Annotated in this window: 52 protein-coding genes, 1 tRNA gene and 2 pseudogenes (1 of these 55 cut by a window edge); 21 read left to right on the top strand and 34 right to left on the bottom strand. The window is 35.6% G+C overall.

The features are described from left to right. Positions 1–855 carry the 5' portion of an MFS transporter gene (locus tag JG29_RS00340; RefSeq protein WP_045921993.1) on the bottom strand. The gene continues 369 nt to the left of window position 1, outside the view, so 855 of the gene's 1,224 nt are visible here — the first part of the coding sequence; its start codon is at positions 853–855; its stop codon lies off the left edge, out of view. Positions 856–1,046: 191 nt separating this feature from the next. On the opposite strand from JG29_RS00340, the gene pyrF reads away from it, so the two are divergent. Then, the gene (gene pyrF, locus JG29_RS00335) at positions 1,047–1,760 is read left to right on the top strand and encodes an orotidine-5'-phosphate decarboxylase (protein WP_045921992.1); all 714 of its coding nucleotides are present in this window, start codon (positions 1,047–1,049) and stop codon (positions 1,758–1,760) included. Further along, positions 1,760–2,392: an orotate phosphoribosyltransferase gene (gene pyrE, locus JG29_RS00330; protein ID WP_045921991.1), complete on the top strand. Its 633-nt coding sequence runs from the start codon at positions 1,760–1,762 to the stop codon at positions 2,390–2,392. Before pyrF ends, pyrE begins: the two co-directional genes overlap by 1 nt. Here pyrE and JG29_RS00325 read toward each other — a convergent pair. Then, a complete protein-coding gene (locus JG29_RS00325; protein ID WP_052696254.1) occupies positions 2,389–3,012 on the bottom strand; it encodes a histidine phosphatase family protein in 624 nt (207 codons plus the stop codon). The two genes, pyrE and JG29_RS00325, sit on opposite strands and share 4 nt — an antisense overlap. Positions 3,013–3,187: 175 nt before the next feature. Here JG29_RS00325 and JG29_RS00320 point away from each other — a divergent pair, with 175 nt between their 5' ends. Then, positions 3,188–4,456: a uracil-xanthine permease family protein gene (locus JG29_RS00320; RefSeq protein WP_045921990.1), complete on the top strand. Its 1,269-nt coding sequence runs from the start codon at positions 3,188–3,190 to the stop codon at positions 4,454–4,456. Between the two features lie 25 nt (positions 4,457–4,481). On the opposite strand, the gene JG29_RS08865 is transcribed toward JG29_RS00320, so the two are convergent. The 3 genes from JG29_RS08865 to JG29_RS00310 form a co-directional block, all read right to left on the bottom strand. Beyond that, complete coding sequence (locus tag JG29_RS08865) at positions 4,482–4,649, bottom strand: hypothetical protein (RefSeq protein WP_232297062.1); 168 nt, start codon at positions 4,647–4,649, stop codon at positions 4,482–4,484. Continuing rightward, the gene (locus tag JG29_RS08860) at positions 4,642–4,881 is read right to left on the bottom strand and encodes a hypothetical protein (protein ID WP_232297061.1); all 240 of its coding nucleotides are present in this window, start codon (positions 4,879–4,881) and stop codon (positions 4,642–4,644) included. Before JG29_RS08860 ends, JG29_RS08865 begins: the two co-directional genes overlap by 8 nt. A gap of 333 nt (positions 4,882–5,214) precedes the next feature. Continuing rightward, positions 5,215–6,504, bottom strand: a complete 1,290-nt coding sequence (locus JG29_RS00310; RefSeq protein WP_282431995.1) for a nucleobase:cation symporter-2 family protein — start codon at positions 6,502–6,504, stop codon at positions 5,215–5,217. Between the two features lie 173 nt (positions 6,505–6,677). Between JG29_RS00310 and JG29_RS00305 the strand changes: the two genes are divergently transcribed. Then, on the top strand, positions 6,678–8,108 hold the full coding sequence (locus JG29_RS00305) for a C69 family dipeptidase (RefSeq protein ID WP_282431994.1): 1,431 nt from the start codon (positions 6,678–6,680) through the stop codon (positions 8,106–8,108). A 127-nt stretch (positions 8,109–8,235) separates the two neighbouring features. Here the strand turns inward: JG29_RS00305 and JG29_RS00300 are convergent, their stop codons facing one another. Beyond that, the gene (locus JG29_RS00300; RefSeq protein ID WP_045921986.1) at positions 8,236–8,451 is read right to left on the bottom strand and encodes a P8 family protein; all 216 of its coding nucleotides are present in this window, start codon (positions 8,449–8,451) and stop codon (positions 8,236–8,238) included. Between the two features lie 202 nt (positions 8,452–8,653). Between JG29_RS00300 and JG29_RS00295 the strand changes: the two genes are divergently transcribed. Continuing rightward, positions 8,654–9,652 (top strand): D-2-hydroxyacid dehydrogenase, encoded by a 999-nt coding sequence (locus tag JG29_RS00295; protein WP_045921985.1) that lies wholly within the window; start codon positions 8,654–8,656, stop codon positions 9,650–9,652. Positions 9,653–9,734: 82 nt separating this feature from the next. Here JG29_RS00295 and JG29_RS00290 read toward each other — a convergent pair whose 3' ends face one another. Together JG29_RS00290 and JG29_RS08725 are read right to left on the bottom strand one after the other, a co-directional pair. Next, on the bottom strand, positions 9,735–11,156 hold the full coding sequence (locus JG29_RS00290) for an APC family permease (RefSeq protein ID WP_045921984.1): 1,422 nt from the start codon (positions 11,154–11,156) through the stop codon (positions 9,735–9,737). A gap of 248 nt (positions 11,157–11,404) precedes the next feature. After that, entirely contained in the window at positions 11,405–11,566 is a 162-nt protein-coding gene (locus tag JG29_RS08725; RefSeq protein ID WP_156961594.1) for a hypothetical protein, read from the bottom strand. Between the two features lie 156 nt (positions 11,567–11,722). Here JG29_RS08725 and JG29_RS00285 point away from each other — a divergent pair, with 156 nt between their 5' ends. From JG29_RS00285 to JG29_RS00270, 4 genes are all read left to right on the top strand, one after another. Beyond that, positions 11,723–12,190 (top strand): MarR family winged helix-turn-helix transcriptional regulator, encoded by a 468-nt coding sequence (locus tag JG29_RS00285; protein ID WP_045921983.1) that lies wholly within the window; start codon positions 11,723–11,725, stop codon positions 12,188–12,190. Continuing rightward, complete coding sequence (locus JG29_RS00280) at positions 12,168–13,106, top strand: nucleoside hydrolase (protein ID WP_045921982.1); 939 nt, start codon at positions 12,168–12,170, stop codon at positions 13,104–13,106. Before JG29_RS00285 ends, JG29_RS00280 begins: the two co-directional genes overlap by 23 nt. Before the next feature lie 99 nt (positions 13,107–13,205). Next, positions 13,206–15,032: a heavy metal translocating P-type ATPase gene (locus JG29_RS00275; protein WP_045921981.1), complete on the top strand. Its 1,827-nt coding sequence runs from the start codon at positions 13,206–13,208 to the stop codon at positions 15,030–15,032. 112 nt (positions 15,033–15,144) lie between these two features. After that, positions 15,145–15,642, top strand: a complete 498-nt coding sequence (locus tag JG29_RS00270; RefSeq protein WP_045921980.1) for a macro domain-containing protein — start codon at positions 15,145–15,147, stop codon at positions 15,640–15,642. Here JG29_RS00270 and JG29_RS00265 read toward each other — a convergent pair. From JG29_RS00265 to yycF, 12 genes are all read right to left on the bottom strand, one after another. Continuing rightward, complete coding sequence (locus JG29_RS00265) at positions 15,618–16,376, bottom strand: YibE/F family protein (RefSeq protein ID WP_045921979.1); 759 nt, start codon at positions 16,374–16,376, stop codon at positions 15,618–15,620. The genes JG29_RS00270 and JG29_RS00265 overlap by 25 nt on opposite strands. Next, positions 16,364–17,461 (bottom strand): YibE/F family protein, encoded by a 1,098-nt coding sequence (locus JG29_RS00260; protein ID WP_045921978.1) that lies wholly within the window; start codon positions 17,459–17,461, stop codon positions 16,364–16,366. The genes JG29_RS00265 and JG29_RS00260 overlap by 13 nt, the downstream gene beginning before the upstream one ends. Before the next feature lie 112 nt (positions 17,462–17,573). Next, the gene (locus tag JG29_RS00255; RefSeq protein ID WP_045921977.1) at positions 17,574–18,872 is read right to left on the bottom strand and encodes a hypothetical protein; all 1,299 of its coding nucleotides are present in this window, start codon (positions 18,870–18,872) and stop codon (positions 17,574–17,576) included. Further along, positions 18,865–21,006, bottom strand: a complete 2,142-nt coding sequence (locus JG29_RS00250; protein ID WP_045921976.1) for a peptidase domain-containing ABC transporter — start codon at positions 21,004–21,006, stop codon at positions 18,865–18,867. Before JG29_RS00250 ends, JG29_RS00255 begins: the two co-directional genes overlap by 8 nt. A 241-nt stretch (positions 21,007–21,247) precedes the next feature. After that, positions 21,248–21,850, bottom strand: a complete 603-nt coding sequence (gene apf, locus JG29_RS00245) for an aggregation-promoting factor (protein ID WP_045921975.1) — start codon at positions 21,848–21,850, stop codon at positions 21,248–21,250. Between the two features lie 152 nt (positions 21,851–22,002). Beyond that, positions 22,003–22,482 carry a 23S rRNA (pseudouridine(1915)-N(3))-methyltransferase RlmH gene (gene rlmH, locus JG29_RS00240; protein WP_045921974.1) on the bottom strand — a complete coding sequence of 160 codons (480 nt, stop codon included), beginning with the start codon at positions 22,480–22,482 and terminating at the stop codon, positions 22,003–22,005. A gap of 312 nt (positions 22,483–22,794) precedes the next feature. After that, positions 22,795–24,042, bottom strand: coding sequence for a S1C family serine protease (locus JG29_RS00235; protein ID WP_052696253.1), 1,248 nt, complete (start codon positions 24,040–24,042; stop codon positions 22,795–22,797). 115 nt (positions 24,043–24,157) lie between these two features. Then, complete coding sequence (locus tag JG29_RS00230) at positions 24,158–24,946, bottom strand: MBL fold metallo-hydrolase (RefSeq protein WP_045922665.1); 789 nt, start codon at positions 24,944–24,946, stop codon at positions 24,158–24,160. Between the two features lie 4 nt (positions 24,947–24,950). Beyond that, positions 24,951–25,772 carry a two-component system regulatory protein YycI gene (locus JG29_RS00225; protein WP_045921972.1) on the bottom strand — a complete coding sequence of 274 codons (822 nt, stop codon included), beginning with the start codon at positions 25,770–25,772 and terminating at the stop codon, positions 24,951–24,953. A gap of 11 nt (positions 25,773–25,783) precedes the next feature. Further along, the gene (yycH, locus tag JG29_RS00220; protein ID WP_045921971.1) at positions 25,784–27,091 is read right to left on the bottom strand and encodes a two-component system activity regulator YycH; all 1,308 of its coding nucleotides are present in this window, start codon (positions 27,089–27,091) and stop codon (positions 25,784–25,786) included. Then, positions 27,078–28,958, bottom strand: a complete 1,881-nt coding sequence (gene walK / locus JG29_RS00215) for a cell wall metabolism sensor histidine kinase WalK (protein WP_045921970.1) — start codon at positions 28,956–28,958, stop codon at positions 27,078–27,080. Before walK ends, yycH begins: the two co-directional genes overlap by 14 nt. 32 nt (positions 28,959–28,990) lie before the next feature. Then, the gene (yycF, locus tag JG29_RS00210) at positions 28,991–29,701 is read right to left on the bottom strand and encodes a response regulator YycF (protein ID WP_045921969.1); all 711 of its coding nucleotides are present in this window, start codon (positions 29,699–29,701) and stop codon (positions 28,991–28,993) included. Positions 29,702–29,812: 111 nt separating this feature from the next. Here yycF and JG29_RS00205 point away from each other — a divergent pair. Then, a tRNA-Lys gene (locus JG29_RS00205) sits at positions 29,813–29,885 on the top strand. A 503-nt stretch (positions 29,886–30,388) separates the two neighbouring features. Here the strand turns inward: JG29_RS00205 and JG29_RS00200 are convergent. The 8 genes from JG29_RS00200 to JG29_RS00165 all read right to left on the bottom strand — a co-directional run bounded on the left by JG29_RS00200 (position 30,389) and on the right by JG29_RS00165 (position 36,992). Beyond that, on the bottom strand, positions 30,389–30,778 hold the full coding sequence (locus JG29_RS00200) for a type II toxin-antitoxin system HicB family antitoxin (RefSeq protein WP_045921968.1): 390 nt from the start codon (positions 30,776–30,778) through the stop codon (positions 30,389–30,391). Between the two features lie 27 nt (positions 30,779–30,805). After that, positions 30,806–30,997, bottom strand: coding sequence for a type II toxin-antitoxin system HicA family toxin (locus JG29_RS00195; RefSeq protein ID WP_045921967.1), 192 nt, complete (start codon positions 30,995–30,997; stop codon positions 30,806–30,808). A gap of 756 nt (positions 30,998–31,753) precedes the next feature. Continuing rightward, positions 31,754–33,148: an NADP-dependent phosphogluconate dehydrogenase gene (gene gndA / locus JG29_RS00190; RefSeq protein ID WP_045921966.1), complete on the bottom strand. Its 1,395-nt coding sequence runs from the start codon at positions 33,146–33,148 to the stop codon at positions 31,754–31,756. A 28-nt stretch (positions 33,149–33,176) separates the two neighbouring features. Further along, a complete protein-coding gene (locus tag JG29_RS00185; protein ID WP_045921965.1) occupies positions 33,177–33,803 on the bottom strand; it encodes an orotidine 5'-phosphate decarboxylase / HUMPS family protein in 627 nt (208 codons plus the stop codon). A 25-nt stretch (positions 33,804–33,828) separates the two neighbouring features. Beyond that, a complete protein-coding gene (ulaG, locus tag JG29_RS00180; protein WP_045921964.1) occupies positions 33,829–34,896 on the bottom strand; it encodes an L-ascorbate 6-phosphate lactonase in 1,068 nt (355 codons plus the stop codon). A 12-nt stretch (positions 34,897–34,908) separates the two neighbouring features. Continuing rightward, positions 34,909–35,193, bottom strand: coding sequence for a PTS sugar transporter subunit IIB (locus JG29_RS00175; RefSeq protein WP_045921963.1), 285 nt, complete (start codon positions 35,191–35,193; stop codon positions 34,909–34,911). Between the two features lie 19 nt (positions 35,194–35,212). Then, positions 35,213–36,529 (bottom strand): PTS ascorbate transporter subunit IIC, encoded by a 1,317-nt coding sequence (locus tag JG29_RS00170; RefSeq protein WP_045921962.1) that lies wholly within the window; start codon positions 36,527–36,529, stop codon positions 35,213–35,215. Then, positions 36,516–36,992: a PTS sugar transporter subunit IIA gene (locus JG29_RS00165; protein ID WP_232297060.1), complete on the bottom strand. Its 477-nt coding sequence runs from the start codon at positions 36,990–36,992 to the stop codon at positions 36,516–36,518. Before JG29_RS00165 ends, JG29_RS00170 begins: the two co-directional genes overlap by 14 nt. Positions 36,993–37,138: 146 nt before the next feature. On the opposite strand from JG29_RS00165, the gene JG29_RS00160 reads away from it, so the two are divergent. The 10 genes and pseudogenes from JG29_RS00160 to JG29_RS08510 all read left to right on the top strand — a co-directional run bounded on the left by JG29_RS00160 (position 37,139) and on the right by JG29_RS08510 (position 47,668). After that, on the top strand, positions 37,139–37,972 hold the full coding sequence (locus JG29_RS00160; protein ID WP_045921961.1) for a MurR/RpiR family transcriptional regulator: 834 nt from the start codon (positions 37,139–37,141) through the stop codon (positions 37,970–37,972). A 245-nt stretch (positions 37,973–38,217) separates the two neighbouring features. Next, positions 38,218–38,746, top strand: a pseudogene (locus JG29_RS08985) (SDR family NAD(P)-dependent oxidoreductase). A gap of 11 nt (positions 38,747–38,757) precedes the next feature. Next, positions 38,758–39,702 (top strand): annotated as a pseudogene (locus JG29_RS00150) (2-keto-3-deoxygluconate permease). Between the two features lie 428 nt (positions 39,703–40,130). Then, on the top strand, positions 40,131–40,838 hold the full coding sequence (locus tag JG29_RS00145; RefSeq protein WP_045921960.1) for an AzlC family ABC transporter permease: 708 nt from the start codon (positions 40,131–40,133) through the stop codon (positions 40,836–40,838). Further along, entirely contained in the window at positions 40,825–41,148 is a 324-nt protein-coding gene (locus JG29_RS08625; protein WP_084232453.1) for an AzlD domain-containing protein, read from the top strand. The genes JG29_RS00145 and JG29_RS08625 overlap by 14 nt, the downstream gene beginning before the upstream one ends. Before the next feature lie 230 nt (positions 41,149–41,378). Further along, positions 41,379–42,818: an amino acid ABC transporter substrate-binding protein/permease gene (locus tag JG29_RS00135; RefSeq protein ID WP_045921958.1), complete on the top strand. Its 1,440-nt coding sequence runs from the start codon at positions 41,379–41,381 to the stop codon at positions 42,816–42,818. A gap of 163 nt (positions 42,819–42,981) precedes the next feature. Next, the gene (locus JG29_RS00130) at positions 42,982–44,412 is read left to right on the top strand and encodes an amino acid ABC transporter substrate-binding protein/permease (RefSeq protein WP_045921957.1); all 1,431 of its coding nucleotides are present in this window, start codon (positions 42,982–42,984) and stop codon (positions 44,410–44,412) included. Then, positions 44,409–45,146: an amino acid ABC transporter ATP-binding protein gene (locus JG29_RS00125; RefSeq protein ID WP_045921956.1), complete on the top strand. Its 738-nt coding sequence runs from the start codon at positions 44,409–44,411 to the stop codon at positions 45,144–45,146. Before JG29_RS00130 ends, JG29_RS00125 begins: the two co-directional genes overlap by 4 nt. 152 nt (positions 45,147–45,298) lie before the next feature. Beyond that, complete coding sequence (locus JG29_RS08515) at positions 45,299–46,411, top strand: C39 family peptidase (RefSeq protein ID WP_052696252.1); 1,113 nt, start codon at positions 45,299–45,301, stop codon at positions 46,409–46,411. Positions 46,412–46,429: 18 nt separating this feature from the next. Then, the gene (locus JG29_RS08510; RefSeq protein ID WP_052696251.1) at positions 46,430–47,668 is read left to right on the top strand and encodes a C40 family peptidase; all 1,239 of its coding nucleotides are present in this window, start codon (positions 46,430–46,432) and stop codon (positions 47,666–47,668) included. 1,493 nt (positions 47,669–49,161) lie between these two features. Here JG29_RS08510 and JG29_RS00110 read toward each other — a convergent pair. From JG29_RS00110 to JG29_RS00100, 3 genes are all read right to left on the bottom strand, one after another. Beyond that, positions 49,162–49,578: a GtrA family protein gene (locus JG29_RS00110; protein ID WP_045921955.1), complete on the bottom strand. Its 417-nt coding sequence runs from the start codon at positions 49,576–49,578 to the stop codon at positions 49,162–49,164. Between the two features lie 134 nt (positions 49,579–49,712). After that, on the bottom strand, positions 49,713–52,349 hold the full coding sequence (locus JG29_RS00105) for a transglycosylase domain-containing protein (RefSeq protein WP_232297059.1): 2,637 nt from the start codon (positions 52,347–52,349) through the stop codon (positions 49,713–49,715). 36 nt (positions 52,350–52,385) lie between these two features. Continuing rightward, positions 52,386–53,651, bottom strand: coding sequence for a hypothetical protein (locus JG29_RS00100; protein ID WP_156961592.1), 1,266 nt, complete (start codon positions 53,649–53,651; stop codon positions 52,386–52,388). Between the two features lie 297 nt (positions 53,652–53,948). On the opposite strand from JG29_RS00100, the gene JG29_RS00095 reads away from it, so the two are divergent. After that, entirely contained in the window at positions 53,949–54,707 is a 759-nt protein-coding gene (locus JG29_RS00095; protein WP_045921953.1) for a hypothetical protein, read from the top strand. A gap of 67 nt (positions 54,708–54,774) precedes the next feature. Here the strand turns inward: JG29_RS00095 and JG29_RS00090 are convergent, their stop codons facing one another. The 3 genes from JG29_RS00090 to JG29_RS08855 form a co-directional block, all read right to left on the bottom strand. Beyond that, entirely contained in the window at positions 54,775–56,058 is a 1,284-nt protein-coding gene (locus tag JG29_RS00090) for an adenylosuccinate synthase (RefSeq protein ID WP_045921952.1), read from the bottom strand. Positions 56,059–56,124: 66 nt separating this feature from the next. After that, positions 56,125–57,273, bottom strand: a complete 1,149-nt coding sequence (locus tag JG29_RS00085) for a hypothetical protein (RefSeq protein WP_045921951.1) — start codon at positions 57,271–57,273, stop codon at positions 56,125–56,127. Positions 57,274–57,275: 2 nt separating this feature from the next. Then, the coding region (locus JG29_RS08855) for a DnaB-like helicase C-terminal domain-containing protein (protein WP_045921950.1) at positions 57,276–57,671 on the bottom strand (396 nt) is incomplete at its 5' end.

The following is a 57,671-nucleotide window of genomic DNA, read 5'->3' as shown; positions in this document are numbered from 1 at the left end:
TAAAATCCTCCCAAAAGTCATCATGCCAATACTCATGCCAACAATAGTAGCAATCATCCATAACGAAGATCCCGCTACAGTGAGGCCTAATTTCTTTTGCATAATTGTCGGTAGCCAATTCATAAGGCCAAAATAACCCGCAATTTGAACTACTACCATAAACATTAACGACACAGTTTGCAGTGCTAAAGGTCCTGTCTTAAACAAGGTCCCAACTTTAGGTCGCTGTTTAGTAGTGGTTTGTTTTTGCACAGCTATAAATTCAGCACTTTCATGGACATGCCGCCGAATAAAATAAGTTAAAACAACAGGAATTACTCCTAATAAAAATAAGGCTCGCCAGCCTAAAGTAGGAATAATGGCCGCAGCAGCAATTGCTGCCAAAATAGAACCAATCTGACCACCGATGGCAGCAATAGAAGTCATCGTGCCAATATGATGCTGGGCAAAATTTTCGGCAATTAAGGTGATTCCGACTCCATATTCCCCACCGGCACCTACACCGGCTAAAAAGCGAAAGAGATAAATCATAGTAATATTTTGCGCCCAATACATTGCTGCAGTAGCAGCCGCAAAAATAAAGATCGTGTAAGAAAATGTTTTGACACGTCCATACCGATCACCGATTAAACCAAATAAAATACCGCCAGCCAACATTCCTAAATTCGTAATGGAGGAAATTAATCCTGCCTCAGCTCCATGTAAATGCAGATTAGCAGCAATAGAAGATAGTGCAAACGATAAAAACATTACATCCATATTTTCTAAAGCAAAACCGGCAGAAGTCGAAGCAATTGTCCATTTTTGATTAGTAGTTAACGTGCGGTCTTTTTGATGTATTAAAGCTGTCGCCATTTTTTTACCTCCAAAATGAATGCTCGCGGGCATTCGTTATTTTTTCTGGTACTATTCAAATTGACTATATCGTGCCACAAATTTTTATAAAAGGCAACAGTAAATTTATAATTTTTAATATTATTCGGATTTGACGAACATCAAAAAATAGTTTAAGCTGTCTCCAGTTTATCTGAAGAAAGGTGATTGTTATGGGGCCAATATTTATTGCTCTGGATTTCGGTACAATTCAAGAAGTAGAAGATTTTTTGGATCTTTTTGAACCAGCAGAACCTTTAGCGGTCAAAGTAGGAATGGAATTTTATTACGCTGCGGGACCTCAGATAATTAAACGTCTGCGCCAACGAGGTTTAACTATCTTTTTGGACCTCAAACTCTATGATATTCCTCATACAGTTGAACAGGCCGCTTATCAGCTGGCCTGCCAGCAAATTGATTATTTGACTATTCATGCCGCAGGCGGATCGCAAATGATCCAAAGTGCTAAAAGAGGATTAATCAATGGTAGTCATACAGTTCATTCCCCTATTCCGCAACTATTGGCTATTACAAAATTAACTTCCTTATCCCAGACCCAAATGCAAACTGAACAACAAATTAACGCCAGTCTGCCAGCTGCCGTCACCCATCTAGCCCAATTAGCGCGAGACAATGGAGCCGACGGTGTCATTTGTTCTGCTCAAGAAAATCAACAAATTCATCAAGCTACCGCTGCTAACTTTTTGTGTATCAATCCGGGTATTCGCTTACAAAAAGATTCTCAAGATGATCAGCAGCGCATTGCTACTCCCCAAGCGGCTAAAGCCTGGGGTAGTAATGGTTTGGTTATTGGCCGCCCAATTACCCAAGCAGCTGATCCCGTAGCTACTTATCACCAAATTTTACAACAATGGAGGCAAAATTAATGAATAAGCAAAACATCTCTACAGCAATTGCCCAAGATTTATTACAGATTCAAGCCGTTACTCTCAGACCACAGCAGCCTTTTACTTGGGCTAGTGGTTTAAAATCACCCATTTATACTGATAATCGTAAAACTATTGCCTTTCCTGAAGTTCGTAGTCATATTGCGGCAGGTTTAGTGCAATTAATCCAGCATTACTATCCGCAAACTACAGTAATTGCTGGTGTCGCTACGGCTGGTATTCCGCATGCCGCCTTAGTAGCTGATCGCTTGAACTTACCTTTAAGTTATGTTCGACCGCAACCTAAAGATCATGGCACGGGTCAACAGATTGAAGGCCAAATTAGTAATGGGGATCAAGTAGTTCTGATTGATGATTTGATTTCTACAGGCGGCAGCGTTCTGCAAGCAGCTCAAGTAGTTCAAAAAGTAGCTCCGGTTATTGGAGTCGCTGCAATTTTTAGTTATAATTTACCTGATAGTCAGCTTAACTTTAGCCAGGCCCAGATCAGTCTACATACTTTAACTGACTATTCGGCTCTCATTACTACCGCGCATCAGCAGGGAAAAATTTCTCCTCAAGAGCTGCAATTATTACAGAAATGGCATCAAGATCCCCACAATTGGCCTTAAGAATGAAAGAATTCAGCTGGTGCTACTCGATTATAGTAAAGTAAAAAGGCTTTTCCAGTTTGTTCTTGCACCCGTAAGCCAATCACACCAGCATTACGAATCTGCATTACTTGACTGATTTCATCAATACCGAATACGGTTTGTATTAATGAGCGAGAAACCGTACCATGACAGACTACCAAAACTGCTTTATGGGCATTATTTGCAATAAGATCTTGCCAAAATGATTGAACTCGCTCTCCCAAATGGGCATAAGATTCGCCGCGACAGTAATCACTATAATTGTCTTTTAAATAACCTTGCTCATCAAAGACTTGCGGATACTGCTGATAAACTTGTTGGGCCGCTACGCCGTCCCAATCACCATAATCGATTTCTTGTAGGCGCTCATCGACTTCAATTTGATGGTAACCATTGTTAAGAATTTCCGCTGTTTGTAAAGCTCGTTTCATTGGACTGGAATAGACCCGGTTGATTTTTTGAATAGCAAAACTTTGCTGTAATTCTTGAACTTGTTTGATACCAACGGCATTCAAGGGTAGATTAGTGGAGGCTCCATTAATTCTTTGTTCTTTGTTTGTATCAGTTTCTCCATGACGGACAATATATACTTCAATCATCCCTTTACTCCTTCAAAAGTTATTATTGACATAAATGACAATTAGTTTTATTATAACAAAAATAAATCCTTTAATAATAGTCCCGTGAGACTATGAAGGAGCTTGCTAATCCTAAATAATATTAGTTAACCCTCATAGTCTCAACTATGAGGGTTTTTAATTTTTAGGAGGCATTATGACTACTAAACAAGATGATATTTTAATGGATATTACTGATCGGCCTAGTTGGGGACATTGGCTGGGCTTATCCATCCAGCATTTATTTGCTATGTTTGGTTCCACAGTTCTAGTTCCAATTTTAGTCGGTTTAAATCCGGGAATTGCTTTATTCAGCTCTGGAGTTGGCACTTTACTCTATATTTTAATTACTAAAGGTAAAATTCCGGCATACATGAGTTCTAGTTTTTCTTTTATTGTTCCTATGATCGCCCTGATGAAAACCGTTGGCTATCCCGGTATTGCTCAAGGAACAATTGCTGTAGGATTAGTTTATCTAATTACTGCTTTAATTGTGGGATTAATTGGATCCCAATGGATCGATAAAGCTTTGCCACCAATTGTGGTTGGTCCTATTATCATGGTAATTGGATTGTCTTTAGCTGCCACTGCGGCCAAAGATGCCACTATGAATGGCAGTCATTATGACCTCAAATATTTTATTGTCGCTATGGCAACAGCTTTAATTACGATTTTTTTTAACATGTATCTCAAAGGCTTTTGGAGCCAAGTAGCCATTCTTCTGGGTATCATTGTGGGCTATTTAATTGCTGTTCTGTGCGGTTTGGTCGATTTTACTCCGATCGCCAAAACCCCTTGGTTTCAAGTACCCAATTTTCAAATTCCTTATTTGACCTATCAGCCGCACTTTTACTGGGGAGCTATTTTAAGTCTGGCTCCGATTGCTTTTGTTACTATGACGGAACATATGGGACATATCATGGTCTTAGATGGTTTAACTCATCGGAATTTCTTTCATGACCCTGGTTTAAATCATACCTTGGCCGGTGACGGCACTGCCTCCATTATTGCCGGATTGATTGGTGGGCCGCCAATTACAAGTTACGGTGAAAATATTGGCGTAATGGCCATTACTAAAATCTACAGTATTTGGGTCATCGGCGGAGCTGCCTGCTTAGCTATTATTTTTGGCTTTGTCGGCAAACTTAGTGCCTTAATTCAAAGTATTCCTTCACCAGTTATCGGGGGAATTAGTTTTCTATTATTTGGTGTGATTGCTTCCAGTGGTCTCCGGATTTTAATTGACAATCAGGTTGATTTCAATCAAAAGCGAAATCTCATGATTGGTTCTTTAATTCTTGTTATAGGAATTGGAAATGCCTTTTTACAGCTGGGAAAATATCAATTTTCCGGCTTAGCTGTAGCAACGGTTTTAGGAATTATTTTAAATCTGCTGTTACCAGCTCAAGCTGCCAGTGAAAAATAAATATACCCGGCACTACAAAGATTATTCACGCCTGATTTACCCGGTAAGCCAAAGCCCAATTACCTAGCGTCGCTGACCCATTATCTTGGATACGGGGCATCCGTAGATATTCATCCAGTCTGGGCACATGAACATAATCGTTTAACAACAATTTAAATTGCTGCCTGATTTTCCTCAAAAAGTTTTCATTCATTACTCCACCGCCCAAAACAATATTTGCTGGTCGTAAGATCATCGTTTGTTGAATGGCGATGAACTACATAATAAGCCATAATATCCCAGACATGATTTTCTAGCGGTACTTGAGGACCTGAAATCCCTAGTCGTGCTTCAAAAGTCGGCCCAGCAACTAACCCTTCTAAACAATCATGATGATAAGGGCAAATACCAACAAAGTGAGTATTCATCCGGATGACGTTTGACAAAAGTGTATCTCATTTCAAGATGCCCTCTATTCCTTGAAGGATTTTGCCATTACAAATAGCCCCCCACCAACACCAGTTCCAATGGTGTAATAAACTAAAGAAACAATTTTTTCATTATATAAATGTGAAGTAACATACTATCCATAAACTGCAGCATTTACGTCTATTATAAAATACATCGGAATTTTCAACGTCCGTTTAATGGGACCTAAAAATCAGTTTGCCGCCACTTTGCTTTGGAAGTGCCTGTCATCTAAACAATTAGTATTGCCAGCTTAATACTGCCTAGCAGCATAAGTTCTTCTTGTTTTTCTAATTTCTTAATATTTAGAACTATTCTTTATTATCTTTATTATTATTTACACCATTTAACAAAAGATTCATAATGACTGCTGTCATACTGCCAATAACCATCCCATTACTTAAAATGGTTTGCACAGAAGCAGGTAAAAATTGGAATAAATGTGGTTGGGCAGTTACTCCTAAGCCTAAACCGACAGAAACAGCAATGATTAATAAATTCCTAGTGTTCATTTCAACATTAGCCAGCATTTTAATACCTTGAGCTCCAACCATCCCAAACATTACTAACATTGCACCACCTAAAACTGCCGTAGGAATTAGATTAGCAATTGCCCCAACTTTAGGAATCATACCTAAAATAATTAAAAAGACAGCCGAATAATAAACGGGATTTAAGGTTTTAATACCCGATAATTGCACAATACCGACGTTTTGAGAAAAAGTGGAATATGGAAAAGTATTAAATAATCCTCCTAAAATAGCTGCCAGCCCCTCGGAACGATATCCATCTGCTAAATCCCGCTCGTTTAAGTCTTCATGAACAACTTCACTTAAAGCATAATAAACACCCGTCGATTCAATCATGCAGGTTAAAGCTGCTAAAATCATTGTCGCAATTGATGACCATTCAAAGTGAGGTGCCGAAAAATAAAATAAACGCGGTATTTGAAACCATTGAGCGGCACTGACAGAGGCAAAGCCGACCTGGCCTAGAATAACAGCAATGATTGTGCCAATAATAATTCCTAATAAAACTGCTATTTGCTGGATAAAACCATGAGTCCAGATATTTAGGCAAATAATAATTAAAGCGGTAATAAGACCTAAAAATAAATTGGTGGGATCTCCAAAATTTTTAGCACTATTATCACCGCCACCAATATTTTGAAAGGCTACCGGTATAAGTGTAAAGCCAACCAGTGTGATTAAAGATCCGGTTACTATGGTCGGGAAAAAACGACGCAATTTGGCAAAAATTCCAGAAATTAAAAAAATGAAAATTCCGGCCGCGATAATACCGCCATACATATATCCCGGTCCCAAGGTTTTACCAATATGCTGCAGGGGAGCTACATATTCTACAGCACATCCCAAAACTACAGGTAAACCAATTCCTGTCCATGGCGTCCGCTTAATTTGCAATAAAGTCGCGATACCACACATAAAAATGTCCGCAGAGATTAAATATGTCATTTGCTTAGCATTAAATCCTAAGGCTCCACCAACTAAAAGTGGTACTAAGATATCTCCTGAATACATTGCTAACAAATGCTGTAATCCTAAAATTGCTGTTTTTATAACCGCTTGCTGCTTTGCCAAAATATTATCCCCCTTATTATCTCATCATTAACTTTACGTTAATTAGGATAACACGCAAAAACAGTATTTTAAATATTAATTAAGCAAAAAACGTTCGGTTTTTATATTTATAAATTAAAAATTTCCAGATGAGTATGCTAAACTGTGTTTATGAAATAAAGGAGGAATTTACTGTGTTTTCCAAAAAGCGCACTGCTTGTACGACAATTTTAGTCGGAAAAAAGGCTTCTTTAGATGGTTCCACCATGATTGCCCGTAATGATGACACTTTCCAAGCCGTAGCACCTCATAAATTTGAATATCATCAACCGCAAAACAATCAACAAAAAGTTATTGTTAAGTCTTGGCTTAATAATTTTCAAGCGACTATTCCGGAAAATAGTTACGGTTGGCCTGGAGTGCCAAACGTTGATTATCAACATGAAGGTTATTATGACGAAAGTGGTATTAACACTAAAAACGTCGCTATGTCTGCCACTGAAAGCACTTATGGCAACGAAAGAGCCTTAGCTTATGATCCATTAATCACTGATGGCCTCGATGAAGACTGTATTGTTCGTATGGTTTTACCGTATGTTGATTCTGCTCGTGCAGCCGTACAACGCACCGGCGAACTAATCGCCCAGTTTGGTTCGCCGGCCGGAAATTCGGTTTTGTTTAGTGATAACAATAATGTTTGGTATATGGAAATCGTTACCGGCCATCATTGGGTGGCCCAGCGTATACCAGACGATGCCTACGCTATTGCGGCTAATCGCGTTTCCATCCAACAAGTAGATTTTAACAACCCGCATGAATTCATGTGGTCTTCTGGTATTCAAGAATTCGTAGCTCAATATCATTTAAATACTGATGCTCAAGGCTGGAATTTTCGCCATATTTTTGGGACTAACAATCAAAAAGATCATCATTATAACAATCCGCGCGTCTGGTTCGGGCAAAGATATTTCAATCCGGAAATTAATCAGAATCCTGAAGATGATGAGTTACCATTTATTTGTCATACTAACCATAAGATTTCTGTGGAAGATATCGAATATTTATTAGGCTCTCATTATAATGAAACAGCTTATGATCCTTTACAATCAGGAACTGATCCGAAAAAATATTTATATCGTCCTATTGGTCTGAATCGGACTCAGAATTCACACATTTTACAAATCCGTAATGATGTTGACCCACAATTTGCTGCAATTATGTGGTTATGTTTGGGCTATCCTACTTTTAGTCCTTATTTGCCGTTTTATACTAATATGAATGACACAGATCCTTCCTTTAACGACACTGCCATGACTTTCAATTTAAAAGATGCCTACTGGCTCTATAAGGGCATGTCGGTTTTAGTAGAAGCACACTATAAAGAATTTATCCAAAGTAATATCGACTTTTTAACTCAGTGTCGCCAACAATTTAGAAGCGCAATTGTCCAGACTGACCAAAACGCGCTTCACTATCAGGGAACAGAATTAACGAAGTTTTTAACTCAACAAAATCAAAACTTAGTTCAGACTAATCGACAACAAACTTTGAAATATATGCAGGACTTAATGACTCAAAGTATTAATTTATCGCATTTAACCTTTAATATGGATAAAAATTTATAGCTATTTAAAAAGAACTGGATATCATTTATCCAGTTCTTTTTATTTACAATAACAATGCAATTTCTTATTGATTCAAATAATGTAATCAATAAAAATTTTATTAATACGCTATTAATACAAGCCTAAATTAGCCCTTTAACAGTTTCTCAGCTTCACTGGCTACCTGATCATCAGCCATATCTTCAAACTTTTTCATATCAGTAATAGTCTTTAAGGTATCCTTTTCATTGTTATCCATAAAATGATTCCATAGGGCATCACGGACTGGAGTAGCATCGTCACTCCAATCAAAAACATCACTCATCTTCTTATCTAAAGTTAACGTTTTTTCAGCTTCTGCCATCATTTTGACCTCCTTTGTTAATTACACCCTCATTATAGTGCAATTAATTCTTAATGGTGATAAAAATAAATAATTATTCGATAAATAGATTTTAACTAAATTAATTTCAGAGGCTTTCACAGCCAAATTATTGTATTCGCTTTCACATTATATTAGAATAAACATGGTCCAAAGATTTTAATTTAACTGAGGAGGAACCAGCATGAAAATTGTTAGTTATAGCATTCGTGAAGATGAAATGCCCGCTTTAAAAAATTGGGAAAAAGCTCACCCTGATGTAGAAGTTCAGGTAGAATCAGAACTTTTAACACCGGAAAGTGCTGCCAAAGCTCAAGGAGCAGATGGAGTAGTTGTTTACCAACAAAAGCCTTATACCCGTGAGACATTGCAGGCTTTACATGATGCTGGTATTAATAAAATGTCACTCCGTAATGTGGGTACCGATAATATTGATATGGATGCGGCTAAAGAATTAGGATTCCAAATTACTAATGTACCCGTTTATTCACCCAATGCCATTGCTGAACATACGATTTGGCTTATGGGTCGATTATTAAGAAGGGAACCAGAATATACAGCTAAAATTGCCAAAAGAGACTTACGCTGGGCTCCAGAAATTGGCCGGGAAATGCGGATGCAAACGGTTGGTGTCGTGGGCACAGGACATATTGGCCGCGTCGTTATTGATATTTTAAAAGGGTTTGGTGCCAAGGTTGTCTGTTATGATGTTTATCAAAATGACCAGCTAAAAGCTGAGGGTTTATATGTTGACAGCTTAGAAGAACTATATCAACAAGCTGATATTATTACCCTTCACGTCCCTTCACTTAAAGAGAATATTCATATGATTAATGATGATACTATTGCGCAAATGAAAGATGGAGTTATCATTGTTAATGCTGCTCGGGGCGATTTAATTGATACGGATGCCTTAATTCGTGGTTTAGACAGCGGAAAAATTAAAGCCGCAGGTTTGGATGTTTATGAAAAAGAAGTGGGCGTCTTTAATGAAGATTGGGAAGGCAAACAGTTCCCAGATGAACGCTTGGATAACTTATTAAACCGCAAAAATGTGATTGTGACTCCACATACCGCTTTTTACACTGAAACTGCTGTGAAAAACATGGTCGAAATTTCTCATAATTGCAACGTTCAGTTAATTAAGGGCGAAAAAGCAGATAACACTGTTGAATTAGGATAATAAAATTGCAATAAAATTTGTCGAAGGTATTACTAAATTATTTAGTAATGCCTTCTTTATATTTATCCAACTGTGATTATGACTACTGCTGAGAATTTTTCTTTAATTTACTAAGAATGTCAGAACCTAATAATTCTTGAACATCTAAAGGCCGCTTGAGTGAGCCTAAATAAACTGCCAAACCTAAAAGCGCCCACAAAACCAAAAGAACATATTCACTAGGCCAAGCTAAAGAATATTTAGTGACTGGTAATAATGATACTAAAGCTACTATTAAAGCACCTAATCCACCCAAAAATGGCAGTAAGAGGTAACGATTACGAAAGCCCGCTTTTAAATCTGGATATTGCTGTCTAATTTTCATTAAACAAAGAGTATTGAAAGCCCAAGCCAAAGCAATCAAAAAACCGCCGATATCTAAAAAGTAGATCAAAGCCCCCTTACCCATCCAGCCAATGGCCAAAACTAAAAATAAAATTAAACTAGTAGCGCGATAAGGTGTTTGATACTGAGGATGAACCTTAGCAAACCATTGTGGTAAAATATTGCCTCGAGTCAAAGAAAATAATAATCGAGAAGAAGCAGAAAATAAATTCAAAAAACCGGTCATCAAACCTAAGAAGGCAATAATAAAAGCTAAATCTCCTAAAATCGGAAAACCAGCGTGGTTAAAGGCGTCAATTGTGCCCATAGATAAGTGGGCCGTTTTTGTCCACGGCCAAATCCAAGCTGAGGAAAGTAAGACACCGATATAGTAAGAGGCCGCAATAACAATTGAAAAAATCACAATCAAGCCAATTTTTTTGGCTGGCATTTGGGCCTCTTCCGCTAATGCAGCCACTGATTCCCAGCCAGTTAAAAAGGTCATGGCCGGAATCACGAATCGGATAATAGCCGGCACAGGCTGTTGGTGGGCATTAAAAGCTGGCCAAAAATTATGAAAAGAGCCCTTAGTAAAACCCACAATCATCAGAATTAATCCTAAAATCACTAATCCCAATAATAATAATATTTGCACCTGACTGGCAATTTTAGCCCCCCGATAAGTTAAAAAATAGACTCCTAAAGTAATCATGACTCCTATCAGTAACTGTAAAAAAGAAATTCGCATACCCGCAAAAGTATAACCAGGGCCTTGAGCTATTTGCGGCCAAATACGCGCTAATAATAGCCCTGAAGCGGTTACATAAAATCCCAAGGAACTGATATATCCACCTAATAAAGTCCAAGCAGCAAACAGTGCCCCAGGTTTTCCAAAAGCCACATAGCCATAAACTACTTCCCCACCGGAACGCACAAATATGGTTGCTAATTCCGCAAACGATAAAGCAGCTAAAATAGCTAAAACTGCGGCCGCCAACATCCCAAAAATTTCTCCGCCAGCACCATATTCTCGAAAAAACTGACTATTAGTATAAATCCAACTACTACCAATAGTTCCCCCAGCTCCTAAAGAAATTAATCCCCAGGAACTAATATTTTTACCAACATTTTTTGTACTCATTAGTTTACTCCTAATTGAACCTTTATCTTTTTACTTCAACCAGACAAGATACGATCAACTACTGATCAATAGTCGATTTTTCAATCAAGAAAGCGCAATCTTTATAGAAACTTAACTGTAAGCGATATTAATATAAATGTCAATCATAAATTGATTTTTTTAAGCTTTTGTTTAACAAGAGTCTAAGAAAACATTGGGAAAATAAAAAAACTAAAATCAAAGTTGATTTTAGTTTTTTTGCTGATCAATTATTTTTTAGCAGACTTCTTAGCTGCAGCAGCTTTTTTCATATCATTAAGACCGTTCATTAAAAATGAGACTACTTCATCATTATGCTGCCGACGTTTCATTGAATTCAATTTGGATGTCGGACGACGACGTCCCGTCACACCTTTATGTGTGTTAACCATGATGTGTCCACCTCCCCGATCGTTAGTCTAACTCCTTTATTTTAAGAGAAAGGTCTTCAATATTCAAGCATAATTCCCATTTAATAATATAAAAACTAGGTGTGAGAAATGAATTTTATTGGTTAGTGTGCTAACATAATAATGGAGGTGCTGCTAATGACGGAAAATGTTATTCACGCAATTAAGATTGTTTCTAATCAATTATCTCGCAAAATGAACAAATTCGCTAAACAGTTTGGTTTAACTGGGGTTCAAATTCAAATTATCGATTATCTTAACCATTTACCCCAAAATCAATTTGTTTATCAGAAAGACGTCGAACATGAATTCAATATTCGTCGTTCGACTGCAACTAGCGTTCTGCAAAAAATGGAAGAAAATCAGTTGATTATGCGCAATGTTTCTCCTTCAGATTCTAGAATTAAAATAATTTCGGCTCTTCCTAAAGCTGAGGAATTACAGCCGCAAATATCGCAATTTTTGGCAGAAACCAACACCGATTTATTGAACAGTATCAGTACTTTTCAACGTCGCGGGTTTTTAAAGGCACTCAATAAAATTTCTAATGAGTTAACCACTGAAGAAAAAAAGGAGTATAAAAATGAAACAGAACATCGTCTTTGATTGTGATCCCGGTAGTGATGATTCTATTGCTATTTTAGAAACCTTTGCTCATCCTGAAGCTTTACAAGTTTTGGGGATGACTACAGTTGGGGGCAATGGTATCTTAGCCAACGTTACTAAAAACTTGCAACATTTATTATGGTTTTTAAAACAAGAAGTCCCAATAGCTCCTGGACAAGCGACTCCGATCATTAAAAACTTGCAAAATGCCACCGATATTCATGGAGAAAATGGTCTAGCAGGTCCTACTTTTCCTGCAGAAGCAGATAAGTATCCCCTAGCCAGTAATAATGGGGTAACTTTTTTACATCAAATTATTAGTCAAAGTTCTACTCCAATTACTATTGTTGCAACCGCTCCGTTAACCAATATTGCTTTATTATTGAAGGTTTTTCCGGAAGATAGAGAAAATATTCAACAAATAGTAATTATGGGAGGAAGCTTAAGTAAAGGCAATGTCACACCACAGGCTGAATTCAATTTCTTTGTTGATCCTGATGCAGCGGACATTGTTCTTACATCGGGCTTACCAATTGTTTTATGCGGACTTGATGTTACAAATAATACCGGTCTAAGTTCAGAACAAATTAAAACATTAGAGCATCGTGGTCCTGCTAGTCAATTAGCCTACGAAATTCTCACACCCTACTTTCAAGCAGAAAAAGGTGAAGGACTAAAACGAGCAGCAATTCACGACTTAGCCACAATTACCTATTTATTAGATCCTACCATTTATCAAGGAGAACATTATCAATTGCATGTTAATAGTAGTTGGGGTGAATTACGCGGCCAAGTCGAAATTAATTCTACGACTGAAGGTTCTGCTAACGTTCTTGTTTTAAAGAAAGTTGATATTGAAAGAGCTTCCCAATTACTACTGGATTCACTAGCACTTTTAGATCAAAAATTGCGTTAAATTTTTTTAAAAAAAGTAAAAATAATTTACAGAATGTCATAGCTAGTTTATAATCATTATAAACTAGTTTTTATATATATTTTGGGAAGCGATGAATAAATGCATTTTCGTAAATTAATGGTTATTTTTGGAATTGGTATTTTAGCGTTGATTCTAGAATTTGGCTTTCACCTCAATCTTTGGGCGCAAATTCTGATCAGTATTGTAGGAATTACTCTAGCCGTCTCCATGACAATTGAAATGATAAAAACCTTACGTTCTGGCAAGTACGGTGTCGATCTTTTGGCTATTATGGCTATTTTATCAACTTTAGCAGTCGGTCAATATTGGGCCAGCTTAATTATTTTATTAATGTTAGTCGGCGGCGATACTTTGGAAGATTATGCTGCTAATAAAGCTGGTAGTGAATTAAAAGCGCTGTTGGAACATGCTCCGGAAAAAGCCCATATCATTCAGGCTGATGGCAGCATTAAAGATACAACGTTAGAGGAAGTCCAAATTGGAGATCAGCTTATTGTTAAACCGGGAGAACAAGTACCAGTTGACGGTGTCGTAACTAAAGGCAGCGGAACTTTTGATGAATCATCATTAACTGGAGAATCCAAGCCAGTAGAAAAGCAAATAAAAAGTGAATTAATGTCTGGTTCAATCAATGGTAATAGTGCCATTGAATATAAAGCAACTAAGTTGGCTTCTGATTCACAATATCAGAAAATTATTCGTCTGGTTAGAGAATCACAGAATCAACCAGCGCATTTTGTGCGACTAGCAGATCGTTATGCGGTTCCTTTCACTATTATTGCACTCATTATTTCCGGCATAGCTTGGATAGTTTCAGGAGATCCCAACCGCTTTGCTCAAGTATTAGTCGTGGCTTCCCCTTGTCCTTTAATTTTAGCAGCACCAATTGCCCTTGTCTCCGGTATGAGTCGAACCAGTCGCAATGGTATTATTGTTAAAAGCGGTACTTCCATTGAAAAAATGGCTTTATTAAAAAAGATCTTTTTTGATAAGACTGGTACTATTACTACAGGTGAGCTTTCCTTAAGTAAGGTTTCTCCTGCTCCAGGATTTACCAAAGAACAATTATTACAATATGCAGCTAGTGTGGAACAGCAATCTAATCATGTTTTAGCAGTTTCTTTGCTGCACGATTATCAAGGGCAGTTGTTACCTCTAAAAAATCTAGAAGAAAAAACAGCGCAAGGCGTTCAAGCTCAAATTCAAGGTAAAATCGTTAAAGCCGGCAAAATGGATTTTGTCAATCCAGGTCACGATGTTCAAAGTAGTGATCCCACGATTTTTGTATCTATTGATGGCCAATATGCTGGTAAAATTACCCTTGTAGATCAGATTAGACCTGAAGCTCAACAAACTATTTCTAACTTAAGAAAACTGAACATTCAACATCTAGAAATGTTAACGGGTGATAATCAAACAACAGCACAAAAAATTTCTCAACATGCAGGCCTGAGTGAATATCATGCTAACTTATTACCTGAAGATAAAATTAAGGCGCTCAAAACTACCCCTAAAGCGCAACGGCCTATGGGTATGGTAGGAGATGGAGTTAACGATGCTCCAGCCTTAGCTATTGCTGATGTCGGGATTGCTATGGGTGCCAAGGGTTCAACAGCTGCAAGCGAATCAGCGGATGTTGTCATCTTAAAAGATGATTTAAGTCGGTTGGTACGAGCCATTATTATTTCCCGGGAAACTATGTCCATTGCTAAACAAGCCGTTTTAATTGGTATTTTCATTTGTACTGCTTTAATGCTCATCGCAGCTTTTGGTATCATTCCGACTATTATTGGGGCTTTGCTACAAGAAGTAATTGATACAGTTTCTATTTTATGGTCCTTGAAAGCTCGTCATGGTAAAACTCATTTTGAAAATCAAGCTTCCACTCATGCCAAAGTAGCTTAATATTATAGTTTTAGTTTCAAAAAGTTGGTTAAATAGTTTTAAGACTATTTAACCAACTTTTTTACATAATTAGTAGCACTCTTTTATAATATGCACTAGAGGAGGTATTTCTATGGCTCATTTACAGATTATTCAAGGCGATATTACTACAATGAAGGCTGATGCAATTGTCAATGCTGCTAATACTGCTTTAGCAGGTGGCGGTGGAGTTGATGGTGCCATTCATAAGGCAGCCGGAAAAAAGCAATTAGATGCTGCTTGTGCGCAACTACACGGCTGTCCTACAGGTGAAGCTAAAGTAACTCCAGCCTTTAATTTAGATGCGCAAATTATTATTCATACTCCCGGGCCTATCTGGCAGGGTGGTCAACATCATGAAGCTCAGCTGCTTGCTAATAGTTATGCTAATAGCCTTCAACAAGCTTTAAATTATCACTGTCAAACCATTTTATTTCCTTCTATCAGTACAGGAGTCTACGGTTATCCCTTAAAACTGGCCGCGCCCATTGCTATTAAAAGCATCCGTGACTTTCCGGCTAATTTACAAGTTAGTATGGTTTGTTACAACTTACCCACCTATCAGGTTTATTTATCGGCAGCTAATTTATGATGCTGATAATACCAGAGAATATAACAATTAGTTATTAAAACTACTGCGATTACCCCTAGAATACCCAATAGTAATCCGACAATGGCTGTTACTAGAATACCATTATTAAAAATAGTAACTAAAGAGTAATGTAATTGAATGAGCCACAAGCCTAAAGTTAAATAACTGCCAAAAAAGCCGAATAATAAAGTATTCAGTGCGGTGGCAATATTCTTACGTCCAATTTCCAAACCCGCCTGCCATAAATTATGAACCGAAATCTGTGGCTGGTAAGCAATAATTTCCCAAATTCCTGAACTAACGGCAATACTCGCTTCAGCTACAGCTCCCAAAGAACTTAATAGAATTACTACCATTTGAATTTGTGGAAAGGAAACTCCTACCGACAGAACGAATTGTTCAATTTCTTCAGTATCTTCTAATGAGAATCCCTGACTAGCTGTACAAGGAACTAGAAGAAGGACTAACAAAAATAAACCTATTAAAACTAATAATGTACTGACCAGAGCGCTTTGTCGTACTTGGGGATTTTGAGTTTGAGGATAAATAGCTAAAAAAACTAAGAGTATCGCAAATATAATCCCCACTATTAACGGATTAAATTCATCAGCAATCAGCATTATTAAAGTCAATAACAACAAAAAACTACCGGACAAACTACTAAAAATAATTACTCCGCGCTTACCAGCTACCATAACTAAAGCGATAAATAAAACTAGAGTCAAATACCACATTGTCTTTTACCTCGCAGCCAGTAAGCTGCTAAAAAGGCAGTTAAAGGAACTGCCAAAACAATGCCTAGAGCGCTAATAACTGTTTGAGTATAGCCCAAAGTCATAGTTCGTGAGAGAGCAAATTGCAAAGTATTACCATTACGTAAATACAAAACAATAATAGGTAATAATTCTGCCAAAAATAAATAAAATAAAATATTAATCAACGGACCGATAATTTCGCGGCCTACGTTCATCCCTGAACTTAGTAACTGTTTATAAGTAATTTGCGGCTGTTCTTTTAATAATTGATAAACTGTAGCTGTAATATCTGTGGTTTCATCCATACAAGCTCCCAAAACACCCAGCAAGGTTTCTGCTAAAAAAATGGTTTGAAAGGGTTGAATCCCATAATCTAAAGTTTCATAGTGTATACCTTGACTCTGCGTTGTTATTAACACAACTGTACTTAAACCAACAGCTAAAAAAGTACTGATCAAAGTAGCTACACTGGCAATTAAAGTTTGGCGTGAATAGCCAAATACAAGCGTCAAAGTTAAGGGAGTCGCCAGCCAAGTAAAAATTATTACTAAAAATAAAATATGTTGATTATGCAATTTAGTAGCTAATTGTAATAATAAGATAAACAAGAGACAATTTAAACTGGCACTCAGCCAAGCTCGGGCTCCGTGTTCTTTAAACAGCCCTAATAAACAGCCGAGAACAATCCCAAACAAGATTAAAAGAATGGTATCTCTTTTGGGGCTTATCAAAGTTAAATTCTGTAATTTGCGAGTATTACTTAAAATAACCAGGTCATGAGTGTGATAGCAAACTGAAGTAGCTTGGGATTGATAATACTTATTCTTTATTGTGCACTGGTGTCGTCGTAATTTTCCGGTTAAAAGCGATAATTGTAATTTTTGAGTTACCAAAACATCCTGATTGTGATATTCACTTTGTACTGTCTGACGTTTAATAACACTGGCATTTTCTACCACGGCCACATTTTGATGGAGATATGGCTTTTGCGTTAGAAAGACTATTAATAGCCAAACCAGCACTCCGCCACACAGCCAGAGAAGTCTTTTTTTAGTTCGGATCAAATTTTTCACTCCATTAACTAAAGTAACCCTCATTATAACTCAAAAGTTCTGCTATAAAAATTCTGCTTTTTCTTTAAAAATAACGCCATTATACTCTTGCTTAGAGGTAAAACTACTTTGTCTGTTTTGACCATTGAGACCAGACACTAGGCTGTTCAATAATAACAGAACCATGACCTTGAATCTGCGAACGTAACTGCCGGCGCTGGGCTGTTGAAGCCCACACTTGAGCTGTTAAGTGCGTTTTCGATTTCTGAATTACTTTGCCTCTTAAAAGCTGATGTGACAAAGTAATCACTACCGCTTGGCCGCTTTTCACCGTCTGGGTTGGTCCCTGGGTTAATTTGGCTTGGATAGTGAGTGGGCCTTTTAAAGCCAAAGGTTCAATCTGAGCTAAAGTTAGGCGCGGCTTTGTCGGTTGTGTTTTCGTGATCCAAAGATGCACTATTCCTGAAACCGGTGCTTTATAAGCAGCCAAATCTTGCTTTTGTTTTATAGCTTGGATTTGCTGCTGCTGCCAAGTCTGCTGCTGGTTAATTTTTTCTTGCAATGCTGTAGCAAACTTCAATTGTTCGGTTTGTAAATCTTCCATATTTTGTTGATTGGTATCGGAATTATATTGTCCATAAGCAAATTGTTGCTGTTGGACCTTTACTTCTTGTACATTATTTTTTAATTGTCCAATTTGTAGTTCTAAAAGCCCTAAAGTATTTTGACGCAGTTGCTTACGGGCAGCTGCACTTATCACGACAGCTAATTGCTGTTGATAAAACTGTGCCACAGGCATCTTTTCCTTTTGTTTGATAAAAGGGGTTTTCTGCAGCTCTTTTTCCAGAGTTTGTGTTTTTTGTAATTGTTGCTGATAGAAATTTTGGCTGGCAGCTAATTTTTGTTCTATTTGCTTTTGAGTTTGATCACTGATCAGATGAGCAAAATCATTTTGTAATTGATAGGCCTGACGGCGAAAGTTATACGCCTGATAAAAACCTTGCGCCTCTTTATCACTATTTTGAGAATCAGTCAATAAATTTTGCTGCTGTTCAATACTGCTTGACCAAGTTTTTATGGTATCCGTTTTTTGCTGCAAAAAGTCTGCACCCTGTTGCAATTGTTGTAACCGTTGTCGTTGCACAGCGGGGCGATAAACTACCAAGGTTTGCCCTTTTTTAACTACCGTTTTATCTTGTAAATAATTATGAACAACACGATCTTGGGCAGAAAGGCGGACTTCAGTGACTGGCTGTGAAATTCTCAGTTTCCCACTAATAGGTTGTGCAACTTCTCGCGGGCGCAATAGCCAAAATAGTATTACTCCTAAAATCAATAAGAGCAAAGGAATAATAATTAATTTGGTGAATTTTTGAAGATACTGCTGATAAAATTCACTGTGTTCTTCAACTTTATTATTCATAATTTTTACCCCGAGCTGCTTTAAAAAGCCGATAATATTCACCTTGTTGTTTTATTAGTTCTCTTTGGGTACCCAACTCTTTAATGCTGCCGGCCTGTAAAACAGCAATCTTATTAATTTTGCGCGCCAACTCCAAATTTGGCGTCATTACAATAACAGTTTGCTGTGAATGTAAAAAGTATTGCCAAATTCGGTTCTGAGTTAACGTATCTAAAGCATTAAAAGCGGAATCCAAAATCACTATCGGTCGTGCTGCTAAGATAGTCTGTGCCAAAATCAACTGTTGTTTTTGACCACCAGATAAAAGAGAAGCGTTAGCATCAATCACCGTTTGATATTTTTGCGGTAAATTTTCAATAGTCTCTGTTAAATTAACAATTTGACAAGCAGTTCTAATTTCTTCTGGACTAAAATGCCCAGTACTTCCTAATTGTAAATTTTCTGCCAGCGTTCCCGTAAAAAATCGTGGTACTTGGGTTACATAGCTAATCTGCTGCTGTAATACTTGGGGATTTACTTCGGCTAAATTATGTCCATCAAGTTGCACTTGTCCTGTCGTCGGCATCTCTAGTCCTGCCAACAAACGGGCCAAAGTGGATTTTCCACTTCCGCTGCGACCCACAATTGCTATTTTAGTTTGCGGTGGAAGCTCTAGATTTAAATTTTTGATAAGGTCTGATTGTTGATCATAATGAAAACTAACGTCTTGACAGGTTAATTCTCCGCGCAACTTTAATGTTGTAGCTGCAGGATTAGTAATAGATTGGCTTTGTTGCCAAGTTTTTATTTGCGGCCATATTTTTTGCCAACGCATAGTTGATTGCTGCAATTTGATTAGCATTTGCATAAGAGCCAAAAAATAAAATAATAAAATCGTAAAAGCAACCAGTTGACCGATAGTTAGCAGGTTTTTCCATACTAAAAACGAACCTAGCAACAGCGTTATCCCACTCAGAATTAAAGAAGCTGCTAGTTGTAAAGCCTGTTGTTTTTGCTGTTGGTATTTTAAACCTAAGCGATCACGCATCCAAGTGGTAAAATCATGATCAAATTTTTGATAACGTTGTTGTGCAATTCCCAGAGCGGCAATCGTTTCTAATTGGGTTACATTTTCATGCAGATCGGTATTCCACACAACTTTTTGATCAAATTGCTGCGCTTGCCAAACGAGTAAGTGGTGATTTAACCACCAGCTGAGCAAAACGGTTATTGGCAAAATTAGTAAAGCTGCTACGAACAACCAACTGTTTTGAATGGCTAAAATAATTCCTAGTAAAATAACCATGCCGCCATCTAACAAGAGGTTAAAAACGGACTTTAAACCCGTAGTCACCCCTTCATTAAGCAGTAATACTATTTGCTGCCAATTATGATCAGACACCATCTTGGGAGAAATATTTAATAATTTCTGTACTAATCCTAAAATCAGATCTAAAGTCCAATGTTGATCTAAGATTTCTAAAAATAAATGTCGTAAAAAATGAAATACCGCTTGAAACAAATAAGCAACCATTAGTCCGATGATCGTTATAACGGTGGTATTTAACAGTTTCTGAGGCCAATATGTATCAATTAATTGCTCCGCCGCTAGAGCTGTCAAAACACTAATAGCTATTTCCAGCAAAGCAGCAATCACTAAACTTGCAGTCAGTAGTTTATGTCTTGTAATCAGAGAAATAACTAACTGCCGAAAAGATGTAGTCAGTGGAGGATTTGATGGTGCTATTAATAAGACGTTGCCTGTCCATTCACGATAAAATTGTTTATAGGATAAACGTGTAATTCCTATTTGGGGGTCTGGATCAGCTACTAGCAGATATTTCTTTTTGGCCCGCAAAATAACATAATAATAATCTACATTATTACCCTTAACCACGTGAGCTATCCAAGGATAAACTAAAGTAGGCTGATCTAGCATGTGCCAATCAGCTTGGGCTATCTGTGCTTTTAACCCTAAATGTTGTGCTGTTTTTTGGAGGCGTTCCAGAGAAGATTTTTGAGGATGTTTTTGCAGTTCTGCTTGCAAATCTTGCACGGAAACAGATTGATGAAAACTTCTCAAAACCATCAATAAAGCAGCTAAACCGACATCATGGGTTTGTAATTTGGAAACATAAATTTTTCGCAATCTCATATTTTTTCCCACAAATCTTAATTAATTAAATTTTTATCAAGTATCAATGCCATAAAACAGAACTCATTATAGCAAATTCGTTTTAACTTATCTCAATTTTACTATAATACAAAAAAATAACTCTGTCAGTGGTAACTGACAGAGTTATAAAATTTTTATGAGACAAAAGCTAAGATTAATTAGAATATAAATATATTACCCGATAAAAGCGAAGAAAATTAGTCTCAATATTTATTTATTTTTAGTACCAGCCATGAGTCATCCAAAATTGTTGAGCAGCTTCCCAAGAACCATAACGTGAAGCAACATAATTATTAGCTACTCTTTCTTGGTTGGCCGGTGAATAATCGCCATTTAAATAAGATACATCCAATTGATATTTACCATAGTAACGGCCATTTTGAGCAGAATAAGAACCACCAGATTCGCGACTAGCAATCCAATCCCGCGCACTAGAATAACCTGCACTTGCAGAATTATAATTATTATAATCATTTTGTACTGATTGTGATGGCTGTGCTTGGTAAGAATTGTTGGTGACCGCTTGTTGCACACTAGGAGCTGACGGTGTTGACTGTACCTGATCGCTAGTAGCAACTGAAACTTGACCATCATCTTTGATGAGCAGTTTTTGTCCGACATAAATCATATTAATATTTTCAATATTATTATCAGCAGCCACTTGATTAACTAAACTTAAATCATTTTTTAACTGCATAGAAATTCCTGATAAGGTGTCTCCTGGTTTAACGGTATAAATGCTATCGGCTTTTGCAGCATTAGCAACTCCAAAACAAGAAGCTACACCTAAAGCTGTTGCAATTGCAACTTGTTTAAATTTCATATAAATAATTACTCTCCTTTAATTTAAAAAACACGAAATAAACAGAAACAATATCGTTCACCAACAGAGGCTATACTAACAAATGAATGTTACGAAAGTGTTTCAATCAAATAATAAATTCCTGATAATATTACAATTCGGTTACAGAACTATCATTTATGGTAGGGATTACCTGCATTAATCATAAACGCCCGATAAATCTGTTCGGTCAAAACTAGCCGCATTAATTGATGCGGCATTGTCAGCCGGCCAAAAGAAATTGATTGATTAGAACGCTGTAAAACCTGTGAACTGAGGCCTAATGAGCCTCCAATCACAAAAGTAATTTTGCTATGACCATACGTTAATAAGTCAGCTAACTGGGCTGCAAATTCTTCTGAAGAATATTCTTTACCTAAAATTTCTAAAGTGAAAACATATTCATCTGTTTGAATTTTTTGTAATATTCGCTGCCCCTCAATTTGTTTAACTTTTTCTTTTTGAGCGTTGCTGAGATTTTCGGGAGCTTTTTCATCTTTTACAGCTACGATTTCGACGTGACAATAAGGCCGTAAGCGCTGGACGTAGTCCTGAATTCCTTGTTGAAAAAATTTTTTTCTGATTTTACCTACAGCAACAATCTTAAATTTCATATTTTCTCCTTTTATTTATCCACCGCTAAATTTTGTTCGATTTTTTAATAAAACCCTATTGTATTAGGATTAATAACACTTCTCTAATAATGATTTTGCACTTATCCACAAGTTTTCCCCAAGATAGTGGATAATTCTTCCCAAAACTAAAATCCAGTTATCAACTTTTTAAACAACTTTTTCCACTGCCTTGTGGATAATTTTTTCCGGAAATTTTATTAAATACTAAATTTCCCCATAGGAAAAACGATTAATAATTAATTACTAAAAAAAAACGTAAAGCCGCGGCCTTACGTTTTTTTAGTCAAGTATTTAATCAGTTTTAGTTAATTTAACATTAATGGTCTGTTCCTTACCGTCACGATAAAATTGTAATTTGATATTATCCCCGACATTGTGACTGTAAAGCTGAGTATGCAAATCAGCAACATTTTTAACTTTTTTATTATCTAAAGCTACAATTACGTCGTACTTCCGTAATCCTGATTGTCGTGCTACTGAATTCGCATTGACAGAACCAACTAAAACTCCCTCATTAACATTCTCCGGTAATTTTAAGACGGTTCGCTGTTGCTTACTCGAAACTTGATCTAAATCAATTACCTTAATTCCTAATTGCGGCCGTTGAATTTTACCATTTTGAACTAATTGATTAATAATCTTGACAACTTCATTACTAGGAATAGCAAAACCCATGCCTTCCACGGACGTACCATCAGTACTAGAAGCTAATTTCATCGAATTAATTCCAATGACTTGACCGGCAGCATTAACCAATGGCCCTCCAGAATTTCCTGGATTAATTGCAGTATCCGTTTGTAAAACTGTAGCCTGACCGGTTACTTGACCAGTCTGTTCATCAGTAGTGTCAATCGTCCGATTTTTAGCTGAAATAATTCCTGCCGTAACTGAAGTAGCATACTTGCTGCCTAAAGGTGATCCAATTGCAATTACCGACTCACCCGGAGTCACTGCATCAGAGTTTCCAAAGGCGGCCACATCATGAATTTTATTAGCTGCCACCGACAAAACTGCCAAATCAGTAAGAGAATCTGTACCTACTTTTTTAGCCGCTATTTTACTGCCATCACTCAAAATGACCTCTAATTTTTCGGATCCGGCTACAACATGATTATTAGTAACAATATAAGCATTGCCGTTTTGCTTACTATAAATTAGTCCAGAACCTTCGCTAGATTCTTGTAATTTATTATTCTTATCTGATCTATTAGAATTATCATCACCATTACCGTAAATACTACCAAATAAGGCTCCTAGACTATCATCATCTTGCTGCTGACGTTGATAATTAATAACAGAAACCACCGAGCCCTTGACTTTTTTAAAAGCTGTCGTCATCTGATTATTGGATTTGACTGTCACATTGCTTACCTGCGTTGTGCCTGCTTTTCCATTAACCGGAGCAGTATTTGTCGAAGTATTAGAGTTAGCCAAACCGCCCCAATGACTAAATCCCCAAAATCCTAATCCTACTCCAATAAAGGCTGAAATCAAAGCAACCAAGGCTATTTTCCATAGTCCTGTATTATTACTCTTCAAAATTAACACACCCTTCTATTATTGCTGATTCTAAAACTAGACTTGAATAATATCTGTATCTTACTCCATTTCGTTTATATTGTAGCTAATAAATTTGAAAATTGCATGAATAATATTAAATTGTTATCAAAGGTGTGGCTTTTTGCGGATCCGTATCGTGTAGATAAAAGTCGTGATCTACACCTAAATCATTTTGCGTCAAAGTTGTAGCTACCGTTTGATGAGCTAATTTTTTTAAATTATTTTCAGGACTAAGATGACCTAAAAAAACTTGCTTTGTCCGATTACCAATAATATCACATAGAGCCTGAGCTCCATCTATATTGGATAAATGACCTTCATCACTAATAATTCTTTGCTTTAAAGACCAAGGATAACGCCCCTGCCGTAACATTTGTAAATCATGATTACACTCCATTAAGATTCCGTCAGCATTACGGATAATATATTTCATTTTTTCAGAGACATACCCTGTATCAGTTAGATCAACAAAGGATTTTCCTCCATAATGCACGTTATAAAACTGTGGATCGGCTGCATCATGCGACACACTAAAACTCTCAATATCAACTCCCCCCAGATTCATAGTTGTATTGGCAGCAAAGTCATGACATTGTGCGGGAGCAATTTCTCCAATTTTGGGGGCCATGGCTTGCCACGTTTTATGATTAGCATAGATATCCAAACCGTAGCGTCTCGCTAATATTCCTACTCCCCGGACATGATCACTGTGTTCGTGAGTTACTAAAAGTGCATTAATTTGCGTAATATCTTGTCCAATGCTTGCTAATAAATTCTTGATTTTCTTACCCGATAAACCCGCATCAATTAAAATTTGCTGTTGGGGCGTTTTTACTAAAAGACAATTTCCCTGACTACTACTAGCCAGAATACTTACTTGCATTTGATTATTCACTCACTTTCACCTGCTGATTCGGATCGTCCTTCATAACCGCTCCGCTAAAAGCATTAACTTTACTAATTTGTAAGTCTTTACTACCCTTTGTAGTAAATCCTACATACCACATAGGAATATAAATTGTACTTCCTTTTACTTTCAAGAGGCGTCCATAAGCTAACTTGCTCCAGCGAATTTGAGAATTGCTGGGAATATCATTATTTGTATAAAGACTATCAACGGCATGCCGCTCACTAATTGTCGCTTGTTTTTCACGTAACACACTGATTCCATCAATATAACGCTGCTGATAGCCCAACAAACGATTATCTTCAATTTGAAAAGTAATCCGCCCGTCAAATTCATAGAATTGGCCAATCTTTCTTTTTTCAATATAAACAATATTATTAGGTGTAGATAAATTAGGCGCATATTGATATTGCTGTCCGTGTAAGACATTATGCTCTTTAGTTATAAAACGATTTAAAGTTTGCTGCGGTGTTTGTGCAGCAATTAAAATGGGAGAATCTAAAATACTATTGAGTTGATTTTTTTCTTCATTATAGCTGACACTTTGATTACGCAGTTTACCTTGTTCATTACGTAAAAGATGGCTGTCTTTACTAGCTAAATAATATCCTTGGCTTGTACGTTTATCTAATTTTTTGGAAAGTGAAATATTATCCTTATCCATTTCTTTAGTTAAACTAATATGTCCCGAGTTATTAGTCATCACCACGGAATTACGACTTTTCATATAGGAAGTAAACAGGAAAACATCTAAAGCTACAAAAATTACTAGAAAAATCATTTCAATTTTTTTAAAGTCCATGATTACCTCCTCTAATTAATCCAGTCAGCATAAGTTTTCCATTGATTATTCATCTTCACATAATAAGCAGGAGTTAAATCTACAATTTCCCGATTTTGACTATCATCACTCCATTTATAGCCAATAGTAATTTTTTGAATGTCATGAATATTATAACCGTTGTCCTTGAGACCCGTGATAATATCACTGGTGGCAGGTAAACGAATGCTTTTTTGTTCTGCAGGTACAGGAACTTGTAAAATTTTTTTGGAGAAGAGCAGATTTTGGCCATTATGAGAAAATTCAACTTTGACCGTACCATTTTTACTTTGTTGAAAAATAGGAAAACCCTCAACGTAATTTCGAAAAATTAAGTTTTGATTTTTGCGGTCATAATTATATAAATAGGTTCCATTTAACGGATTTCCAATTTTGACCAAAGCCCGATAGGATTCATTTAAGATGTCCGGAACATTATCAGGAATATCGGTTTTGGAATAATCCACAAAATTAACTAAATCATTACGACTATCAACATCTAACAGGCGATACATCCCATTTCGGTAAATAATACGATCATTAATTTTATGAGTGGTAATATCTGAACCCTGTTTCGAATTTAATAAATTAGAAATATAATTATTATTACTTTGCTTAGTTATTAAATAACTAACCGGTTTTAAGGTAATAGGTTTTAAAAATAGTAAATGAACTGCATGATCATGCACTTGAGTATCCACCAATGCGGAAAAATTATTATCTTGCACCAATTTATGAATACGACGGTAATTTAAATGCCGTTGCCGGACTTTATAAATAGCAAAATTATGGTCACTGAGAAAATATAACTGTTGCTGCTGACCTTGCAAAATAAGAACAATCCGATCTATATCAGCATCCGGATTTTGTTGTAGTCTTTTTTGAGAAATCAGATGCGCAATAGTATTTATTGTTAAAGTCGTCGGATACACCAATTGAAGGGAATTTTTTTGATGCAGTAATTTTTGATAGCGGACACTATCATTGACCGCAATTTGTCGCGGGCGACTTAAACGCGCTTGCTTAATTTGCTGGAAGATCTCCCGCACTGTGCTGTATTTATAATTATAAATCAAACGTTGACTGTGAGTGTCATTAATAATGATCTTAGTTGGCGAAAAAATCTCATTCATCGATTTCGTAGTTACTACAGAGCGGCGGTTAACTGTTTGAATGGTGCCAACCTGAACTCCCTGTTGATATTTGGCATTATTGGTCCAGATCAGCCAAGATAAAATCAAACTAATAATGATGGCGATGATTAAGAAGACCCGTAAAAAAATACCACTAATACGCTTCATCCCAATCACCTCCAACTTCTTTGGCATCATAAGGCAAAGAAATATAAAAAGTCGAGCCCCGATTTTCCATACTATTTACCCACACATGACCACCTTGAGCTTCAATCACTTCTTTAGAAATGGACAATCCCAAACCGGTGCCTCCCTGTTTGCGGGAGCGGGCCTTATCAACACGGTAAAAGCGATCAAACACCTTTTTTAAGTCTTTGCGAGGAATACCCAAGCCTTGATCTGTAATACTAAGAATAATATAACGCTGCGTATCATTGAGCCGACAAGTGATCGTGCCGCCGTTAGGTGAATATTTAATTGCATTATTCATAATATTATCAATGGCCTGCGTCATTTTATCCGGATCAATTTCTACCCATAAATCTTTTTGGGTAAAAACGCGCTTAATAGAATATTTTTTAAACGGTTTTCCGGCAGCTTGTGCCTTATCTTGATCATTTTTAATTAACATATCAAAACGATCCAAAATAAAATTGAAAAATTCATTAAAGTTAACTAACTCCACATTAATTTTGGCAGTTCCCTGATCAAAACGCGACAAATCCAAGAGCGAATTAACCATACGAATCATCCGTTCAGTCTCTTCTTGAATAACTTTTAAAAAACGGGGTGCCAGCTGAGAATCCTGCCAAGCACCGTCATTGAGCGTTTCCACATAACTGCGCAAACTAGTTAGAGGCGTCCGTAATTCATGGGAAACATTAGAAACGAACAGGCGCCGATCATTATCAATCTTGCGCTGTTCTGTAACATCATGTAAAACACAGACAAGCCCGGTAACAAAACCGGTGTTGCGTTTAATTAAAGAAAAATCTGCCTGTAAAATTAAATTATCGCCTTCACTATCAGCAGCTGGTTCAATAATACGTTCATCTTGATTGGATAAAAGATCATCAAAACTAGTAGTGGAATTAATACCTAATAAATCAACTAATTGTTCACTAAATGCAGTTTTTTGATCAACATTTAAAAAAGCCTGGGCGGCTTCATTAATAATAGTTATATTACCATGGCGGTCAGTAGCCACTACTCCATCAGTCATTTGACTTAAAACGCTATCGAGACGATTCCTTTCAGCATCTGAATTTTCCTGCTCTTCTTCCACACGTACTGATAAGTTATTCACTGCTACGGCTAATTGTCCTAATTCATCTTCACTATACACACGGACTTGCCCTGAATAATCACCATTAGCCATCCGAATAGCTTGTTTACGCATTTCTGCAATTGGGCGTGTGATAGCCCGGGCTACTACAATAGAAATTAAAGCTCCTAATAAGCCAGCAACTAATGAAGCAACAAAGAAAATAAAGACAATATTATTAATATTTTTATAGACTTGATCCATGTTAGCTCGGACATACACTGCCCCCACTACTGTATTATTATCACCATTAGAACTAACTAAAGGCGTAATAGAGACATAATAACTGCCGTCACGATCATTATGGGAGATTTGAGTTGTTTTGCGTCCGGAATAGATTACATCTTTAATTTGGGTATTGGTCGTTCTTTGACCGACACTATTTTGACTATTATTATTATTTTTCAAAGCAACGATCTTACCCTGACTATTCACAATTTCGATATCAGAATTTTGAATATTACTAATATCATTAATTGTAGTTTGAACACTGCGTCGGGTTTTAGCTGAAGAACTAGATAAATTACTAGCTAAAGAAGTCGTTACATATGATGGTAATTGTACTTGAGCTTCAAAGCTTTCAATATTCTGTTGCTCTAGACTATGAACAAAATAAGCCCCAATAATTTCAATTGTTACTAATAAAAGTAAAATAAAAATAGCAGCTACTTTAAATTGAATTGAGCTAAAAAATTTAATTTTATTATTCACACATTTGTCCCCAAAATCCTATTTGTTCTTTGTTAATTTTCACCCTTATCCGATTTGAGATAATAGCCTACTCCTCGACGTGTAATTAAATATTCCGGTTTGCTAGGATCAGTTTCAATTTTTTCCCGCAGACGTCTTACTGTTACATCCACTGTCCGCACATCTCCAAAATAATCATAACCCCAAACCGTCTGGAGCAGATTTTCCCGTGTCATAACTTGTCCTAAGTGCTGGGCCAAATAATAGAGTAATTCAAACTCACGATGAGTTAACTCGATTTCTTTATTATTCTTTGTAACCGTATAGGCCTCAGGTAAGATTTTGAGGTCTCCGACTTCAATATTAGAATTAGTTTCGGTATTATTATTGTCTACGTTTACTTTTTGCCGCCGTAAATTTGCTTTAACACGTGCTACTAATTCTCGATTAGAAAAAGGTTTCGTGACATAGTCATCGGCACCCATTTCTAGTCCTAAAACTTTATCTAATTCGGAATCTTTAGCTGTTAGCATGATAATTGGTGTATCTTTAGTTTTTCTAACTTGGCGAGCAACTTCCAGGCCGTCGATTTTAGGTAACATTAAATCTAAGATAATTAAATCTGGAGTTTCTTCTTGTACCTGTTCTAATGCGGCTTCACCATCGAAAGCAATTGCAGTTTCGTAGCCTTCTTTTTCAAGATTATATTTAATAATATCTGTAATCGGTTTTTCATCATCGACAATCAAAATCTTGTTTGCCATTCGTTTTAGCTACCTCCTTGCTATAGTTTCAGTATACTATCTTCTAGAAAATTGGGAAAATAAAGTTGCCACTTTTTTAAAATTATGCTATTATATTTCGTGTACTTCATTGGGTGGTTAGCTCAGCTGGCAGAGCAACGGACTCTTAATCCGTGGGTCCAGGGTTCGATCCCCTGACCACCCACTAACTAATAAATAAAAGCTGATATATAACAGTACAGTGTTATATATCAGCTTTTTATTTTGACGCTCCATAATAAGATATAAGTAATTAGGTTTTCTGGTAATCAAAAGTTAAAAACTTAACGGACAAAACTAAACCTTTATTGAGAAGTGTTTTTTCAATTAATAACGTTTTCTTAAAGACTCTGATATTTCCGATTATTTTTCTCTTTTGAGAAACTCCAAAATTTCTATATTGTATTGACTTTTTAATTCACAAGTTCAAATAATAAGCTCCTAAAAAATTAGTAATTAATTAAATATGTCCTTCAACAAATTACAATCAGCATGGCTGTAAGCGTCAGGATTCTACACTTTGTGTAGAGCTTTTTTGTCTAAATAGGATAACTAAAATATATAATTTAGGTGATATTAGTACTTGAATCCCTTTTTAGGAAATCATAAGTAAATTAAAACCAGAGTACCTATGCCAAACAAAAAAGCACTCTAAAGAGTGTCTTTAAATTATTGAATTCCAAGCTCTGCCTTAAGAGCTTTGGTAGTTAATTGGGAAACGTTAATATTTTGTTCTTTGGCCATCACTGATAAATATTCTGGAACTGTAATAGTTTTTTTAATAGTTTTTGAGTTCTTATGAAGCCACTTGTCCAGATCGACAGTTATATAAACTAATCTATCATTGGATTTTAAATCCCAACTCCTAGGGTCTTGAACTTCAGGATAACTAGCTTGACCATCTAACATGGTAGCAATCGCATCTTCGGCCCAATATGCAGCATCGGAAAAAGTATCACCTTGTGTTACCATTCCGGGAATATTGGGAGAGGTTGCTACATAGTAATGCCCGTCATCATGATATTCGGAAATAATTACAGGATAGATTAAATTTCTCATTTGTCATTTGGATATGCCAAACAATACTTATTTCAGCCCCGCTTGTTTTCTAATTGCCATTTCTGTGCCCTTTTTAATTTCTTTGGAATGGAAAGGAATTTCAGTGGTTCGTCCATCAGGATGCTGATATCTTCGATGACCACCCCTACCTTTACCTTTTTGGAGTACAAAACCAGCTTGTAAAAGTTCCATTTCCATTTGTTTAGGACGTATTGGCATATCCCTACTCCTTTCTATATGTATATTATACATACTTAAACTGTAAAAGTAAATATATTATACATATATTAGAGCTTTTTATCTATCGAATTTCAATGCACACGATAGTCTTTTTTACAAACTTCATAACATTATTACTATCAACTGTTAATGAGCTGCTGATAATCTTACCATCTCTTTTGGATGCTGCTATGAATTATTTCAAACGGTGACAATCAGAACAAAGAAAAAATTATTCACGCTAGACTTTAATACAGCTAGCAAGGAGCAATTAATGTTTGTAACCAGAAGTAATATATCTAAATCATTAAATACTCCTGCACAGTGGCTTAAAAAGTTTATTAACCAATCAAGACTATCCAAAATAACCATGACAGTTTTCGGCATTCTCATGGTTCTGTCTTATTTTCTCCTGTTTATACAATTAAGAAAGTAGAAGAATAGTTAGATTACGAGGATGCTCAAACCAGACTGAATATCTATTAAAAAACAGGATCAGAAAGCAGTCCAAAAGCTGGTTAATTTCTTGAATTTTTCATTGATAATAGTCAATCTGATAGTTAAAGATATTTTCAACATGCCCTAATCGCTTGTCGTCCCTTATATACTAACGTTTATCGAAAAATGAGTTGATCCCCTGACTTACCAATAAATAAAAGCTGATATATAACACTGCATAGTTATATATCAGCTTTTTATTTTCAATAGAACTCAAAAAATTGTTAATCCAAATAAATTATTTTGCAAATAACTGAATCACATTTCGGGGTACCAATTAGTATGAAATATCCCCTTTCGATCCAGCCGTTTATAAGAATGGGCCCCAAAATAATCGCGTTGTGCCTGTAATAAATTAGCAGGCAATTTGGTATTAAAAATTGATTCTAAATAATTTAAAGCTGCACTGAGTGCAGGTGTGGGAATTGCCGCTGATTGAGCTATCATCACAGTTTGGCGCAAATCTAAAATATAATGAGTTATTAATTCTCCAAAGTAGGAGGAAGTAAAAAGATTACCCCTTGAACCAATAGTAGAATAAATTTCTTGAATTTTAGTTAGCATCGAAGATCTAACGATACATCCATTTTCCCATATCTGAGTAATAGAAGCCAAATCCAAATGCCAATGATACCGGTCACTGGCTAATTGAAGCTGTTGTAATCCCTGACCATAACTAATAAATTGCGCTAAAATTAAAGAATTTTGCACAATGTTGATAAAGTTATTAGGAACACGTGTACTTGAATTTTTGTATTTAAAATCAGAATTACTAATTACTTGGCCAGAGATAAATCTAGCAAAAACTGATTCTGCAATGACTGTAATAGGCGCTCCTAAGTTAACAGCATCTTCTAGCATCCAATTGCCAGTACCTTTATACTCTGCCTGATTTAAAATGACATCAATAAGGTCTTGTCCTGTTTGTTGATCTTTTTTGCAGAGAATTTTTACTGTAATCTCTAATAAATAAGACTCTAAATCAGTATGATTCCAACCGGAAAAAATTTTTGCCACTTCAGAATTATTTAATTTGAGTAATGTTCGTAAAATATCATAAACTTCGCATAACAGTTGCATAATTCCGTATTCAATACCATTATGAACCATCTTCACATAATGGCCCGCTCCTTCGGGGCCAATGTAATTAACACAAGGATAACCTTGATTATTTCTGGCGGCAATAGCCTTTAACATGGGTGCAACTTGCTCATATGCTGCTTGTTGTCCACCAGGCATCATTGATGGACCTGCTAAAGCTCCTTGTTCACCACCAGATATTCCCATGCCTATAAAAGCGATTCCTAATTTATTTAAGCTGTTAAAACGTCGATTAGTATCTTGAAACCAGGAATTACCCCCATCAATTAAAATATCCCCTTTATTTAATAACGGTTTTAAACAATTGATGGTTTGATCAACAGGAGCCCCTGCTTTAATCATAATAATTATTTTTCGAGGGCGTTTCAAAGAATTAACAAAATCTTGCCAAGAAGAAGTCGGTACAAGTGTTTTCTTTTGATATTTCTCAGATATAGTTTTCATTTCTTGCTTCGAAATACTAAAAACAGAAACGGAATAGCCATGTCGATTTAAGTTTAAAGCTAAATTTTTTCCCATTACTGCCATGCCAATAACACCGACTTGTTGCATATAAGTCCTCCTCAGTCAAATTAAAAGCTTAATGGCCTTTAATTACCCTAATAAATTTTTGTAGTTCATTTAATGGTGCAACTGCTTGAGTAATCGCTCCTCCCACAACAATAATGTCTACCAATTCCTGCTGGCGTAATTTTTGTGCAGCTTTTAAATCTATTCCTCCAGCTACGGCTAGATTTTCAATATTAGGATGGTTTTGATGAAATTGTTCCACCATTTGAATCAAATCTTGCTTTGTTGAAGAATCATTATTGTGATGAATCAAATAAATTGCTTGCGAATAACCTGCTATTTTGGCTACTTGTGCCGCTGGCACATCAGTTAGATCAATCATCATCTTTTTTTTATTACTAGTTTGATCATTGCATAAAGCAATAGTTTTTTCAGAAGCAGAGCCAATGACTGTTAAATAATCTGCGCCATAATTAAATCCTGACTCGAACTCATAAGCACCTTCATCATAAGTTTTAATGTCATATAAAATTTGACTTTCTTTAATCTTGTTACTGATCTTTTGTAAAGATTGCATCCCAAAATCTTTAACTAAAGAAGTCCCAAATTCAATAATATCAGCTTTACCATCTAATAATTGCACCAATTTTGTGGTCTCTGCTAGAGATTTTCGATCAATGGCTACTTGAAGTTTCATTTACTAATTCACCTCTGGAAATTTTTTACAAAAAGGATTTATAGGGTAAATTGACTGGATAAGTGTAACGGTCAGCAAATCCTCTATCATGATAATATTCAATTTTGGTTCGATCATCAGGATAAGTGAAACTTCCCCCAGGCAACCATAAAAATGGATAAAATTGATAATTAAATCTCTTTTTGCGTAAATCCCAAAGTATCTCTATCTCTTGCGGATCGGCCAACATATTACTCCAAATATCCCAATGTAAAGGAATAATCACCTTAGTTTGTAAAGCTTCTGCCGTTCTTAATACGTCTACCGAAGTCATTTTATCTTGAACACCAATTGGATTCTCACCATAAGCAACAGTGGCTACATCAATTTTAAAATCCTGTCCATGCTTGGCAAAATAAGAACAATAATGAGAATCAGCAGCATCATATATAGTTCCTGCGCTAGTATTAATAACAAAATTAACTGCACGTTCATCCATCTCAGGTACTACATCATCTGGTGGTAATTCTTTAGTATCAGGATCAGTAATTAAAACCGATCTGTCAAAGGAATCAGTCACTTGAATGGTGATATCTTTAACTTTTACAGTATCTCCTGGTTTAACTGTAATACACCTATTAGCAGGTACTCCCCAGTCAATCCATTGTTGAACTACATATTTAGGACCAATAAAAGGTGTTTGGGCAGATGTATTTTTCAAAACTGCGGCTGCAGCATTTAAATCAATATGATCATGATGAAAATGCGTGACCAAAAATGCATCTAATTTTTTTATCTTAAAAGGATTAAAAACATTGGGTTGACTTCTCAAGTTAGGTTGAATAATGCGTCCTCCTGTTAGTCTAGCCCATTGATGCCTAGCAGACATTTCCTTCAGCTTGTGTGTAGTCTTTCCCGTGCCACACCAAAGATCAATAGCGATATTAGTCTGCGCGTCACTCTTAATCCAAAGGCCCATATTCACAAGCCACCACATCATAAATTTATTTTTAGGGACTATTGTATTATCAATCTCTTCATTAAGCCAAGTTCCCCATTCAGGAAAAACTTGATTTTTCCAAGTTTGTTCTGTAGTTTCATCAATTTTACTCATCTTTAAACCTCATCAATAACCCATCTCTTTTAAACGTTCATCTAAAGCAGCTTTAATTTCCTCTTGATTAACAAAATTATTTAATACTAAAGTTTTAGTTTTTAAATCCTCAGGAAAATCTTCCGCTAATTCATTAGTAGTTACGTATAAATCAGCCTCAACACTTCTAATACTGCCTACATCAATAGTTTCAACTGAAAAATCATCACGTTTTTCTGATTCTAAAATATTTTCAATATTCATTTTGGCAATAACACTAGAACCTACTCCAAAACTACAAACTGCTACAATTTTCATAATTTTAGCCTCCTCGACATTAAACAAACATTAAAAAGATACTTCTTAAAAGTTTTAATAAGTACATTAATGGCATCCAAACCAGCGCGAAATCAATATTCGAAAAAGTTAAACCGCTTCCAAACATAGGGCCAGTTAATGGATAAAAAAGAATGACCGCTGCTGAGGAAATCATCCCCGTTATAAAGCCTGCAAAAATTGCTCCCCGCCAGCCACCAGCTTTATTACCAAAAACACCCATAACATTGCCATCGAAATACATAATAATAGGACTTGGAAAGACAATAATAGGAGATTTAAAAAAGATTGTCAGAAAAGTTACCAAAATGCAGCCAATTGTGGATCCTAAAAAACCAAACATTCCTCCCATTGGAGAAAAAGGAAAGAATGTTGGTGCATCTAATGCAGGTATGGCTCCTGGTAAAAACTTATCTGAAATACCCTTAAAGGCTGGAACAATCGAGCCAATAAACATTCTAACTCCCTGTAGCAAAATAACTATTCCGGCTGTAAATTTAAATCCATTGAGTATTAACCATAAAATCCAATTAGTGCCACTTATTCCTGTACCGGAAAGAGATTCGATTCCTTTTTGTCCTACTGCTAAACCAATACCTAAAAAAATCAGAGGCATTAAGAAAAATAAAGTTATTGTATTATCACGAAACATTGAGGCCCATTTGGGTAGTTTCATATTATCAGCATCTTGATGTTTATTGCCAAACCATTTACCAATAAAATGGGCTAAAATAGAACCTACTTGATCCATAAAACCTAAAGTTTGCACATTATTTAACCATTTTTTACCTATAATCCGTGGGATAGCAGGAGAATAAGTATAATACACTGCTGCAAATATAGAAGCTAAAGTAATTGTCCAAAAATCATTCGTCTTTAATACCGTAGGAATAGCAGCATTTAAAAAGGCCGCTAAAAACAATTCCAAATGTGCTGTTAAATAAACATTTTTAAAAACCTCTTTATGAGAAATTCGAACTAAAACCAGATGAATTAAAAAGGCAATTAAAAAAGTTATAACCGTATTTTTTGCTAAGGTATTAAATTGTAAGGCCACACCAAAAACCGCATCATTGGTTGGTAAAACTCCTTTCACCTTTAAGGTGGAATTTAATTTGTTAATAACCGGTGATAAAGAAGAAATCAAAATTCCCGAACCGGCAGTTAAAATGGTTAAGCCAATAATTGTCTTGACTACACCATCTATAACCTGCGGAAATTTTTTCTTTTGTAAGAGTAATCCGATTAACGCAATTAATCCTAAGAAAATAGTATTGTTGCTTAAAATTTGATAAACAATGAAATTAAATACTTTCATAATTTTCTCCTTCATTAATTAAACGACTAATACAGTCAGCGTCAGAGTCAGAAGAAGAGCTTTTTAAATACGCTAAATTTTGCGAATTATTCAAAAACTTTACTAATTTCTGTAATAATTCTAGATGGTCATTATTATTTGAAGCTGCTAAAATAATTACGATATCGACTGGATCATTTATTTTATTACCAAAGTTGATCGCTGGATCTAAGGTCGCTAAAGCGATCGCCGTATGTCTAATATCATTGCCAGGTCGGGCATGACCCAAAGCAATTCCAGGTGCAATGACAATATAAGGTCCATATTGGTTTACTGAAGCAATCATTCTATCAATATATGATTTTTTAATTATCCCCATATTTAATAAGGGTTTTGAAGTAACATAGAGCGCTTCTTGCCAATTTTGAACCGGCACCTTAAATTGAATCGCTTTCGGTGAAAGTGTTATAACCTTGCCAGCCAAATAAATCACCTCCATTGTAAAAAATATTCATATAAATACGCGTACATTATGATTGTTTTTTACACCAGAATTATATAATGCTGTTTATACAATTTGCAAGCACTTTTATAAAATAAAACTGAATAATAAATAAGAGGTTGATGCGCATGGAATTATCTATTCAAAATAGAATTTATAATATTTATGACGATTTGGGAGATCAGAGTAAAAAAATAGCTGATTTTATTTTGAAAGCTCCAGAAGTCTTTTCTTCATTAACGCTGGAACAACTAGCAGAAAAATCTGGGGTTTCCACTGCCACCATTTCCCGCTTTGCCAAACAATTAGGTTATTCTAGATTTTCTCAGCTGAAATGGTCTATTCTCAATGAAACAAATAATAAAGATGTTAAACCGATTAAAGTTAACGATTCTGCAATGGTTGTAGCCAAAAAAACTTTAGATGCTAATATTGAAACTCTGAATCGTACATTTGAGTTAATGAGTGAAGAACAATTACAAAAGGCTCTGCAATTAATTGTTCATGCGCAAAATTTAGATTTTTTCGGTTTAGGTGGTTCTAATATTGTGGCTCTTGATGCCTACCATAAATTTCTCAGAGTACCTATCAAGGTTATGCATGATAACGAATATCATTTAGCATTAATGCAAGCTTCCAAATTAACTAATAAAGATTGTGCTGTTGTTATTTCTCATACTGGAAATGATCAAGATACTTTACTAATTGCGGAAACTTTAAAAAGAAGAAAAGTACCTATGATCGTAATTACCAGCTTTCCCGATTCGCCATTAGCCAATTATGGGGAAATTTGCTTCTTCTCAATTTCTGAAGACTCAGAATATCGAACTGAAGCTTTATTATCACTAACCTCACAATTAGCAATCAATGATTGTCTTTATATGTTAGCAGCCCAACATTTTGGTTCGCAGGCAGAAAACATATTAAAAGATATCCGCCAGACCATTATTAAAAAGCATTAATAATTAAATCTGCAATCGTTAGTATCCAAACAATAATAATTTTTATTCCATTAGCATTCTGATTATTTTAAATATATTGTGAAATAATATCAATTTCTCAAATTATATGATATAACCAAAAAGTGATTTATTGATCAAATTCTATTCATAAAGAAGAGAGAATATTAATGCGTTACGATTTCGATAATAAGGTCGCCATCGTTACTGGTGGAGCTAAGGGAATTGGTAAAGAAGTAGTATAGGGAATCCATAATGGAGGTGGAACAGTTGCCGTTTTAGATATCGATAATAGTGCAGGTAAAAATTTATTAGGTGAATTAGGAAATAATGATTGCTATTACCACATGGATCAAGCTAATCGAGAGGAAGTTAATACAATTTTTCGACAAAACATCAATGATTTTCAAACCGTTGATATTTTAGTTAATGTTGCCGGAATAATCAGCGCTAAGCCATTTTCTGACTTGTCTCCTGAGGAATGGGATCAAACTATTCAAACTAATCTTACGGGTCCATTTAATACTGTTAAAGCAATTTGGGAACATTTTAAAAATAATAAGGGCGGTCGCACCTTCTTTTATGCATACCTCAATGAGCAAAACTCTTTCAGATGACCCTATAAAAAACGAAAAAGTTATCAGCATGATTCCTTTATGCAGGGCGGCAGAACCGGTAGAAATTGCCCAAATGATTCTATTTTTTGCTTGTGATGCTGCCAGTTTTATTACTGGAGAAATTGGCGATGTTGATGGCGGCGTAGTTATGTATGGTTAGAGGAGTTTATAATGACAAAGAATAAGAAATATTTTTCGCTTCCGGGAGGAAACATCATTATTCCTATGTTTATAGGAGCTGCTATTAATAGTTTTTTCCCAGTCTATTAAAAATAGGCGGTTTCACTACCCCTTTAGCTGAAGGATCTGGAGCCTTAGTAGGAGCCTTTTTATTCGTCATTGTTGGCACAATATCTTTTAAATCTATCCCAGCTGCAGCTAAAAGAGGAGCTACTATTATTCTCACCAAAGTCGCTCTTTCCATTATTTTTGGCCTCACAGTAGGAAAATTGTTAAATAACAATTTCTTAGGTTTAAGTACCTTATAAATAATTGGAGCCATGTCTGGGGCCACTATGTATGCAGGAATTGTTCATGACTTTGGTGATGAAATTATGAAGGAGCAGTGGGAATAACCATTCTTAGCGTTGGCCCCTATGTAACTATGATTGCGTTAGCTTCTTCAGGTTTGGTCTCTTTTTCAGTGGTTACCTTAATTGCAACAATTCTGCCATTATTGGTAGGAACGATACTTGCCAACATTTTTCCAGCAGTTAAAAAATTTTAAATGATGGTATGAATGTTTCTATCGTGGTAGTTGGTTTTGCCTTGGGATGTACTATGCATTTTAAGCAGATTTTTGTAGGTGGCGCTTCCGGTATCTTATTAGGAGTAATTGTAACCTTAATAGGAGGCCTTGTTACTATTGGAGCTGATAAATTAACTGGCGGTTCTGGAGTAGCAGGAGCCGCAATTTCTAGTAAAGTTGGAGCTGCCATAGCAACCCCCGCAGCTTTATCTGCTGTAGATGCTTCTTATAAAGCTATCAAAGCAACTGCTACAGCACAGATTACTGCTGCTGTAGTAGTTACCGCAATTTTGACACCTATTCTAACCGCTTGGATAGCTAAACGAAATAAGAAAAAGTTAGCTACCGTTTCGCAAGTAAATGATTAAAAAGTATCAATTATCTTTACTAAATATTGGTTTAACTTATAAATAAAAGCCCTAAATATTTTCAGTCAATAATTAAACATTTTCAATGGTCGAATATCTGTTTGGTATAAATAACTATCTAGAACCAAACGAATATTCGACTATTATTATATAGAACCAATTGATCATATTGAAACGAACATAAATTTTTAGATTAAATTCAAATCTAATAGCTTTTTGGTCACTTGATAATATGACAATTCCAGATCATAAGGCATCTAAAGATTATTTTCTCACTACATAATTCTTTAAATTTATTAAAAAATACTTCACTGATTCTCATAAATTATTTAAATTATGATTGACTTTTAATGTCAATGCTTTACAATATCACCAAGTTTAATCTATTAACCATTCCTTAAAAATTTATTAAGTTAGTTGGTATAGCAATGAATAATGAACTTAACTTTAGGTCGGCTTTCAAAGAGACTTTACCGACCGTTTTAGGCTATATTGGTATCGCTACCACAGTGGGAATTATTGGAAAAACTTCCGGTCTCTCGATTATGGAGGTCGTTTTAACCTCCCTAATTATTTATGCGGGCTCGGCTCAACTAATTGCTATTAACTTAATTGCAGCAGCTAATCCTCTTTACACTATTGTGCTTGCTGTTTTTTTAGTAAATTCCCGCATAATTCTTATGAGTACAACTATTGCAAAATACTTTCATAAAGAATCTCTACTAAAAAATATCATAATTGGTAGTTTATTGACTGATGAAAGTTTTGCCCTGGGAATTTCTAAACTTAACTATACTCAGGGCAAGTTAAACTTTGAATGGTTTAATACGGTTAATCTTATTTCTTATATAACTTGGATTATTTCTACGGCGCTAGGCGCACTATTAGGCCAGTTTATTTCTAATCCTCAAAAACTTGGATTAGATTTTTCCATCGTGGCAATGTTTCTCGGATTACTATATTTACAAGTAATCTCAGATAAATCTCTAAAAAAATCTTTACAATATATCATTGTTTTCTTAACAATGTGCCTGACTTATGGCAGTCTAATTATTTTACCTAGTAATTTAGTAATTATTACAGTTACTTTAATAGGTTGTAGTTTGGGGGTTTTATTAAAACATGTTATTCAATAAAGTAGTCCTGACGATTATCTGCTGCGGCATTGTAGCGATTTTATCCCGGGTTTTACCCTTCGTATTATTAAAGTATGTCCATCTATCAGACAGATTAGTAGAATTTTTAGATTTTGTTCCTATAGTTATTATGACTACCTTGTGGTTTAGTAATCTTTTCACTCCGCACTTGGGAAACCTGCCAATTCTTAATCTCGAATATTTATTGGCTTCATTACCAACTTTTTTAGCAGCCATTGTAACCAAAAATCTTCTCCTCATTGTGTTGGTCGGAATTATTTCTTTAACTATTTTGAGAACTGTAATTTAAATTTTTCTTATAAAAACTTACTAATAACATTATTTAAATAACCACCCTTGTCCTTGAATAAATCCCATTTTTGCTTCCTTTGTCCAATTTTTTTATTTTTCAAGGTCTAAGAGAAATAAAAGAAGCCCAGCCACTAATTGTATAACGTCTCAAGTTATGCTAAATTAGAGACTATTAATTAATAAGGCTGGGTTTAGCTATTAAATTTTGATATGGAGGTTTTATATGTAATGAAAAAGAAATTATTATCATTCTTAGGACTATTATTTTTGATATTTACTTTTGGGCCTCTACAAACAGTACACGCTCAAAAAGTCTATCAAATCGGAACGGATGTTACATTTCCCCCTTTTGAATTTGCCAACAAGGATAATAAGTACGTTGGTATCGATATTGACATTTTAAAAGCTGTCGCTAAAGAAGAAGGCTTCCAAGTCCAAATTAAACCAGTTGGTTTTAATGCTGCTGTGCAATCAGTTGAGGCTGGACAAATGGATGGTGTGATTGCTGGAATGAATATCACCCCCGAGCGAAAAGCTAAACTTAATTTTTCTGATCCTTATTACAAGTCAGGCGTAGTTATGGCTGTCGGTAAAAACAGTCCTATTAGGGATTTTAAACAGCTTAAAGGCAAAAAAGTGGCCATAAAAACCGGAACCGCTGGTGCCGATTATGCCAATAGTCTGAAAAAGAAATATGGGTTTAGAACCGTCACTTTTGATGACTCGAATAATATGTATCAAGACGTTGTCACGAAGAATTCTGTAGCCTGTTTTGAAGACCAGCCCGTCATGCAATATGGTATTCATCATGGCATCGCCTTGAAAATTGTTACTAAACCTGCTAATACTGGAAACTATGGCTTTGCTGTCCAGAAAAATCGCAATCAAGAATTAATTACAAAATTTAATGCCGGCTTGAAAAAGATTAAAGCCAACGGCACCTACAATCGAATCGTTGCCAAATATTTAGGCAAGGAAGCTGTAGCTGGTCCGCAAAAGCAAACGGCCACTGAAGATCGCAGTTTTTGGGGTTTAATTAAACAAAATCAAGACGCTTTATTAGGCGGTTTGGGAGAAACAGTTTGGCTGACAGTGGCTGCTATCTTCTTCGCTACCATTTTCGGTATTATTGTCGGCTTGCTGGGAGTGGTCCCGAATAAATTCTGTAATGGCTTATCTACAACTATTATTTATATTTTCCGAGGCTTGCCTCTACTAGTTTTGGCCCTCTTTATTTATACCGGTATTCCAAGTCTTACTGGTCAAAAAATTCCTGCTTTTCTAGCCGGGATCATTACCTTAACTTTAAATGAAGGTGCCTATATCGCAGCCTTTGTTAAAGGTGGTATTGATGCTGTGGACTCCGGTCAGATGGAAGCCGCCCGTAGTTTAGGACTTCCTTTTGGCAAAGCTATGCGCCGAGTTATTTTACCGCAAGGTATTAAAATAATGATTCCATCTTTTATTAATCAATTTATTATTACTCTAAAAGACACCTCTATTTTATCTGTCATCGGTATCTTAGAGTTGACTCAAACCGGAAAAATTATTATTGCTCGGAACTTAGAAGGCTTTAAAGTCTGGGCCATCATTGCTTTGATTTATCTAATTATAATTACGTTATTAACCTGGCTTTCCAACTGGGTACAAAAGAAGACTCAAGCTTAAAGTCACTTGATACTATCTATTCATAATGACAATGTTAGTTTGGGAAAATTATTTTATTGATGTATTGCTTCAAAATTGCTGGCAATTTCTTAAATATTGTCCCTGCTCAAAAAGTGTGAGAAAATATTAACATTATGAATAAGATAAGGATGGCAAAACTAAAATGAAGAAAAAAATATTAATATTTCTTAGTTTAATAGTTTTTTGGTTTGCTTTTGGTCCTATAAAATCAGCACAAGCACAAAAAGTCTATCAAATCGGAACGGATGTCACTTACCCGCCGTTTGAATTTGCTAACAAGAATAATAAGTACGTTGGTATTGATATTGATATTATGAAAGCTATTGCCAAAGAAGAAGGCTTCAAAGTTCAAATTAAACCAGTAGGTTTTAATGCTGCCGTACAATCTATGGAAGCTGGACAATTAGATGGTGTGATCGCTGGAATGATGATGACACCTGAAAGAAAGGCCAAATTTGACTTTTCCCAGCCCTATTTTGATACAGGTATCATTATGGCAGTGGGTAAGAATAGTAAAATTAAAAATTTCGAACAACTACGTGGCAAAAAAGTAGCCCTAAAAACTGGTACTGCCGCCGCGCTTTATGCTAACAGCATTAAAAAGAAGTATGGTTTTAAAACCGTCACTTTTGATGACTCGAATAATATGTATCAAGACGTTGTCACGAAGAATTCTGTAGCCTGCTTTGAAGATAAGCCCGTCATGCAATATGCTATTAATCAAGGCACACCATTAAAAATTCCTGTTAAACCAGCAAATAAAAGCACTTATGGTTTTGCTGTCAGAAAAGGTCATAATCAAGAATTACTTGCTAAATTTGATGCTGGTTTGAAAAAAATTAAAGCTAATGGTACCTATGATAAAATAAAAAATAAATATTTAGGCACTAAGCATCACAAGGTGAAACCTGCCACTGAAGATCGTAGTTTTTGGGGGCTGATTAAGCAAAATCAAGACGCTTTATTAGGCGGTTTGGGAGAAACAGTTTGGCTGACAGTAGCCGCTATCTTCTTCGCTACCATTTTCGGTATTATTGTCGGCTTGCTGGGAGTGGTCCCGAATAAGTTCTGTAATGGCTTATCTACAACTATTATTTACATCTTCCGGGGCTTGCCTTTATTAGTTCTGGCCCTCTTTATTTATACTGGTATTCCAAGTCTTTCTGGCCAAAAAATTCCTGCTTTTCTAGCTGGGATCATTACCTTAACTTTAAATGAAGGTGCCTATATCGCAGCCTTTGTTAAAGGTGGTATTGATGCTGTGGACTCCGGTCAGATGGAAGCCGCCCGTAGTTTAGGACTTCCTTTTGGCAAAGCTATGCGCCGAGTTATTTTACCGCAAGGTATTAAAATAATGATTCCGTCTTTTATTAATCAATTCATTATTACTTTAAAAGACACTTCTATTTTATCTGTTATCGGTATCTTAGAGTTGACTCAAACCGGAAAAATTATTATTGCCCGGAACTTAGAAGGCTTTAAAGTCTGGGCCATCATTGCTTTGATTTATCTAATTATAATTACGTTATTAACCTGGCTTTCCAACTGGGTAAAAAGGAGAATACAAATATGACCGACAAAGTTCAAGTGACACATTTAAATAAAGATTTTGGTGATAATCATGTCATTAGAGATGTCAGTTTGACTGTTAAGCCTAACGAAGTAGTGGTCATTATTGGCCCTTCCGGTTCAGGTAAGAGTACTTTTTTACGAACGCTTAACCGCTTGGAAGACCCCACTTCAGGCTCGATTGTAATTGATGGCATTGATATTTCTCAACCTAATGCTAATATTAATCAAGTGCGAGAAAATATTGGAATGGTTTTTCAACACTTTAATTTATTTAATAACTTATCGGTAGCTCAAAATATTATGCTGGCACCGCAAGAAATCAAACATTTAGCTACAGATGAGGCCGCAAGTGAAACTAAAAGACTATTAAAAATTGTCGGTTTAGAAGAGAAATTTAACGCTACAGTGCAATCCTTATCAGGGGGACAGCAGCAACGTGTTGCGATTGCCCGGGCCTTAGCTATGAATCCGGACATTATGCTCTTTGACGAACCTACAAGTGCTTTAGATCCCGAAATGGTCGGTGATGTTTTACAAGTTATGAAAAAATTAGCACAACAAGGAATGACAATGATTGTAGTAACCCATGAAATGGGATTTGCCAAAGAAGTTGCTGATCGTGTTCTATTTTTTGATGATGGTCAAATCCTTGAAGAAGGTACGCCAACGGCTATTTTTGATCATCCACAAAATCCTCGTTTACAAGAATTTTTGAATAAAGTTTTAAATGTTTAATAACTAATATTTTAAAAAAACACTCTTCTAATGTAGAGTGTTTTTTTATATGTTCAAACTAGTTTCTCTTTTTAAAAACTGAGTAAGACTGTAATCAGAACCTTATTTGGCTTATAATGAGAATATCTTAATTTGAAAGGAGAATAGCTAAGTTGACCCAAAATAATTACTATAAGCTCAGAAAATATTCCTATTATTGTTTGATTTTCTTTAATGTGTTATTACTTTATTGGTGTTTGCGACCAACAACTCTAATTCAAGCAGCAGAAATTGACTCGCCTGCACCAATTTCATTCAACAATGTTCCTTTAGCAGGCGTAGTAACAGTTAAAGATCAAATAGCGCCCTTATATAATGGTCAGGCACAATTAATTAAGGATCGCAGTCTGATGCCCCATTCTTCTTGGCGAACCGGCTTACTACATATAAGCAGTGATGGACAAAAATATTATCAGGTTTCTACTGATGAGTACATTGCTTACAATCAAGTAACTTTTCAATCAGGAAATGTTGATGGGACTGCTCATCCGATAGAAAATGAAATGAAATTAGGCTCAGGCCAAGCCGATGTTTGTATCATCAAAGGCTCAGGAGTGATTTTATATAATAATTATGGCAATCAAGCAACTAACTCAGGCCGTACTTTACCCAGTGGTAGTGCTTGGAAAGTACTGCAGCATGTCTACGCAAATGGCCACTATTGGTATGAAGTAGGCAATAATCAATGGGTTAATGAAAGTTTTGTAGTAATTATTCACGCTAATGATTATCAGCCTAAGGTTCAATTACAAAGTGTTCCTCTTATTGCCCAACGTCCTGAACTGCCTAATGGTTGTGAAATCACTGCGGTCACAATGATGTTGCAATATGCCGGAGCGCACGTAGATAAAATGCAGTTAGCACGGGAAATGCCACGGAGCAACAATCCTAACGCAGGTTATATTGGCGATCCATGGAATGGTACCGGAGTTACTATTTTCCCACCAGCTTTAATGCAACTGGTTCAAAAATATACTCCTAATCATACGGCCAAAGATTTAACTGGTCTGGGCTTTGACGCTCTTAGATATCAATTGGGTCTGGGACATCCAGTGGTTACGTGGAATACAATGCACGGTTTCCCTTATCATGCTTTAGTTATTACCGGGTATGATCAGCATAATATTTATTACAATGATTGCTGGACAAATGAAAAAACCAGTTGGTCGATTGATGCTTTTATCAAAAACTGGAATAGCCAAGCGCAAAGAGCATTAAGTTATTAATTTAGGGGGGAAAAACAAATGAATAAAAAAATTTTAACTGCTGTTTTAATTAGCTCTAGTTTATTGGGAGGCATTTTTACTTTTGATAATAACAATGTCCATGCACAAACACTTGCGGCTGATAGCGGCATTGTCACAACAATTAAAATGGCACCTTTATATAACGAAAATGGACAAATCATTCGTAATCGTTTATTACCAGCTAATACACCTTGGATTACCGGAAATTATCTACAGATTCCCAATGTCGGTAAATTTTATCAGGTATCAACGCATGAATTTGTTAAAGCTGAAGATGTTTCCTTTCAACATGGCAAAGCTAATGAAGGTGTAGTGTGGGCCGGAAATAAAGGTGCTCTAGAATATATTTATGAAGATGGTCATTATCAGGCTACTGCTGGAAAACTAGCGCCCATTACTGCTTGGAAATATGGATTTACAGATAATGTTGCTGGAAAAACTTGGTATCAGGTAGCTACTAATACTTGGATTAATAGCGATGATACTGCTATTCCTAAATACAGTAATCCCAATGGCTGGTATCCAATTCATAATACACAAATCACTCAACAGCAAAAGGCTGGATATGATCTTTATAATGGTGTCGAAGGTATTAAAGTTTATAAAGTGCGCCAATTTTTTGGTTTATCCAACACTCATACTATTTACGAAAGTAGCGTTATTACCCGGGTTCGTAATTGGCAGGCAAATTATGGCTTACCAGTTACTGGAATTGTAGACTATAATACTTGGACCAAAATGGGATTTAGTGGCCAAGAGTGGTTTGATATTGATAATTATGTAGCACCTTTAAAGACTAACATTAACAGTAGCAGAAGTGATCACGTTGAAGCCATGATAAGCCAAGCACAAGCATATTTAGGAAAACCTTGGATTTCCGGCGCGGCTTCTTCACCAGCTTATGGCGTTGATTGTTCTGGTTTAGTAACTCAAGCCTTATATGCCGCTGGCATTGATCCTCAACCAACTGGGAATATTCAACATGCTCAACCCGGAAATGAATGGAATTGTCAAAGACTTTACAGTAGTCCTTATATTCATAGTGTTCCTTATTCTCAAAGATTGCGCGGTGACTTGATTTTTTATAGAAGTCCCTATGATGGTAGCATTTGGCATGTCGGAATCTATTTAGGAAATAATCAAGTCTTAGACTCTTGGCCATATCAGGTAGCTGTTCGTCCAATTACTAATTGGCAAAGAAGCGACATTGCTAAAGTAGGAAGAGTCTTTTATTAAAAAACAGTTGTGTGAAAAGCGCAACTGTTTTTTTTTATTAACTAAAACTTGCATTGCAAATATATTTTTGAAGTCTAGTAATATTTCCCAGGAAATATTTTTTGATAATAAATTTAGAACTATCAATATTTTTTAAATTAGTTACTTATTATCAATTTTTAAATTTTGCCTATTTAACACAATAATTTTTAAGAAATTAAGAAACCTCAAAAAGCGTTAATCTCATTAGATTAACGCTTTTAAACAACAAAGTAATAAGGAGAGGTTCAAGTTCGCCTAGTATTACTTGTTGTTATAATAACTGCCTAAGAGGTCAGTTACTTATAATGTATTTTATGCTTTTAAGCAAGAATTGCAAGTAAATTCTAAAATATAATTAGCAAAATATTAAAAATATAACATTTTTTTAATATTAACAAGCATCTAGCCCAAACATCACTGTTTTCTAATATATTGGGAGATATTACAGCTGATAAAAATACTCTAAACTAGTATAAATCACACATACTACAAACACCATTACCAGAAGTTAATCACATCAAAGATTAGACAAGGCAAAAAACTACTTTTGCTATTTTTGTAAGTAATCTAATATTTTTTACTTTGATAATTATTTAACCAAATATATTATTACTATTAATTATGGTGATAGACTATCCAATTAAAAATTACCGTTAATTTATTGAAGTCTTAAAAAGTTCAGCATTTACTGCCGGTCTAATTTACTTTTTCCAACTAAACTATTAAGTATAAAAAGTCAAATGTAATTAAAAATTCAAAACAAGAAAATAATATTTATATTTTTAGTAAATTAACTTGTAACTAAACTATTTGCTTAATCGAGTAATTAAAATAATCTGTTTAAAACAGATTAAAAATAATGTCAACAAAATTTCAATCCTTTATAAGGAGATTCCATTGTCAATATTTTTTGTTAAGCAAATAATGATTACTGATGCAAAACTATAATACAAATGATTAATCGTCCAAACTCTTTTTAGTGATAGTTTTTTATATTTAAAAATCTCGAAAAATATTTCCCGGGAAATATTTTTCGAGATATAAGGATTTTTGTTTCAAAAACAGCTTTTTAAATCTATACGCAACAATAATTTTTGCCTTAAGTTTTTAATCTCAAAGTGTGATTTTTAAAACTATTGTTTTTTAGGTTCTAACTGTAATTTATGATTTTGGAAATCGGCTTGCTTTTAGTTATAATTGTAACTTAACTAAGTTTCTCGTTGAATTTAAATTAAATAAAAATTTCTTTACTGGAAAATTACCCATTATTCAATGCATAAACAGCAGCTGACTCCATGTTCTTTAAACAAGTGCCTAGTAAAAGGCTACCACTATTATTCAGTATTAGTAATTATCCAACAAGTTCTGTAATTTAAAAAAGATAATTGTCTTATTTTTTTTAGAGTTAGTGATAATTAAATCATTGAAAAAACAGGTGGCTCTCAAAGGCATTATTTTTCTTTTTAAGGGCCTTATTTTTCTTTAAAGATAAATACCTTACTAAAGATATAATTCGCCACTACGACCAAAATATTGTCGATTAATTTGACAATAAAACTGTTCGCATGCAACAAGCCAATCCCAATATATAAAATAGCAAAATCTAATAATAAGCTGAGAATTCGAAAGAAAAAAAAGGATTCCAATTCTCTTAGTACAGCAGTCTTTGATTTCTGATGAGAGTTAAAGACAAATTGTTTATTAGTTACATAAGCAAATAAAACCGAAAACAGCCAAGCAATAAAAGTGGCCCATTGATAGCCTATTAAATGATGCCACGTATATAATTCATAAAATATGATCAAATTTATTAATGTTGTCAAACCGCCAAATATCAGATAAGAAATAAAAGGCCAATATTTTTGTATTAAGATCCTTAGTTCCTTCATAAAAACTCCTGTACGATCAATAATTGCACAAATACGGCTTTTATTGTAACACTAATTATCTACTTTCATCTAGTTGGGCTGAATTTAGCAAAGTAGAAAAATTATTATTAACTCATTTTCTCGGAAAACTACAATTAATTGATTTCGATAACCGGATCAGGCACATTGCCGCCATAACTGCGAATCTCATTAATCACGTTCTCTAATTGCTGTTTTAGTTCCTGTTTATTTGCAGAATTATTTTGATAAGCGGCCTTAACCTTATCTAAAAGAACTTGATATTGCTTCATTAAACGCTCCACATTAGCTTGGCGTTGTGCTTGGCGATCTTCTTCAATTTGTTCTTTTTTCGTGGCAAAACTAGCCAAACGCTTATTATCTTTTTGGGCTTGTAATTTAGCCTGATTTAAATTGAGCTGGCGTTGCAGCTGCATAATGATTTGATTAAACTGCTTTTTAGCCTGCATTCTTTTAACATTTTCATTTTTATAGCGGATCTTTTGTAATTGAGAAACTTTTTGTGAGTATTGTGATAATTTAGTAAAAGGCAATTGTTGATACTTAGCAATAGCCTGATTTACTATACGTTCTCGATTTTGTTCTTGTTTTTTAGTTAAATGGTAGATTAAACGATAATCTAGATTGCTCAGGCGCTTTGCATTAGCGTTAATTTCGGCACTATTAAAGGCCAGATAATTTTCCTTAATAATCTGAGCAACACTTTTTTCAACTGCTTCTTGGCGAACATAGAGATTATCGCCGACTTTGCGGACAGTTTTAGGCATTTTAAAATCGTCATTAGGAATTTTTAGATAATCTACTAAAAATTCACCCTCGGCTTTGAATGTCTTGATCGTGAGTTGCAGTTGATCTTCACTTAACGGCTGTTGATGATCATAACCCGACCAATTGGCAATTGTAAAACGTGGTGTCATCCCTACAAAATAACTATCATGATTAAAATCAGTAGTTCCGGTCTTCCCTGCCACATGAGCATAATTATGCAAAGCCGCATTCTTGCCTAAACCACTTGTAACTACACTTTGCATCGCATTAATCATCATGTAACTGGCACTGGAATTATAAACAGTAGTCTTCATATGAGGATTTTGATAAAGGGTGCGGCCATTGACGGTATCGATAATACTTTTCAAGTTGCTGGGAGCAATAAATTTACCATTACGCGCAAACGAACTATAGGCAGAAGCCATTTCTGTAGTGGTTACTCCTTTAGTAAAACCACCAACTGCTATAATTGGATTATTATCAGCAGGATATAAGCCTTGAAACTGCATTTTGCCCAGTAACTGATAAAAAGACTTGTCCTTATCACTCAAAGCTAATTTAAGAGCTACGGTATTAATAGAATCGGCCAGGGCTTGACGTAAAGTTACGGCTCCGCGATAACCATCATACCAGTTGTGAACTCCGCCAACTGGGCCATCTACCACACGGCTTTGCGGTGCATAGCCTCTTTCAAAAGCCGGGGCGTAGGCAATTAAAGGCTTAGCAGTAGATCCAGGCTGGCGATAAGCATTAATAGCCCGATTAAGTTGATCTCCTTGAGTAGTACGCCCCCCGACAATTGCGATAACATTCCCCGTCTGATTATCAACAATCGTACTGGAGACTTGCGGTTCTAATTTTCCTTCAGCACTTCGTTGATTATAATTAGCATATTGTTGCTGGACGATTTGCAGGATCTGTTTTTGTAGATCCTGATTAATAGTAGTTTTAATCTCAAAACCGCCATTGAGTAATTCACCATAATATTTATCATAAACTTGCGAATAACGCCGCCGATAATCGTTTTTATCTTGATCATTATTAAAGAGATATTCCATTTCAAAGCCATGGATCATCATTAATTGCTTCACAGCATTGTCGACAGCATAATTTAAAGCATAATCTTGAGAAATGTCATTATCATACGTAAAATTGTGAATTTTGAGCTGAATTTGGGGCTGAGAATAGCGTTGAAACGCCGCCTGCGAAATTAAGCCCTGCTGATACCAAGAATATAATACTGTATTCCTACGATTACGAGCTGCCTGGGGGTGCAATACCGGATCATAGAGAACTTGATTATTAGGAATTCCTACTAACAGTGCAGTTTCGCCAATATTCAATTGTTGCTGCTTTTTCGAAAAATAATACTGCGAAGCACTTCCTATCCCATAACAACCATGACCTAAATAGACATTATTTAAATAAAACTCTAAAATTTTCTTTTTCGAAAATTTTTGCTCAATTTGTTGGGCAATGACCATCTCTTTAATTTTCCGGTTTAAACTTTGAGATTGGTCTTTTAAAACAATATTTTTGACTAATTGCTGGGTTAAAGTAGAGCCTCCTTGAACCTGCCGTCGTAACAAAGATTGAGTAACAGCCCGCAAAATACCGGTTAAGTCAACACCATGATGTAGATAATAACGCCGATCTTCTACAGCAATGACGCCTTTGCGTATTTGTGGGTTAATTTGTGCATAAGGGACATAGTCAGCCTGACTATGAGTCAGAGTTTTCATAGTTTTGTTAGTGCCGTCTTTAATAATTGTCGGTTGTTTCGGATGAAAATTTTTTTCTTTAATATCGTCACTAATCACATAACCATCAGTAATATCCTTTTGTACTTCTTTGAGATGTCGATGGCAAAAACTCACACCCCAAATTAAGAAAATTACCAAGAGTGCGATCAAACAATATTTAATAACTTTTTTAACTGGATGTTCGCGAAAATTAGTGAGCCATTGCTGCCATTTTTCTTGCACAACTATTCCCCTCATTTTTAACTAGTTGTTTTTCAATTAACTAATATATAATAATGTTCCGCTATCAACTACATTAGTAAGCTGAATCAAATCAGACTCCGCAACACAAATTCCATTATTCAAAACAGAATTACCACTGTAAATAAAGCCTAGAGTTTGACTATTACTAAATAAGATCGAATTCTGTAAAGTGGGGTTATTCTTCAGCCAAAAGATCGGTTGAGACAAATTATAATCACTAATTGTGTTAATCTCAGCATTCATCCCCGTTGCATCTTCATAATAACGACCAAAATTGGATTGTTGCGGATCAGTAATTACTCCGGCGGTTTCGCTCGGATTGCTAATAAGTGCTCGAATCCGATAAGAGCCGCTCATTACCTGATTGGCAGTTACGCGAATCAATGCACCTTGAGTATGATAATGACCGCCACTACGACGTAATAAAGATAAGGTTTTATCATTTTGAGAGAAGTAGAGAACTTTATTAGCAGTAATACCGGCATCTTGTAAAATTTTATCCGCCACATCAACTGCCTGAACATTGTCAATAATAGTTACATGAGCCGGCCGATAGGCTTGCGTTAAGGGAGCATTCTTTAATTCTTCTAGCTCAGCGTTTTCTTGGGCTAACTGGGATTTATCCTTATTGGCTTGAGCGTTCTTAAAATAAGTAAGAATTTTCTGCAGCTGCGGTTGCCAATAATGTTGCCACCGCCGATTTTTAATTAATTTATAATAAGCATTAGCCTGGGAAACTTGGGCCAAATTTAATTGTCTGGGATCTGCTTGAAAAGTTTTCCGGGTTTTTGTTAAAAATTTATTAGCATCCTGTGTTTGGTCAAACCAAATTTGAATTGTATCTAAACGATTTTTCTGTTGTTGATAAACGGTTTGATTTTTCTCCTGCAGCAAATGTTTATCGGTTTGATTAAGCCGTTTTTGTGTAACTAAATTAGCATAATAATGACCATCATAGTAGCTGGCAATTTGGCGCTCATTGCGTTGCCTTTTATTTAATAAAACGAACAGCTTTTGAAAATCAGCTTGCGTTTGTTTACTAAAAATTAAGTTACAAAAATCCCCTTGCACAAAACGATTAACTACTTGCACCTGTTTGGTATTTACATGAGTAATTAAAGCCTGATGTTGGCGGCTTTGATATTGATGACTAACTAATCTTTGAGCCGCCACATCGCTTCCTCCAAACAGAAAGAAGAGACCAAAAAGTGCAATTCCCGTCAATAGAACTATTTGGGTAATGCGCTTTATTAGGCCCAAGTTTTTTTCCATAAATTTCATAAAAGCCAATCTTTCTTCAATGAATTTGATCAATCTTAATCAACTTATGTTCTTTCTAGTATAAAATAAGATTAACAAAAATATTTTAAGATAGTTAATACAACTACGCATTTTAAATTATGAGGCCAAAAAAAATTGCAAATGACAAAAAGATTCTTTAAAACCTTAGTAACCACTATTATTATATGCCTTTGTTTATTTATTATATATTATAATCGTCATCTTCTAGTCCGAAATACTTCTAACTGGTTATCAGAACGGACGATCCCTTTTAATCTTCTAGTAAGTCCTCAGCACGTGGACAAAAGTATCCATCCACAAGCGCTCACACTTAATGAGGTTAATAATCAACAATATCATAATGAATTGAAAACCGTGAATGTTTTGATTAATTCCTCTAATCGGCATCATCAAAAAATTGCTTGGCTATCCTCAGCGCAGAATCGACAATTAAAAGCACGGATACAAAAGAAGTCGCACCGTTATTTCTATAGCATCACTCCCTTAGTAATTGGCCAAAATCGGCAGGGAAAATATACCATTCTCAGTGTTAATTGTCGCGAGGATAATAAACAAATCCAAAGTTATCGCTACCAAATATATTATAATCATCAACGTGCCCGCAAAGTACTTTATCTTCGCTCTACTCATAATAATAAGCCCCCCAAATTTATTGGTTTTACTAATAATCTAGGCACTTCTGGTATTGTTAAAGCACCTAATTTTATCGAAACGATTAATCAAACCCTTAATAATTCAGACATAACTAATAGACCTGATGCTTCTGTTAAACAATATAGTCAGGTAGGTAAAAATATTGGGCTAGACCCTAACAGTGGTTCTGCTTTACAAAAGTATGCTCTCAATACAAATGCTGATCAAAAAAATAGTGCGATTACCGGTTATGAATTTTCCGATGTTCCACGTGAAACAAAATTTTATTTAACACAGATTAATAAAGAGCAAACGTTTTATTATACCCTTATTTATAATCGTAATACTAACCGTTTCACGGGTTTGCGACTCAAACATCAAAGCGCTGCCCAACAGCCTTAATCACTGTTCTATTAAAAAATCCGCAGAGATAATTTATCTCTACGGATTTTTAATAAATAAGCCAATATTACCAAATATCTTTTAAAACAATTGTTTCATTACGATTAGGACCAACCGAAACACTTACAAAATCTAAATTAGTCAATTCTTTAATCTTTTTTAAATAGTTGATAGCGGCTGTCGGCCAAGCTTTGAGGTCAGTTACCCCCCGTAATGGTTGCTGCCAACCGGGAAGAGTAACATAAACAGGTTGACATTGTTCTAAAATATGCAAGCTGGCAGGATATTCATGAATAATTTGACCATCAGGAAGTTGATAACCGGTACAAATTTTTACCTCTTCCAAACCACTTAAGACATCAATACTGTTCAATGCTAAATCGGTAATTCCAGCAACTCGTTTAGCATGTTGTAACACCACTGCATCCAACCAGCCAATCCGCCGCGGACGTTTAGTAACTACCCCAAATTCATGACCAGCATTCCGAATAAAATCACCTGTATCATTTTTTAATTCTGTGGGGAAAGGACCAGCTCCAACTCTAGAAGTATAGGCTTTGGCAACCCCAACAATGCGCTTAATTTGAGTAGGTCCCACACCAATGCCAGCTGTATAACCACCTGCGGGATTAGAAGAAGTAACATACGGATAAGTTCCATGATCGATGTCCAGCATAATTCCTTGAGCACCCTCAAATAATACCTTGGCTTGCTGATCTAACTGTTCATTCAAAAGCTTAGAAGTATCACAGACATAAGGCTTTAATTGCTGTCCATATTGGTAATACTCAGCAAAAATATCATCAAAATTCAGCGGTTCACTTTCATATAATTTAACAAAAGTCTGATTTTTCATAGCTAAATTGGACTTTAATTTTTCTGCAAAAGTATCTTTTTCTATTAAATCAGCCATCCTAATACCTACCCGAGCCGCCTTATCCATATAGGCTGGACCAATACCACGATTAGTAGTACCAATTTTGGCATCGCCCTTGTTAGCTTCTTGTAAACTGTCTAACTTAAGATGGTAGGGTAAAATCACTTGAGACCGGTTAGAAATTTTAAAATTAGCAAAACTAATTCCCTGCTTTTTTAAAGCTTCAATTTCTGCTACTAATGACTTTGGATTAACTACTACTCCATTGCCAATCAATGAGATCTTATCTGAATTTAAAATTCCGGATGGAACTAAGCGCATTTTATACTCTTTATCGTCAACTTCTACAGTATGTCCTGCATTGTCTCCACCTTGATAACGAGCTACAACTTGCGTTTGACGACTCAGAAAATCAGTAATTTTTCCTTTGCCTTCATCGCCCCACTGCATTCCGACTACAACAACACCTGTCATGCATATCATCCTTTATTATTTATTTTACTCTTTAAGTGTATCAATGATGAACGTTATTTCAACCATTTATTTAATTAATTCGGTTTTTGTAAAATAAGAATTCAAATAACCAAATGCTACCCGTTCTAAATCTTGATACTTAAATTCATGTATCTGCGTAGTTCCGGTCTGCAGATCATCAAAAATGGCCAATTGTACACTCGTAGCTTTAGCTGCAACACTATAAGCTAAAAAATCAGTATCTAATTGCCGTAATTGAATGCGTATTATTAATTGCAATTGCGTTAACTGCTCAAAAGTATTTTGCCAAAAGTCCGTAACTGAAAATTGCATCTGATCATTTAAAACCGGCTGAACAAAAGTATGCGCCTTTTGATGCCAAGTTCGATAAACATTAATCATTTTTAAATAGTCCGTTTGCGCGGAAACAAACTTGATAGCATCTAAACGGATTAAAGCATAGCCGCCAAAACGTCCATCTTGATCGACCAAAGATAAAACTACTGTATCAGCAGTAACATTAATTACTTGACCAACGTAAAAGTTATTATGAGAAATGTTGACATAAACCATTAGTAAAGTAGAACTACCCTGCAAGGGTTTTAACAAGGTTTCTAAATATTGATTAGCTTTCACAATAACGGGTAAAGTATGCTGCGGTTGCAGAGCAAAGAAACTGGTAGCCTGTTCTAATTCTTGACCGCCAAACTCTACAGCCTCCAATTGACTTTGTAAAAAAGCCCGCACCACTTCTTTATCAGAAAAATCAAAAACATCCAGTAAAGAAAGCTGGAGCTGCTTTGCCTTTACATTGATAATCTGAGCCTGCTGATAATGATACTGTGTAATGCCGACAAATAATGCTACTTGCCGTTGTTTACATAAATATTGTAGAACGGCTGTTAATAAATTCTGCTCAGAAAAATGCGGCAAAATTAAAGGCGGCGCACCGAGCAATTTTTGTTCTTGAGCTAGAAAAATGCGCTGCTTGATCCGCTGCAAATCACCACTAGACGTATTCACTAAGGCAATAGCTCTAATAGTAACTATTACATACCCATTCAAAAGTCCATAATCGTTATAAACTTGCATTATGACATGATGTGGATTCAGCTGACAAACTTTGCCAGTATAGATGTCATTAGTTGCCCGCATAATGACATCAATTAATTGCTGCTGCTGGTAAGCTTGTTGTAATTGCCTATATTTACTCATAATTATCCTTCCGTCAAAGGGGAGATGGCTGCAAACTTATTATAAGATTTAACAAATAATAGTTTAATGGTTCCACGAGGACCAGAACGATTCTTACTGATAATAACCTCTACTTCGCCAGCGTTAGTATCAACAACATCCTCAGAGTTATCCGAATCAGACTCGTCATTATAATAATCATCGCGATATAAGAAAGCAACCACATCCGCATCTTGTTCAATAGAACCCGACTCGCGAATATCGGATAAGAGCGGACGCTTATCTTGCCGCTGCTCTACTCCCCGTGATAATTGCGACAACGCAATAACCGGCACGTGTAATTCTTTAGCTAATCGTTTTAACTGCCGTGAAATCACAGATACTTCCTGCTGGCGATTTTCTTGTCCGGTTCCTTCAAT

This window comes from Bombilactobacillus mellis, from assembly GCF_000967245.1.
Classification (GTDB): domain Bacteria; phylum Bacillota; class Bacilli; order Lactobacillales; family Lactobacillaceae; genus Bombilactobacillus; species Bombilactobacillus mellis.
This window is presented reverse-complemented; position numbering and strand designations above follow the sequence as displayed.

Excerpts from the sequence above, each read along its gene's own strand:
- JG29_RS00285 (WP_045921983.1), top strand. The coding sequence starts at position 11,723 with ATGACGGAAAATGTTATTCACGCAATTAAGATTGTTTCTAATCAATTA.
- JG29_RS00280 (WP_045921982.1), top strand. The coding sequence starts at position 12,168 with ATGAAACAGAACATCGTCTTTGATTGTGATCCCGGTAGTGATGATTCT.
- JG29_RS00320 (WP_045921990.1), top strand. The coding sequence starts at position 3,188 with ATGACTACTAAACAAGATGATATTTTAATGGATATTACTGATCGGCCT.
- JG29_RS00230 (WP_045922665.1), bottom strand. The coding sequence starts at position 24,946 with ATGCAAGTAAGTATTCTGGCTAGTAGTAGTCAGGGAAATTGTCTTTTA.
- JG29_RS00125 (WP_045921956.1), top strand. The coding sequence starts at position 44,409 with ATGACCGACAAAGTTCAAGTGACACATTTAAATAAAGATTTTGGTGAT.
- JG29_RS00200 (WP_045921968.1), bottom strand. The coding sequence starts at position 30,778 with ATGAGAAATTTAATCTATCCTGTAATTATTTCCGAATATCATGATGAC.
- JG29_RS00225 (WP_045921972.1), bottom strand. The coding sequence starts at position 25,772 with ATGGACTTTAAAAAAATTGAAATGATTTTTCTAGTAATTTTTGTAGCT.
- JG29_RS00265 (WP_045921979.1), bottom strand. The coding sequence starts at position 16,376 with ATGTGGTATTTGACTCTAGTTTTATTTATCGCTTTAGTTATGGTAGCT.
- JG29_RS00170 (WP_045921962.1), bottom strand. The coding sequence starts at position 36,529 with ATGAAAGTATTTAATTTCATTGTTTATCAAATTTTAAGCAACAATACT.
- JG29_RS00130 (WP_045921957.1), top strand. The coding sequence starts at position 42,982 with ATGAAGAAAAAAATATTAATATTTCTTAGTTTAATAGTTTTTTGGTTT.
- ulaG (WP_045921964.1), bottom strand. The coding sequence starts at position 34,896 with ATGAGTAAAATTGATGAAACTACAGAACAAACTTGGAAAAATCAAGTT.
- JG29_RS00090 (WP_045921952.1), bottom strand. The coding sequence starts at position 56,058 with ATGACAGGTGTTGTTGTAGTCGGAATGCAGTGGGGCGATGAAGGCAAA.
- JG29_RS00250 (WP_045921976.1), bottom strand. The coding sequence starts at position 21,006 with ATGAGATTGCGAAAAATTTATGTTTCCAAATTACAAACCCATGATGTC.
- gndA (WP_045921966.1), bottom strand. The coding sequence starts at position 33,148 with ATGCAACAAGTCGGTGTTATTGGCATGGCAGTAATGGGAAAAAATTTA.
- JG29_RS08625 (WP_084232453.1), top strand. The coding sequence starts at position 40,825 with ATGTTATTCAATAAAGTAGTCCTGACGATTATCTGCTGCGGCATTGTA.
- rlmH (WP_045921974.1), bottom strand. The coding sequence starts at position 22,482 with ATGAAATTTAAGATTGTTGCTGTAGGTAAAATCAGAAAAAAATTTTTT.
- yycF (WP_045921969.1), bottom strand. The coding sequence starts at position 29,701 with ATGGCAAACAAGATTTTGATTGTCGATGATGAAAAACCGATTACAGAT.
- JG29_RS00275 (WP_045921981.1), top strand. The coding sequence starts at position 13,206 with ATGCATTTTCGTAAATTAATGGTTATTTTTGGAATTGGTATTTTAGCG.
- JG29_RS08510 (WP_052696251.1), top strand. The coding sequence starts at position 46,430 with ATGAATAAAAAAATTTTAACTGCTGTTTTAATTAGCTCTAGTTTATTG.
- JG29_RS08725 (WP_156961594.1), bottom strand. The coding sequence starts at position 11,566 with ATGGTTAACACACATAAAGGTGTGACGGGACGTCGTCGTCCGACATCC.
- JG29_RS00160 (WP_045921961.1), top strand. The coding sequence starts at position 37,139 with ATGGAATTATCTATTCAAAATAGAATTTATAATATTTATGACGATTTG.
- JG29_RS00255 (WP_045921977.1), bottom strand. The coding sequence starts at position 18,872 with ATGAATAATAAAGTTGAAGAACACAGTGAATTTTATCAGCAGTATCTT.
- JG29_RS00195 (WP_045921967.1), bottom strand. The coding sequence starts at position 30,997 with ATGCCAATACGTCCTAAACAAATGGAAATGGAACTTTTACAAGCTGGT.
- JG29_RS00295 (WP_045921985.1), top strand. The coding sequence starts at position 8,654 with ATGAAAATTGTTAGTTATAGCATTCGTGAAGATGAAATGCCCGCTTTA.
- apf (WP_045921975.1), bottom strand. The coding sequence starts at position 21,850 with ATGAAATTTAAACAAGTTGCAATTGCAACAGCTTTAGGTGTAGCTTCT.
- pyrF (WP_045921992.1), top strand. The coding sequence starts at position 1,047 with ATGGGGCCAATATTTATTGCTCTGGATTTCGGTACAATTCAAGAAGTA.
- JG29_RS00100 (WP_156961592.1), bottom strand. The coding sequence starts at position 53,651 with ATGAAATTTATGGAAAAAAACTTGGGCCTAATAAAGCGCATTACCCAA.
- JG29_RS00300 (WP_045921986.1), bottom strand. The coding sequence starts at position 8,451 with ATGGCAGAAGCTGAAAAAACGTTAACTTTAGATAAGAAGATGAGTGAT.
- pyrE (WP_045921991.1), top strand. The coding sequence starts at position 1,760 with ATGAATAAGCAAAACATCTCTACAGCAATTGCCCAAGATTTATTACAG.
- JG29_RS08865 (WP_232297062.1), bottom strand. The coding sequence starts at position 4,649 with ATGAATGAAAACTTTTTGAGGAAAATCAGGCAGCAATTTAAATTGTTG.
- JG29_RS00110 (WP_045921955.1), bottom strand. The coding sequence starts at position 49,578 with ATGAAGGAACTAAGGATCTTAATACAAAAATATTGGCCTTTTATTTCT.
- JG29_RS00175 (WP_045921963.1), bottom strand. The coding sequence starts at position 35,193 with ATGAAAATTGTAGCAGTTTGTAGTTTTGGAGTAGGTTCTAGTGTTATT.
- JG29_RS00270 (WP_045921980.1), top strand. The coding sequence starts at position 15,145 with ATGGCTCATTTACAGATTATTCAAGGCGATATTACTACAATGAAGGCT.
- JG29_RS00185 (WP_045921965.1), bottom strand. The coding sequence starts at position 33,803 with ATGAAACTTCAAGTAGCCATTGATCGAAAATCTCTAGCAGAGACCACA.
- JG29_RS00135 (WP_045921958.1), top strand. The coding sequence starts at position 41,379 with ATGAAAAAGAAATTATTATCATTCTTAGGACTATTATTTTTGATATTT.
- JG29_RS00290 (WP_045921984.1), bottom strand. The coding sequence starts at position 11,156 with ATGAGTACAAAAAATGTTGGTAAAAATATTAGTTCCTGGGGATTAATT.
- JG29_RS00145 (WP_045921960.1), top strand. The coding sequence starts at position 40,131 with ATGAATAATGAACTTAACTTTAGGTCGGCTTTCAAAGAGACTTTACCG.
- JG29_RS00325 (WP_052696254.1), bottom strand. The coding sequence starts at position 3,012 with ATGATTGAAGTATATATTGTCCGTCATGGAGAAACTGATACAAACAAA.
- yycH (WP_045921971.1), bottom strand. The coding sequence starts at position 27,091 with ATGAAGCGTATTAGTGGTATTTTTTTACGGGTCTTCTTAATCATCGCC.
- JG29_RS00085 (WP_045921951.1), bottom strand. The coding sequence starts at position 57,273 with ATGAGTAAATATAGGCAATTACAACAAGCTTACCAGCAGCAGCAATTA.